The organism is Klenkia sesuvii, from assembly GCF_037083825.1.
GTDB classification, from domain to species: domain Bacteria; phylum Actinomycetota; class Actinomycetes; order Mycobacteriales; family Geodermatophilaceae; genus Klenkia; species Klenkia sesuvii.
Window position 1 is genome coordinate 1 of sequence record NZ_JBAPLU010000010.1, and the last position, 57671, is coordinate 57671.

Genomic DNA, 57671 nt, shown 5'->3' on the forward strand with positions numbered 1-57671 from the left:
GGGGACCAGAAGATCGACCCACCCTGGAAGGTGCTCACGAACCCCCCGGCCACCGGCACCTCGTCCGCCGTCGGGAAACCCAGCACCCCGGTCTCGTACCCCAGCCGTGCCCACGCCTCGTAGATGCCACCCCGGACGGCGTGTGCGCCCGTCGCTGCGGAGCGGTAGACCGAGCCCCCCTCGAAGGCGGTGAAACCGCCCCCGGGCACGACGGCCTCCCCCGACGTCGGGTACCCGAGCCAGCCGTTCTCGGCACCGAGGGCGATCCAGCGGGCGTACGTCTCACCCGTGAGCACACGCATGGGTGCGGTGACCGTGCGGGTGATCGCCCCGCGTTCGAGCAGGAGCACCTGCCCGGAACGGACCGAGGTCCGCACGTCGGTTCGCGGAGCGCCCAGGGCCGGTGCACCTCCGGCATCCACGAAGCTCTGCAGCCACGAGCCGGTCAACGCATGGGCACCACTCCCGGCCGCCCAGTACACGCGTCCGTTGTCGTACCCCTGCCAGGACACCAACCCGTCCGTGACCAGGCCCCCGCGCTGAGCACCGAGGACAGCGGCCCCGCCCGCCCGGACGGCGGCTGCCTGCATCTCGTACTCGCGGCTGGTCAACTTCGCGGCGACCGCGGCGCGGATCTCCCCCAGCCGGGCGTACCCATAACGTCCGGGGCACGAGGTGTTGCCGACGTCCCGGTGCCCGAAGATGGTGGGCAAGGTCACGCGAGCACCCGCCGCGTAGCGGGACGTACCACCCCCACCGGACGTCAACGTCACCGTCCCCGTCGGGTCCACGCCGTACAGCGAGAACTTCCAGGCGATGATCGCAGCGACGGCGTCCACCATCACCTGCGGCGCCGGGGCTGCGTCGTAGTCCCCCAGCATGGACACGCCGAAGGTCCCCGTGTTGAAGCCGCCGGCGTGCGCACCGACGACCGTGCTGGCCAGCCCGCCCGAACGTCCTTCCCACAGCCGGCCGAACCGGTCCACGACCACGTTGTAGCCGATGTCGCCCCACCCCCGGCTCACCGCGTGGTACCGGTAGATGGACCGCATCATGGCCGGGACGTCGGCGGCCGAGTAGCCGTTGCTGTCCGCGGTGTGGTGGACCGTCGCCGCACGGATGGTCGATGCGTACTCCGGCGCCCATGTCCGCAGCGACTCGTCCGCACCCCACTGCGCGCGGGAGAACACGTCGGGCATGTCCGTCGCCGCGTGCGCGGTGTCCTGGATCGCAGGGCTGCTCAGGCCGGTGTCGGCATCGGACTCGCCAGGGTCCACCAGGTCCAGCTGGACGTCCACAGGGGCGGCGCCGGACCTCGTCACCAGCTCGACCTCCACGCCGGTGCTCGGCCCGGTCCACAGTGGCGCAGTCCCCCCGCGGCGCGCGGCACCGTCCTGCTCCGCGTCCTCCACGCCGACCTCCGCCCAGGAGCCCCAGCCACCGTCCGCGCGCTGCACCCGGACACGCGCGACGGTGTCGGTCACCGCGGCCGAGGCAGCCCAGGTGACACCGACCAGGGAGAAGGAGGGCACATCCACCTGCCGGACGGTCAGCACGGGCGTGCTGCCCGGCGCGCCGGGCGGCGTGCTGGTACCGGGACGAACCTCGGCGTCACCCTGCGGCTGCGCCACCGAGCCGAGCTCGACGGTCTCGGTCGACGTGGGCACGGGCTCCGGCTCCGGCGTCGGCGCCGCGTAGACGGGCAACACGAGGAAGCAAGCGGTCATGGCCACGCAGGCGGCAAGGCACGCGATGAGACGGCGCACGGCGGATGGCTCCCTGGGGCAGCTCAGCACGGCACCGGTCGGTGCCGCACCTCAGGTATCGACCATCGACGTCGCGGGCTTGAGCCGTTCATGGCCGTCGACGCGCCGGGACGAGGGGCGTACACCAGGACGTGCAGATGGCCAACCGTCATCCGCGGGTCTGGCCATCCCTCCTGCCGCCTGTCCAGCCTGCGCTGCGACGTGCAGGCACAGAGGGGACCCGTCGTCCAGCGCGACCAGCCGCAGGACACCAGGTCGAACGACCCTCGGCGACTCAGACGACCGATCGGGCTCCGTTCGCTGCGGGGCGGGCCGGCCCCAGCGCCCATCGGGTGAGGACGAAGGCCAGCGGGGTGGTGATGGCCACGGCGATCGGGGGGACGAACCCCTCGCGCACCCCGAGCAGGTCGACGAGGACGAACGCCACGCCGGTACGGGCGACGATGGTGGTCCCGTTGGCGATCAGGTACCGGACGAGCGACCGACGGCTCGTCGGCACGTCGAAGGCGAAACGGGCGTTCGCCACGTACGCCGCCAGGACAGCCAAGACCAAGGCCACCGTGTTGGCCCAGAGGTAGGGCATGAACAGCAGGAAGAGCAAGTACAGCAACCAGTACAAGCCGGTGTTGAGCACGTTGATGACGACGAACTTCGCGAACACCACCGTCGTCGAGCGGCTCGGCCTCATCGTCGGGGCGGGGAGTAGCGACCGGTCGCTGCGCGGAGGAGGATCTTCACCAGGTCCAACTGCGCCCGTCGGCCATGGATCTTGGTCGGGACGGCTGACCCACGCGGCGGGTACTCGCGGGTGACGGGGAGCTCCAGGCAGCGGTACCCGAGCCGCGCCGCCCGGACGGGCAGGTAGGCCAACAACTCGTAGGTGTCGAACACCTTGCGCATCGGGGCCACGCGCTCGTCGGACAGCAGCGCTGCGGAGTGCCCCCGGAAGCCGTTCGTGGTGTCGGTGTACCGGCGGCGAGCACCGATCGACATGACCGGAGCATGCAGGTAGGTGATGGCGAGGTGCCGTTCCCTCGGCGTGTTGATGGCCCGGCCACCAGGGACGTACCGGGAACCCTGGATGAAGTCGGCCCCGGATCGCAGCGCCTCGGCGAACGACGGGATCGCCGACACGTCGTCCTTGCCGTTGCCGTCGACGGTGATGACGCCCTCGTACCCCTGTGTCAGCGCATACGCGAATCCCAGTCTCAACTGAGCGCTGAGCTTGCCCGGACCCCGCTTCACCAGCAGCGTGCGGACCCCGAGCTCCCGCAACCGGTCGTGCTCGGTGGACCCGTCGGTGCTGCCACCGTCGACGAGCACCACATCGAGCCCGAACCCGGCATCCTTGATCCGCCGGAGCTGGCCGAGGATGCGGTCCCCCTCGTTGATGACGGGGATGAGGACGCACAGGTCCGAGGAGCGTTCGGCGAACTCGTGGGTGTCACCGGCCGGGACGTCCCACCCGGCGGGGGGTTCCGGCCGCGGGCCGTGCTCGCTCACGCGTAGGTCTCCTTCACGTAGTCGGCAGTGCGCCACAAGGTTGCCTCGGGGTCGTCGCCCGAGGGGACGAGCATCTCGACCGACACGTGCCCGTCGTAGCCCGAACCACGCAGCGCTTCGGCGAACGAGGCATGGTCCACCGGGCCGCCGGGGCCGACCGGTCCCAGCTGGGGGGCGCTGAGGTGGACGTGCGCGAGGACGTCCACGCCGTCCTCGACACGCTCGACGGGGTCGTCCCCGCCGAGCGCCATGCACGCCGTGTCCAGGTGCAGGCGCACCCCGGAGGAGTCCACCGCCCGGACGAACGCCGTCGAGGCGACCGCGTCGGTGAGGTAGTCGCACTTGTACGCCGTCGGGTTCGCCTCGATGCAGAAGCACACCCCGAGGTCCTCGGCGCGGCGACCGAGCTCGGCGAAGAAGGGCACCGCGACCGCGTCGGCCTCCTCGACCGGGAGGGCCCCCCGACGCCTGTTGCCGGGCGACCCGAACACCAGTCGCTGTGCGCCGACCGCCGAGGCCAGCCGCGCCATCCCCACCAGGTGGTCGGCCAAGGCGGCCCGGGCGTCGTCGTCCCCGAACAGCTGCAGCTCAGGCCTCCCGAACAGCAACGACTGCAAGGCCACCACGTGCAACCCGTGGTCCTCCATCTGGGAACGGAAAGCCCGCAACTCCTGCTCGGGTACCGCCAGGGGGTCGGACCAGATCCTCGTGGGGGCGATCTCGAGGTGGTCGAACCCTCTCCGTGGCAGCTCGGCCAGGACTGCCGTGTCCCGTTCTGCCGGCCAGGCCAGGTTGGAGAACGCCAGCTTCACGATGCCCCCGTCATCTCTCCCGCGGCCCAGGCGCCGATGCCCGCGACCACCTCGTCCTCGGACTCCAGGTAGGGACCGCTGCGACCGGCGAGGACGTCTGCGTGCTGGGTGCGCAGGTCGTAGTGCGCGACCGGTCGGTCCGAGCAGTGGTAGTCCACCCCGAAAGCATCCGCGGCCACCCGCTTGGCCGTCACCGGAGCCGTCGCCAGGTTGACGACCCTCAGTCCCGCGTCGCGGGAGAGCAGCACGTGCCCCCAGAGGTCGCGGACGTCGTAGAACTGGAATGCGGAGTCCTCGTTCGCGAACCGCGCCTCCGGCTGGTGGATGAGGTCGTAGACCAGGTTCTTCTTCAGTCCCGGGCCGTACATCCCCGGCAGCCGGACGATCAGGGCGTCCTCGAAGCGGTCGGTCACGAACTGCTCCAGGAGCGCCCGGTGGCGGCCGTACGCCTGCTCCTGCTCGACGTCCGGGACTGCCGTCTCGTCGAGACCGCGGGAGTCGGCGAAGACGTCCACGGTCGAGACCAGGATGCAGGAGGACGCCCTACTCTTGTCCAGCGCCGCCATCAGCGGCCCGAGCCGTTCCCAGTCGGCCTCGGGTTCGGCATTCGCACGCCACTTCTCAGCCGGCGCTCCGGCACAGACGACCTCGTCGACCTGGTGTTCGGGCAGCGTGTGGATGTCCGTGCTGCGCAGGCGCACCGCCGGTCGGATGCGCGGGAGCAGTGCACCGCCGACGAACCCGCTCCACCCGATCAGCGCTCGCCGCGTCACCGGGTCACCGTCCCCGTGCGTCCCTGGGCGGGGTCAGCCTCGGCGTCCACGTTCAGCATGTCCCGTGCAGACAGCACCCGGCTCGTCGTCTCGAAGGCGACGCGGTAGATCGGTCGCTCGTTCGCCGTCTCGTTCGACTGGAACATGAACTCGGCCATGATGGCGATGACGACGCTCAACAGGAAGAACATGGCGCTCATCTGGAGGCTCAACGAGGTCCATCCCTCCACAGCACCGCGGACGAGTCCGACCACCACGACGTAGAGGGCGTAGAGCAGGTTCGCGACGCTGGCCAGCAACGCAAGACCGACGGCGGCCCGGAGCGGACGACCGCTGGCGTAGAAGATCGACCTCACGACCTGTCGCAGGCTGCTCGCCGGCCGCGGCTTGAACAGCTCGCCGGTCTCGTAGGGCATCACTGCCGTCGAGTAGCCGGAGATCGAAGGCAGCATCCGCAGCACGCGGTCGCGATCACGGCGCGGGAGCCACGTGTCCAGTGCCGACCGGCTGTAGGCGCGCAGGCCCAGCGTGACCGAGGCGATGTCGTCCCCCATGCTCCGGGTGGCGAGCACACGCGTGGCCCGCAGCGCGAGTTTCCGGCTCGTCGTCGAACGGGACTCGACCCCGACGACGATCGCGCTCTCCTCGCTCACCATGCCGGCGCACCGGGTGATGTCCTCGACCGACTCCACGCCGAGTCGAGCGGTCACCACGACGTCCCCCAGCGCGCCGTCCAACCCGGCCGTGAACGCGACCTCGTCGCGCACGCCCTGCACCAGTCCGATGACTTGCAGGTTCGGCTGACGCTCGGCGAGGTCGCGGGCCCAGCCCAGACGCCCCCGGGCACCCTGGAGGACGAGGACGATCTCGTGGACGGGGTGGGATGCCGACAGGTGCGACTCCAGCTCCTCGAGTCGCTGCTCGATCTTCGGGTCGGCCGGGTCGCCGAGGACCACCACGCTGAGGAACACCGTCGACTGGGCGGCAGGAGCGGGGACGCGCACGACGACGTCGGAACGTGCACCACCGTTGCCGTCGGGTTCGGGCCCGGGCTCGGCGGACTGCTCGAACAGCGTCATGAGAAATGCTCCTCTGCCACTCGCAAGGCGTCTCCGATGTTGTCGATCTTGCTTCCCAGGAACGACAGGACGCGCCCCCCGTCCGACTGACGGAGGACGATGGGTCGCGCGTCGTCCCGGTCCCTGCGCGCCGGGACGGTCTTGATCCCCCACAGGGACTCCCGGTGGACAGCTTGACCCAGCTCCGGAAGGTACCGCTGGGAGTCCCGGATCATCCAATCGGCCCGGGAGGTGAGACCCCCGCGCAAGGCCTGCAGAGCCTGCCCGAAGGTCGGGAACGAACCGTGCGGCGTGTACCTGACGTGGCTGAGGGTGTGGTACGGCGTGGAGGGGAACGGCATCAACGAGAAGTACGGGCCGTCCATCACGGTGACACCGACGGACCGGAGGCGCTCGGGGAGGTCGACCAGGGCCATCTCGCACGGCTCGCACTGCAGGCCCGAGTACCCCACTCCCTCCGGCAACTGCTCGACGGCCTCGCCGTAGGTGCAGATGACCACCCCGTCGACGAGGACCGTCTCACCGCTCTCGAGCTCCACCTCGGCGTGCCCGTCGAGCTCGCGCACCGCGCGCACGGGCGCCGCAGTACGGATCTGCACGTCTTCGTCGTGCAGCTCCTGGAGCATCTGCTCCCGCAGCAGCACGGAGTCGAACACTGCTTCCCGGGTCACCCACGACGCCTCGATCAGGGTGCGGTTGAACAACCGCGTGATCGACGGGGGGGCGTCGGCGAGAGGAGCACCGATGTAGTCGCACATACGACGGAACTTGCGAGCATTGACCAGCCCGCCGCGGGCGATCGCGTAGATGCACTGGAAGTCGTCACGGACGCAGGAGCGGTACCGGTCCATGAACGACAGGTAGGACGCTTGGCTGCGCCCGGCCGTGCGCAGTGATCGCGGATAGTGGTATCCCCCGTGCACGCGCGCCTGGTTGAAGTAGCTCGCGCCCCCGAGCAGCTGGTCCCTCGCCTCCAGCACCGTCACGGCCGCACCCTGCCGTGACAGGTGACCGGCCAGGGACGTGCCGTAGAAGCCGCCACCGACGACGGCGATGCGCCTCTTCGTCACGATGCGGTCCCCGCATCGACCGGGCGACGGGTACCCGATGCCTCCCGGAGCACGGCGCCCCCGGCGTGCTCCTGCCCACCACGGTGGGACGGCCATGCGCGGTAGCTGATCGTCGCCAGCCGCACGCTGATCATCGCGAACACGAAGGGGAGGAACGGCAGGTAGAAGACGATGGTGTCCAGGTGCGGGTGGTCGAGCATGTGCCCCACCGCCAGCAGCATCCAGGAGAAGGCACCCAGCAGACCCAGTCCGGCCGCGACGGCGAGCCGGCGCTGGAGGGGCGCATCGACCTGCCGGCCCCGCCATGCCTGGATCGCCAGAGCGACGAACACGAGGACGAACAGGTAGACGGGGAGACCGAAGGAGGAGAACCCGAAGCCCGCTTCGCGGTACGCCGGGAGGGAGACCGCGGGGTTGAGCAGGTAGTGGACCATCCTGAACGACCACAGCCCGACGACGCCGTCCCCGTCGAGGAGCCAGCCCCACACCGGGTCGCCCTGCGCCCGCGCCGACTCGAGGATCCTGGCGACGTCCGACGGATCGAACGTCCGCTCCTCGAGCCGCTGCTCGATGATGGACGCGTCGCCGAACCTGGCCAGCAGCTGGAGGACGTGGACGCCGACGGCGAGGCCGAACCCGACCACACCCGCCGCCATGGTCCCGACGAGTCCGGCGAGGAATCGGCGGTCCACGCGGCCCCTGAACTCGTGGAACGCCACCGCTGCCGCTGCTCCCAGCAGAACCGTGGAGATGAACTCGTAGCCGTTCAGGCAGCGGAGGAAGACCAGGGCGGCGATCAGCACCCCGCCCTTGACCCACTTCCCACGCCCCGAACCCAACCTCGGCCACACCAACAGCGGCACCAGGGTCGGCAGGAAGAACGTCCACAGCTGCCAGTAGGTGCTGGCACCGAAGACGTTGGTCCAGAACGAGAGGGTGAGGAGCGCAGCCAGGACGACGGCAGCTCGGCGACCCCACACCCGCCCCGCGGCGACGACCGCCGTGGCGAACACCGCTGCCGTCAGGAAGCAGGTGACGAGCCTGAGCTGCTCGTAGAACAAGTCACCCGGACTGGCCCAGTTCATGACGACGCCCTGGAGCCCGAACTGGCTGGGGTACTCGCGGCCCACCCCTCCCAGCAACGGGAAGACCCCCGGCCCCGGGTCGAGCATCAGGTCCCGCACCAGCGAGTCGGAGTCCTCCTGGAACCCCATCTTGAACGTCGGGTCCATGATGCCGAGGAAGTCGTGCCGGATCTGCAGACCGAAGAAGACGGTCAACGCCAGCCACGTCAACCGCTCGCGCACGCGCCGGGACATGGGATGGCCTCCTTGTTGCTGGGGCGCCGGCGATCGGAACCGGGCCGCGATCGAGACTACGTGCGAGACGGTTGCCGAAGCGCCCCTACGGACGGGTCGGGACGTGTCCCGGGCCACCGGACCACCTCAGACTGCTCGCAGGTCCCACCTGGCACGTACGCACAGCCGGGCAACCCTCAGGGCAGGTACGTGATCTCGTTGGGGGCTCCTATGGCGTCCGGGTCCAGCGGCGGACCCGACAGCCAGACGTTGATCAGGTCCCCGTACGTACCGGTGCGCTGGAGGTCGACGATCCTCCTCACCTCTCCGTCCGCGAACCGCACTGCTGTCGCGGACTGCAGGTCGCTCCAGTTCATCTCGGTGTAGTAGATGAAGAACCCAGCCTCACCGCGACTGATGCCCCGGTCCCAGTTCGCGTCGGTGAAGTCGATGGGTGCGCGGAAGTAGGAGCTGTAGATCTCCTGCGTCGCTGCCCCGGCGGGGAACCTCACGAGGGACGCCGTGCACGAGACGAGCCGGGTGACCTCCCCGTCACCGCCGCTGACGTCACGGACGGACAGCGTCCTGCTGCCCTCACCGGTGTCCCGGATGATGACCGGGAAGGACTGTTCGTCAGCACCCGGATCAAGGGCCAGGAAACCCTCAGCCGAGGCCACCGCCGTCAGGTTGTTCTCGATCATGCTGAACGAACGTGATCCCCGCCCGGGCCCGTCGTAGGTGAGGTCCACCTCGTACATCCCGGTGTCGGGCGTGGTGAGCTCGACGTGCCCCCCGACGACGTCGCACGGCACCGGGAGCCATTCCCGGGGAGCAGCAGGAGTCCAGTTGACGGTCAGCGGCGAGGACAACGTGGGCTCGTAGGCGCGGAACAACTCGCGGTAGAACCACCAGTTCGCACCCATCCCCCAGGACGTCCAGCTGATGGAGGGAGCCGTGGTCACGACCAGGTCGTGCGGTTGCTGCATGAAGTCTGCGAAGGCATCGCGTTCTCCGCCCAGGGCGGCGATGACCGAGTCGACGTTCAGGGCCTCGGTCGGCCCGTTCAGCGCCCCGGCCAGGCCGGAGTACTCCTCCACGACGTCGACCCCGTCGACCGCCTCGACCTGGTCGAGGAAGTCGGGCGGCAGGAGTCCACCCAGCTCCGGCACGTACACCCCACCCGCCCGGGCCAGGTCGCCGCCGGTGGCACGCGCCTCGTACACCGCCGCTGCACCGGACGCCGCGAGGGTGGCGACCGCCACGGCCGCCACCGCCCGCGACGCTGCGCGCGGGAGGGCCACCTGCCCAGCAAGCCTGCGGACACCCCAGATGACCAGCCTCGCCACGAGGAGAGCGCCGACGAGCCAGCCCCACAGCACGAAGGCCCAGTAGTAACCCCCCGTGTGGCCCCCGATGGTCGCGGCCACGCCGCCGGCCAGCACAGCCCCGCCGAGGAACAGGACCAGCACCCGTTCCACCGTGGGCCGCAGCACGGCGAGCACGAGCACGACCACCAGGACCAGCAGGGCCGGCAGCGCGCCCTCGTTCGCCAGCGAGCGGACGAGGTCACCGATGGAGTAGATGCGGTCGGCCGGCGCCCACGGCCCGAAGTACCAGAACTGATCACCCCGGACGTCGACCAGGTTGTACCGGAGCAGCGGGACGAAGCCCCCTGCGGTGGCCAGGAACCCCGCGCCGGCGAAGCCAGCCGCCGCCCCGGCCCACAGCGCGACCAACCCTCGCCACCGAGGCGTCCACCCGCGGACCAGGACCAGGATGGAGGTGAGGACGAGGATCAACCCACCCGACGCCAGGCCGTAGTCGTTGGACCACACCGCCATGACCACACCCGCGGCCCCGCCCAGCAGAGCTGCCCTGCGGATGGTCCACCCACCCCGCAGCAGCAGGAAGGCCACCAGGGCCAGCAAGTACGGGGCCGCTGCCCGGATGGGCCGCAGGCTGTTGCCCGGGATGGCCGCGATGCCGACCAGCCCGTCGAGCCAGGCGTAGACCTCCGGGCGGAACAGGGCCAGTGCCGACACGACGGCGGGGATGCCAGCACCCACCACGAAGGCCCGACCTGGCCGCCGGGGGAAGAAGAGCATCGCCAGCACACCGACCACTGTCTGGAAAACCAGCTGGGTCACTGCGTAGGACGAGAAGACCGAGGCGGTGAGGTCGGCGCCCGCAGCGAGGAAGAGGGGGAAGAGCAGGAACACCGGCCCGATGCCCAGGTAGGGGAAGAAGTCCCGCCCCGGGAGTTCACCGTCGACCAGCCGGAAGAGCCCACTGGCGGTCTGGAAGGCGCCGTCGAGCTGGTAGACGGGCACCCCGTGCATCGCCTGCCGGCCGACCGCGAACGGGACGACGAGCAGCAGCAGCACGACCCCGATGCGGCGCGTCCACGTGGACCACCGGGAGCGACGCCCGATCCGTGCTTGCGTCCCACTGCCCCCGGTGGACGTGTCCAGGTCGGGCTCGGACCTCATGTGCGCACATCCCCGTTCCTGACCGCAGCGGGTCACCCGCTCCGGAAGGCCACCGATCTGACGGCCCTGCGCCTCAGTGACCGAGCCCTCCAGCCCTGCTCATCGCACGGTCACCGTCGTCCGACCGTCGGATGCCTGGGTGATGGTGCCACCTTCGAAGTCCATGCGAACCCCGCCGGGCACCGAGTACTGGTCCGACGTCGGGTAGCCCAGACGGCCCGTCTCGTAGCCGTTCGACGCCCATGCACTGTAGATGGTTCCGCGGATGGCATGCGCCCCGCCCCCGGGACTCCAATACACCGCGCCTCCCTGGAACGGTGCGTAGGTGCCACCGGGGAGCACGACCTCGTCACCCGTGGGCATCCCGAGCGGCCCGTACTCGTAGCCGGTCCGTCCCCACGCGCTGAGCGTCTCGCCCCGCACGCCGTGGCCACCGGTTGCAGCCCCCGCGTAGATCGTGCCGCCCTGGAAGTACTGGACGACTCCTCCACCACCGGCCGTCGTGGCGAACGAGTTCGCCACGGGAAGGCCGAACGGACCCGAGGCGCCGCCCGAGCGCTGCCACGCTGCGTCCACCGCCTTGGGCACCGCGTACGCGGGGCCGCTGGCCGGGACCACGACCGAGCCCCCCTGGAAGGCCACGACCTGGCCGAGCCCCTGCGGCAGGTCGACCGCGTCAGCAGTCGGGTAGCCCAGGGTCCCGTTCTCGTACCCCAGAGACGCGTAGACCGCGAACGCACGGGCAGGCACGTTCACCGCCCCCGTGGCGGCGGACCAGTACAGGTTCCCGTTCGTCAAGTGCACAACCCGACCGCCGGTCGCCGTCGTGAACTCGTCGGTGGCCGGGAAGCCCAGGCCAGCACTGCCACCGCGGGCGTCGTAGGCGGCCGTCATCACCGACCCCATCCGGTGCGCACCCGTCGCGGCGGACCAGAGGATGCTCCCGCCGGAGAAGTCCGAGCGCTGTCCACCGGGGAGGTCCTGCACGTCACTGCTCGGGTAGCCCAGCGGCCCCCCCTCGTAGCCCTGCCGAGCCCAGGCACCGTAGATGTCGCCCCGGAGAATGCGCGAGCCCGTCGACGCCGAGGTGTAGACGGCCCCACCGGAGAACATCTGGAAGGAACCGTTGGCGAGGGCGCCCACGTCCGAGACAGGGAAGCCCAGCACACCTGAGGTTCCGCCAGCGGCTTGCCAGGCGGTCAGGGTGCCGCCCCGGACCGAATGCGCGCCACCGGCACCGGAGGCCCAGATGGAACCCCCGGTGAAGTCCTGCCTCGTCCCGCCGCCGACGGCCTGCTGGCCCGACGTGGGCCAGCCGAGCGCTCCGGTCTCGTAACCTTGCCGAGCCCATGCCGAGTACGTGCTGCCACGGAGTGCGTGGGCACCGCCGGTCGGGGACCAGTAGATCGCGCCGCCCTGGAACATGCTGAACGCCCCGGTGCCCAGAGGCGTCACGGAACTGGTCGGGAAGCCGAGAGCGCCCGACTCGTACCCCATCTGCCCCCATGCGGTGTAGATGTCGCCCCCGATGGCGTTCGCCCCGGTGGCAGGCGACCAGTAGATGCTGCCGTTCTGGAATGCGGAGAAGTAGCCACCCGGGACCGGTGTCTCGTCGCCGGTCGGCCAACCGAGCGCACCGGCTTCGTAGCCCCGAGCGGCCCACGCGGCGTAGATGCCACCCCGCACGAAGTGGGCACCGGTGGACGGCGACCAGTAGATCGCGCCACCTTGGAAGGAGGAGAAGTAGCCACCCGGGATGGCCGCCTCGTCCCCGACGGGGTAACCGAGCAGGCCGTACTCGTAGCCCAGCCCCGCCCACGCCTGCAGGATCCCGCCACGGACCACCCGTGCCCCCGACGCGGGAGACCAGTAGATCGCTCCGCCCACGTACTGCTGACGGCAACCGCCGTTGGCCGCCTCGCAGTCGACGTCCCCCGTCGCCAGACCCAGGTAGCTGGATGCGCCACCGAAGTCGAGGTACTTCTGCGCCACCGCGGACCCACCGCTGGACTGCGTGGACCCGAACCAGTCGGTGAAGTAGTTGAAGAAGTTGCGGTTTCCGTAGGCCGAGCAGCTGTCACCGCGCCCGTACCCCGCAGCCAGTGCAGCACCGTTGGGGGTGTACGGCGTGTAGTTGTAGAGACCCGCTGTGGCCTGGTTCTCGATGTAGACCGACTGCCCGCCACAGGCGGAGTTCGGGTTGTACTGGACGAAGTTGGTACGGCCGGCCACGTAGCCGTAGCGGCTCGGCGTCGCCTGGTAGTTCTTGAACTGCCGAGCAGCTGAGTAGAGCTGGTTGAACAACCCGTTGTAGGTGGTGTCGCAGGCGGCCGTGTCGGGGCAGCCGAAGCCGACGGCCTTCGCGTACTGGCCGGTGGTCGGGTTCGAGGCGGTGACGAGCCCCTGCTCCTTCTGCAAGGTCACGAGCAGGACCTGTGGGTTCACCCCGCAGGCCCGTGCCACCTTGGCGACGATGCTGGCAGCGGTCTCCTGCGTCGCGCCCGTGTAAGGCAACGGGCAGCGCGTGTCCGCGGGACGGGTGTAGGTGTCCATGCGGTAGTTGTCCATGCACAGGGGGTTGGACGCCGCACACGCCGACCCGCGCCCGGCCAGGAAAGCCTGGATGTCGGACACATCCATGGTCGACGTGTCGTAGAACACGCCGTCGGAGATGATGTTGCCCGGGTTGAACCTGCTCAGGTCAGCTGACTCGGTCCAGCGCCCGGCGGAGAAACCGCCGAAGGCGAGGCCGGCCACGAGCACCAACCCCAACACCCAGCTGGTCCAGCGCTGAGCCCGCTGCCCGGTCACGGGACGACCACGACGAAGTCGTCGGAACGGCCGTTCGACGTGCGGGACTCGTAGGTGACGAACCCGTCCCAGGCACCCGGCGCGAGGTCCGACGCCGGGATGCTCAACGCTCCGCACGCGGTCGAGCTCGCATCGGGAACAGCGGTGGAACGCGCTTGGGCGGACGCCTCTCCTCGATTCAGCACCAAGGTGCAGGTCCCTCCTGTCTCGACCACTTCCTGGATGAACGCACCGACCTCGACCCGAGCACCCGCCGCGTCGTACGAGGCGTAGGTGTAGGACACCGACCGGTCGACCGGGTCCACGTCCGGGTCCCCTGATGCATCAGCGCTCGACGGGGGTGGCGCCGAGGGGGTTGCGGTCGGTCCCGCACCCGCTCCCTGGGGCGACGCACCCTCCGGCGCGGAGGACGTCGCCGCCACTCCGCCCCCGTCGTCGCTGAAGGAGGTGGAGACGTCGGGGCCGCCGACGAGGTAGCCGACCACGGCCCCACCACCGACCAGCACCAGCGCGCCTCCGACGACGAGTGCGGCGGTCCTCCGCCGCCCCCGTCGGGTAGTCGACGTCAACATCAGCGTCCCTCCGTGGACCGTGGCGCCAGCTCGTACGCGCTGCACCCGCGACGACGACGCCGAAGGGCAACGCAGCGCGAGGGCTCGGGAACTGTACGTGTTCGGAGCCGGGCCATTACGTCACCGACACGCTGATCGGACGGTACGAGTTGCCCCACCGGCGGCCCGGCTCGGCGAGCTGCGGCGCCGTAGTATCGCGGTTCGCCTCCGCAGAGCGAGGTTGCCGGCTCACCACCCGGACGTCCCTGCCCGCTGGACGCGAGGAAGACGATCATGGACGAGAACCCGCACGACCCCGTGCCGCGGCAGCTGCCCGCGAGGTTGGACCCCCGTGCGGGGCGCGGCAAGCATGCCCGCCGGTCCGTCGGGGCGCCGCCCGCAACTCGCACGGCGCCCCACGGACACAGGACGCGGCGCCCAGTACTGCTCGCCAGGCTCGTCGCAGGCGTCCTGTCCGTGGTCCTCGTGGGCACCAGCGGGTGGGGCTGGTACCTCGGCAAGGTCGCCGAGGCGGCGGTGAACCGCACCGACGCGATACCCACCGACGGCAACGCCGACCTGGCCGGTACCGGTGAGGCGATGAACCTGCTGCTGGTGGGGAACGACAGCCGGGTCAGCCTCAGCGAGGAGCAGCTCGCCGAGCTGAACGCCGGCGAGGACTCCGGCACCAACACCGACACGATGATCCTGGTGCACATCCCGGCCGGCGGGTCGAAGGCGTCCTTCGTCTCCTTCCCCCGTGACAGCTGGGTCGACATCCCCGGTCACGGTCAGGACAAGCTCAACTCCGCCTATGCCTACGGCGAGCGGGACGCCCCCGCGGACGCCACCGACGCGCAGCGGCAGAGCGCCGGCGCGCAACTGCTGGTGCAGACCATCAGCCAGCTCACCGGACTGCAGATCGACCACTACGCCGAGGTGGACCTGCTGGGCTTCTTCCAGCTCGCCAACATCGTGGGCGGGGTCGAGGTCAACCTCTGCCAGGCCGTCGACGACTCCTACTACTCCGGCGCGGTGTTCCCGGCCGGGGTGCAGACCATCAGCGGCGCCGACGCGCTGAAGTTCGTCCGCCAGCGGCACGGTCTCCCCCGCGGCGACTTCGACCGCATCATCCGCCAGCAGGTCTACATCGCCGGGGTCCTGCGCAACATCCTCAGCGAGAACGTGCTCCTCGACCTGGGCAAGCAGCGCGAGCTGGCCGACGCAGCGGGCGGGGCGCTGACCGTGGACCAGGGGCTGAACCTGTTCGACCTGGCCGCGCAGATGCAGTCGATCACCGCCGGCGCCATCGACTTCCAGACCATCCCGTACGTCGGCGACGCCGAGGACCCGCAGGGCCGCTACATCCTGCAGCTCCAGGACGAGGACACCCTGCACGCCTTCTTCGCCGACCTGTCCGCCGAACCCGCTGCGCCCGCCCCGGTCACCGCCGAGGCGCCGGAGACGGTGGCCCCGGGCGACGTCACGGTCGACGTCTACAACGGTTCCGGGACCCCCGGCGTGGCCGCGAGCGCAGCCGAGCAGCTCGGCGCGGCGGGGTTCACCGTCGGCAGCACCGGCAACGCCGACAGCAGCTCCTACACGCTCACCGAGATCCGCTACGCCGCGGGGGACGCCGTCCTGGCGAGCACGCTCGCTGCGGCCATCCCCGGCGCCAGCACCGCACAGAGCGACGACGCCGTGCCCGGCACGGTCCAGCTCGTCCTCGGCTCGGACTTCCAGGGGGTCGGACAGGCCGTCACCGCCCCTGCGTCGTCCCCCGCCGTGACCGGCAAGGATGCCCGCACCGCTGCCGACACGAGCTGCATCAACTGATGACGACCCCTGCCGACCTGCTCACCGGGGTCCTCCGCCGCGACCCGGCTGCGCCCCTGCTCACCCACTACGACGACGCCACCGGGGAGCGGGTCGAGCTGTCCGGGGCGACGACGGCCAACTGGGTGGCCAAGACCGCCAACCTGCTGCAGGACGAGTTCGACGTCGGCCCCGGGAGCCGGGTGGTCGTGGCGCTGCCCGTGCACTGGCAGACCGCCGCCGTCCTGCTGGCCGTGTGGGCGTGCGGTGCGACCGTCGTCGACACCGCCGCCGAGGACGACGGCGGCCTGGCCGTCGTCGACCTCGTGCTCGCCGACCAGGCCCGGTTGGCCGGCATCGAGGAGCAGGACGTCGCCGAGCTGCTCGGCCTGTCGCTGCACCCACTGGGCATGGGCATGACCGGGTACAGCGGGGAAGCGCGCGACTTCGCGCTCGAGGTCCGCGCCCACGGCGACCACTTCACGCCCCACCAGCCCGTCGACGCCGGCGACCCGGGCCTGCAGCTGGCCGGGCTCGAGCTCACCCTCGGCGGGCTGGTGGAGGCCGGTCGCGAACTGGCCGGACGCCTCGGCCTGCTCGCCGGCGACCGGGTGCTGGTCGACGAGCAGGCCGCCACGGAGGCCGGCCCGGTGGTGTGGCTGCTGGCCCCGCTGGCGGCGGGCGCGTCGCTGGTGCTGTGCCGGCACCCCGCTTCCGGCCAGTTGAAGCACCGGGCCGAGGTCGAGGGCGTCACCGCTACGCTCGGCCTCGAGCTCGACGGGATCCGCGAGCTGGGCCGCCCCGCCGCGAGCTGACCCGCCCAGCCACTCGATGGACGGTGGTTGCTGCATGGACAAGGTCGTCGCCAGTGCTGCCGAGGCGGTGGCCGACATCGGCTCCGGCTCGTCGTTGGCCGTGGGCGGGTTCGGGTTGTGCGGGGTGCCGGTCAAGCTGATCGACGCGCTCCTGGCCCAGGGCGCGGACCGGCTCACCACGATCAGCAACAACTGCGGGGTCGACGACGCGGCGCTGGGGGTGCTGCTCTACGCCGGGCGCATCTCCCGCACCATCTCCTCCTTCGTCGGCGGCAACAAGGAGCTGGCCCGGCTCTACCTGTCCGGTCAGCTGGAGGTCGAGCTCACCCCGCAGGGCACCCTCGCCGAGCGGCTTCGCGCCGGCGGCGCCGGCATCCCGGCCTTCTACACCCCCACCGGGGTGGGCACGATGGTCGCCGACGGCGGCATCCCGGTCCGCTACGACGCCGACGGCAACGTCGTCGAGACCTCCAGGCCCAAGGAGATCCGGGAGTTCGACGGCCGCCAGTACGTGCTGGAGACCGCACTGACCGCCGACTTCGGCCTCGTCCGCGCGGCCGTGGGCGACCGACACGGCAACCTGGTCTTCCACGCCTCGGCCGGCAACTTCAACGCCCTGGCCGGCATGGCCGGCCGCACCACCATCGCCGAGGTCGAGCAGCTCGTCGAACCCGGCGAGATCGCCCCGGAGCAGGTCCACCTGCCCGGCGTCTTCGTCCAGCGCGTGGTCGAGGTCGGGCCTGCGGGCAAGGACATCGAGAAGCGCACCACCCGCCCCCGCCCCGCCGGCCAGCAGGAGAACTGACGATGGCGCTCACCCGTGACCAGCTCGCCGCCCGCGTCGCCCTCGACCTCGCCGACGGCGCCTACGTCAACCTGGGCATCGGCATGCCCACCCTCGTGCCCAACTTCATCCCCCACGGCGTGCACGTCGTGCTGCAGTCGGAGAACGGCATCCTCGGCGTCGGCCCCTACCCGTTCGAGGGCGACGAGGACCCCGACCTCATCAACGCCGGCAAGGAGACCGTCACCCTCCAGCCCGGGGCGTCGTTCTTCGACTCGGCGATGTCCTTCGGCATGATCCGCGGCCACCACATCGACGTCGCCGTCCTCGGCGCCATGCAGGTCAACCCCCGCGGGGACCTGGCGAACTGGCTCATCCCCGGCAAGATGGTCAACGGCATGGGCGGCGCCATGGACCTCGTGCACGGCGCCCGCCAGGTCATCCTGATGATGGAGCACGTCGCCCGCGACGGATCGCACAAGCTCGTCACCGAGTGCACCCTGCCGCTGACCGGCAAGGGCTGCGTCGACCGCGTCGTCACCGACCTCGCCGTCGTCGACGTCGTCCCCGGCACCGGCTTCGTGCTCCGCGAGACCGCCCCCGGCGTCACCGTCGAGGAGGTCGTGGCCGCTACCGGCGCACCGCTCACCGTCGCCGACGACGTCCACCAGATGCACCTGCCGGTTAGCGCGTGACCAGCACCTGACCCGACCAGTCCGCCGGTCGGGTCAGGTGATGCGCAGGAACAGCTGCTCGTCGTCCACGGCGAAACCCAGGTACTCGTAGGAGACCCCGGTCGCCGTCGACCACTCCTCCCAGGCCTTGTGCTCGTGCTCCTGCCAGCCTGGGTAGTTCAGGTACTCGTCGAACAGCACGACGGACCCGGGCCGCAGCCGATCGCCCAGCGCCTCGAGCACGGTGCGGGTCGAGGAGTACAGGTCGGCGTCCAGGTGGAGGAAGGCAACCGGCCCCGGGTGCTCCTGGAGGAAGGCCGGCAGGGTGTCCGAGAACCAGCCGACGACGAGCTCGGCGCCCTCCACCTGCGGCAGCTCGGCCATGGCGAACAAGCCGGCGTCGTGCCCGGGCCGCCAGCGCTCCGGGAGCCCCTCGAAGGAGTCGAACCCGAAGACCTCGCGTCCCTGGGCCGCGGCGGCGATGATCCTGAGCGTGCCGCCGGTGGCCACCCCGAACTCGAGGTACATGCCCTCGGTGCGTACCGAAGCGAGCGCGTCCTCCAGGGCTGGGAGTTTGCCCGGGCTCGAGTTGGTGCCGCCGAGCCGCTCCTCCACGAAGTCGAGGGAGGACCGCAGCGCTCGGCGGTCGGTCTCCCACTCCAAGCTGCGGCGGCGAAGCCTGGCCTGGTCGTCGATGTGGCCGTGGATCTCACCGCGGCCGTGCACGACCTCGTGCCGCACGTCGGCAACCGCCGCGAGGAGCTGACTGTTCTGCTCGCGGAGCGCCGTCACCACGCCACGGACGTCCTCCAGCGCGGCGCGGGCCTCCCCGAGCTCGGTCTGCAGCCGGTCGACGTCCTGACGGACACCGTCGGCGACGGTGCGCAACAGCTTGTCGCGCACCGTGCGCTTCAGACGTTCGGTGGCCTCGGAACGCGGCAACGGCATGCGTTGCATCTTCGCACCCGACCGGCCGGTGTCAGCGCAGGAGGTTGCGGGCGATGACCATCCGCTGGATCTGGTTGGTGCCCTCGTAGATCTGGGTGATCTTCGCGTCGCGCATCATGCGCTCGACCGGGAAGTCCTGGGTGTAGCCGGCCCCGCCGAAGAGCTGGACGGCGTCGGTGGTCACCTGCATGGCGACGTCGGAGGCGAAGGCCTTGGAGGAGGCCGAGACCATCGTGAGGTCGGGGCCGCCGGTCTCGCCCCGTGCGGCGGCGACGTAGACCAGGTGCCGGGCGGCCTCGATCTTCATGGCCATGTCGGCGAGCATGAACTGCACGCCCTGGAAGTCCGAGGTGCTCTTGCCGAACTGCTTGCGGTCCTTGGTGTAGGCGACCGCGGCGTCGAGCGCGCCCTGCGCCACGCCGACGGCCTGCGCGCCGATGGTGGGCCGGGTGAAGTCCAACGTGCGCAGCGCGGTCTTGAAGCCGGTGCCGGGCTCGCCGATGATCCGGTCGGCCGGGATGGTGCAGTCGGTGAAGTGCAGCTCGCAGGTGGGCGAGCCCTTGATGCCCATCTTGCGCTCCTTGGCCCCCACCTCGAAGCCGGGGTCGTCACGGTGCACGACGAACGCGGAGATGCCGTTGGCGCCCTTCTCCGGATCGGTGACCGCCATGACCGTGTACCACTCGCTGATGCCGGCGTTGGTGATCCAGGCCTTGGCGCCGTTGAGCACCCAGGAGTCGCCGTCGAGCCGGGCGCGGGTCTTCATGGCGGCGGCGTCGGAGCCGGCCTCCCGCTCCGACAAGCCGTAGCTGATCATCGCGTCGCCGGCGGCGATCGAGGGCAGCACCATCTGCTTGAGCTCTTCCGACGCCGAGAGGATCACCGGCACAGACCCGAGCTTGTTCACCGCCGGGATCAGCGAGGCCGACACGTCGACCCGCGCGACCTCCTCGATGACGATGCAGGTGGCGATGGCGTCGGCACCCTCGCCGCCGTACTGCTCCTCGATGTGGGTGGCATGGAAGCCGGCCGACGTCAACGCCTTCTGCGCCTCGATCGGGTAGCGAGAGTCCGCATCGCACTCGGCGGCGTACGGAGCGATCTCGCGCTCGGCGATCTCGCGGACCGCCTCCCGGATCGCGTCGTGCTCCTCGGTCAGCGCGTACAGCCCGCCGGCGACGTTACCCACGAGTAGAGATTAATCCCGGTTCACTCCGGGGCGGTAGCCAGACGCTGCTGCAGCTGCGCGTCGCGCGCGACGACGGAGTCGGCGAGGTCGGCCTGGAAGCGCTCGACGCGGGTCCGCAGCGCCTCGTCGGCCGAGGCCAGGATGCGGACGGCCAGCAGCCCGGCATTGCGCCCCCCGCCGATCGACACCGTGGCCACCGGCACCCCGGCGGGCATCTGCACGATCGACAGCAGGCTGTCCAGCCCGTCGAGCCGGTCGAGGGGGCGCGGTACGCCGATCACCGGCAGCGGCGTCGCCGCCGCGATCATCCCGGGCAGGTGGGCCGCTCCCCCGGCACCGGCGACCACGACCCGCAGGCCGCGCCCGGCGGCCGCCTCTGCCCAGTCGAGCATCCGGCGCGGCGTGCGGTGCGCCGACAGCACGTGCGCCTCCCACCCGACGTCGAACTCGTCGAGCGCCTGCGCGGCCGGTTCCATCATCGGCCAGTCGGAGTCGCTGCCCATCACGATGCCGACGACGGGACCGCTCATCAGTGGTGCTCCTCCTCGAACGCGAAAGCGGGGTCCACGACGCCGTCGGCGAGATAGCGGGCCGCGGCGACCGCGCGGGCGCGGACCTCGGCGAGGTCGTGCCCGAGAGCCGTGACGTGGCCGAGCTTGCGGCCGCGCCGCTGTCCCTTGCCGTACCAGTGCAGCTTCACGTCGGGCCAGTGCGCCATGAAGTGGTGGATGCGCTCGTCGAGAGACGGCCCGGCCCAGTCGACGGCCGCGGCGTCCCCGCCGAGCACGTTGGCCATCACCACGACCGGGGCCCGCATCGCGGTCGACCCCAACGGGTAGTCCAGGACGGCGCGCAGGTGCTGCTCGAACTGGCTGGTCACGGCACCCTCGATCGACCAGTGCCCGGAGTTGTGCGGACGCATCGCCAACTCGTTGACCAGGATCCCGTCGGCGGTCTCGAACAGCTCGACGGCGAGCATGCCGACGACGCCCAGCCGGTCGGCGATGCGAACGGCCAGTTCCTGGGCCGCGGTGGCCAACTCGTCGGACAGGCCGGGGGCCGGCACCAGGGCCTCGTTGCAGACACCGTCGCGCTGCACCGTCTCGACCACCGGGTAGACCGCGACCTGGCCGAACGGCGACCGCGCCACCTGCGCGGCGAGTTCACGGACCATCGTGACCCGCTCCTCGGCGAGCAGGCTGCCGTGGCGTTCGACGAGTTCGGCCGCCGCGGACTCACCGGGGACGACGAAGACCCCGCGGCCGTCGTAACCGCCGCGGGGCGTCTTGAGCACGACCGGCCAGCCGTGGACGGCGGCGAAGGCGGCGACGTCGTCGACGGTGTCGACCTGGGCCCACGCCGGCTGCGGTTCCCCGGCCTCGGCCAGCGCCCGGCGGAGGACCAGCTTGTCCTGGGCGTGCACCAGCGCATCCGGGCCGGGCGCCACGCGGTGACCCGCCCCCTGCAGCGCACGGAGATGCTCGGTCGGCACGTGCTCGTGGTCGAACGTCACGACCGTCGCCCCATCGGCGAACGCGATGAGGTCCGCCAGGTCGGTGTGGGCACCGATCCGCACGTCGCCAGCCACCAGCGCCGCGGACTCGCCCCCCTCGGTGGCCAGCACCCGGAGCGACTGGCCGAGCGCGATGGCCGCCTGGTGGGTCATGCGGGACAACTGGCCACCCCCCACCATCGCGACGACGGGGGTGCCGGTCCGGGGATCGAGGGGCGCAGCCATGGTGCGATGAGGCTATCGGCCACGCTTCCGACGACGGCCGCCCATGGTCGTGGCGGCCAGGGCCCTCACCCGGCCAATCGTGACCCGTCGCGCCCCGCGCGGATCTCGATGCGGCTCGGGATGCGGGTGCGCAGCTCCTCGACGTGGCTCACGATCCCCACCGTGCGGCCACCGCGGCGCAGCTCGTCGAGCACGCCCATCACCGAGTCGAGCGCCAGCGGATCGAGGGAGCCGAACCCCTCGTCGACGAACAGGGTGTCGATCTGCACCCCGCCCGACTCGGCGGTGACGACGTCGGCCAGCCCGAGCGCCAGCGCCAGCGAGGCCATGAAGCTCTCGCCCCCGGACAGGGTCTTGGTCGGCCGCAGCTGACCGGTGTACTCGTCGAGCACGTCGAGGCCGAGCCCGCCACGGGCGCCGTTGCGACCGGCGGCGTCGCTGTGCCGGAACGTGTACCGCCCGCCGGACATGTCCTGCAGCCGGGCACTGGCGACCTCGGCCACCTGCTCGAGACGGGCGGCGAGCACGAAGGACTGCAGGCGCATCCGCAGCGTGTTGGCCCCCCTGCCGTTGGCCAGGTCGGCGAGGTCACCGACGTGGGCAGCCACTGCGCGGCGCTCGTCGAGCTCGACGCGGGCCGCGGTGAGGTCACCGGCGAGCTGCGCCAGCTCGGTCACGCACCGGCGCGCAGCCTCGGCGCGGGCCACCGCGCCCTCGCGCTCCCGGACCGCTGCGCGCAGGGCGGTCTCGAGGGCCGGGAGATCGGGGCGAGGTCCGGGGTCGGCGAGGTCCGGGTCCGCGAGCACGGACCGGGCGACGGCGACCGCGCGCTCGTGCTCGGCCACCAGGTCGGTCAGCCGGGTGGTGGTGGACGGGTCCAGCAGCGCGCCGACGGCATCCTCGACGTCGGCGAAGCCGGCCGCCGCCGCCCTGGCGGCGGCTCGCTCCTCGGCCATGGCCAGGTCGGCCCGGGCCCGCAGGTCGGCAGCGTGCGCCTCGTGCCACGCCTCGCAGGACTCGGCCTCGGCCAGCAGCCGGCGCCGGCGGACGCGCAGGTCGCCGTCCGGACCGGTGACCTCCGCCAGCCGCCTGGCCAGCTCGGTACGGGTGGCCTCGATCACCTCGAGCTGGGCGTGCGCCGCGGCCAGCGCGGCCCGCGCCGCGGACCGCTCGTCGGCACGGCGGGCGACCCCGGCGAGGTGGGTGGCGAGCGCGGCCCGGGCGGGGTCGAGGTCGGCCGCCTCGTCGACGAGTCGGTCGAGCGTCGCCCGGGCCTCGTGGTGCCGGGTGCGGAGCTCGGGCACCACGGCCCCGCCGGCGATCGCCTGCTGCGCGGCCAGGAGGGCCTCGGTCTCGGCCTGCTCGGCCCGGGCGGCGCCGAGCTGCGCCTCTGCCTGCTCGAGCACGGCGCGAGCGGTGTCCTCGGTCTCGCCGGTGACGTGGCGGCCCACCCGCGACGTGGGCCGGGGATGGTCGAGGGATCCGCACACCGGGCAGTCCTGGCCGTCGACCAGCGCGGCGGCGAGTTCGGCGGCCATGCCGTCGAGCCGGGCGTCGCGGAGGTCCTGCACCGTCTCCCGCGTGGTGACGACGGCCTCGCGCAGCTCGAGCACCCGGGCCTCCCCCGCAGCCCTCCGCCCAGCGAGGCCGTCGACGGCCTCCGCGGCGGCGAGCTGCCCGGACAGCCGGTCCAGCTCGGCCGCGGCGCCGGCGACCCGTACCCCGGCCGCGGTGGCGCGCTCGACGCGTTCCTCGAGCTCGGCCTGCCGAGCGGGGGCCCCGGCGGCCGCGGACGCGCCGGTGTGCAGCTGCTCCTCGAGCTGGGCCGCCCGCCGGCGCAGCTGCGCCACCTGCTCCTGCAGGGCCACCGCGCGGCGCTCGTCGGCGAGCATGCCCTCGGCCACGGCGGCCGCCGCCCGCAGCTCCCGGGCCGTCGTCGCGTCGGCGGCGCGCCCGGCGGCCACCCGCTCCCACGCCCGGCTGGCCCGTTGCAGTTCGGTGGCGGACGCGGCGGCCGCTCTCGACGCCCGCCGGGCCGTCTCCAGGACATCGCGCACCGGCTCTGCCCGACGCGCCCGGTCGCAGCTGCCGTGGGCAGCGGCCACCTCGGCATCCCGGGCGGTCAGCGCAGCCAGGTCGGCACGGGCGCGGTCGAGACGGGCATGCCGCTCGGCTGCGGTCCGGCCGGCGTCACGAGCCGCCTCCGCGTGGGCCTGCACGCGCCCGGCCTCGGCCGCGGCGGCGCGGGCCTGCTCGTCCCTCCCCCGCGCGGCGGCAGCGGTGGCCCGCATCCACCGCTCGACGGCGCCGTCGCCGGGGTCGAGGGCGAGTTCTTCGGGGAGGTCGGCGGCCGCCACCTGGGCGACCCGGGCCAGCAGGCTGCCGAGCACCGAACGGGCGGCGTCCAGCCGCTGCCCGGCTGCGCGACGCTCGTCGGCCAGCCACTCCTCGACACGGGCGAACCGGTCGACGTCGAAGAGGGTGCGCAGCAGCCGGCTGCGGTCCTCGGGTTCGGCGCGCAGGAAGCGGGCGAAGTCGCCCTGCGGCAGCAGCACCACCTGGCAGAACTGCTCGGCCGACAGGCCGAGCCGCGTGCGCAGGTGCTCGGAGCCCTCGTCGATGCGGGTGCTGACCGGCTCCCAGCCGCCGTCGGTGAGCCGTTGCACGTGCAGCAGCGCCTGCTCGGTGGTGGTGCCCGTCCCCCGCTTCTTGGGCCGCACCTGCTCGGGCCGGCGGGTGACCCGCAGCCGCTCGCCGCCCAGGGTGACCTCGCACGAGACCTCGGTGCGGACGTCGGCGGGGGCGTGATCGCTGCGCAGCCGCTTCTCCTGGCCCCGGGGGCCGGGCACCGAGCCGTACAGCGCGAAGACGACGGCGTCGAGCAGGGTGGTCTTGCCGGCGCCGGTGGACCCCCAGAGAAGGAACAACCCGTCGCGGCCGACGTCGTCGAGGTCCACGGACACGGTGCCGGCGAAGGGGCCGAACGCGCTCAGCGTCAGCGAGTGCACCCTCACCGGGTCACCTCCTCGCGGTCGGCGGCCGCCAGCGCCCGGCCGAGCAGTTCGCGCTCCGCCGACGAGGGTGCCACGCCACCGCGGACGTGCCGGACGAACTCGTCGGCGACGGACAGGTCGTCGCGGCCGCGCAGCCGGTCGGTGTAGCTGCGGGCGTCGTCGTCGCGGGGCGCGCCCGACCACTCGAGGTGCACGCAGTGCGGAAACCGTGACCGCAGCCGCCGCATCGCGTCGGTGGGCCGCACCGCGTCGGTCAGCCGGGCGGAGACGAAGTCGTCGACGAGCGCCTCGTGGGCGGGGTCGGCGAGCAGCTCGGCCAGCTCACCGGTGACGACGCTGAGCCGGCGGGGGTTGGGGAGCGGCACGGGGCGGACCTCGGCCAACCCCTCGGCGTCGAGGTCGACCAGCCAGACCTGCTTGCGCTGGCCCGCCTCGCCGAAGGAGTAGGGCAGCGGGGAGCCGCTGTACCGCACCCGGGGCGTGACCGTCTGCGGGCGGTGCAGGTGACCGAGGGCGACGTAGTCCACGCCGTCGAAGACCGACGCGCTCACCACGTCGACCCCGCCGACGGCGATGTCGCGCTCGCTGTCGCTGGGCAGCCCGCCCTGCACGAAGGCGTGGGCGAGCACCACCGAGCGCACCCCGGGCCGGAAGTAGAGGTCGGCGCGCACCTTCACCATCGCCGCGGACAGCACCGCCTGGTGGGACCGGGGCAGGTCGGCGCCGAGCTCGTGCCGGGCGACCTCGGGTTCGAGGAAAGGCAGCCCGTAGAAGGCGACCTCGCCGTGCTCGTCGGACAGCAGGACCGGCTCGTCGAGGGAGGCCGTGGTGGCCCGGACGTGCACCCCCGACACCGCGAGCAACCCGGAGGCGAAGCCCAGGCGGCGGGCCGAGTCGTGGTTGCCGGGGGTGAGCACCACCGCTGCGCCGGCCCCCCGCAGCCGGGAGAGGACCCGGTCGAGCACGCCCGTTGCATCGGCCGAGGGCACCGCCCGGTCGTACACGTCACCGGCGACGAGCACGACGTCCACACCCTCGGCCCGCACGACGTCGGCCAGGCTCGACAGCACGGCCTCCTGCTCGGCGAGCAGGTCGGTCCCGTGCAGGGACCGGCCCACGTGCCAGTCGGAGGTGTGCAGCAACCGCATGGCCACGACGCTAGGCCCACCCACCGACAGAACGGGTGGGCACGGGACGGGTGGGGCTGGAGCGCAGCTCAGCGCCGCGGCGGGACGGGTCCGGTGTCACCGCGGTAGTACTGGCCGATGTAGCCCGCGCTCTCCTGCGCCCGCCGGTCGGCGTCCTCCTCGACCACGTGGTTGAGGAGCTGCTGCACCCCGTCGGAGTCAGGGATCGCCGTCCAGACCGTGGACCCGCCGTCGCCCGCCGTCTCGATCGTCAGCGTGCCGGAGTTGATGATCCGGTCCCACAGCGTCTGCGTGTACGACACGTCGGTGATCCGCGACAGCCCGATGTCGCGGCCGGTTCGGGACAGGATGCCCCGGCGGAACAGGATGCGGTGCGTCGTGATCACGTAGTGCGTCGTCCGCCAGCGCAGCAGCGGGACGGCGACCAGCGGCACCGCCAGCACCACGACGACGGCCACCACCACCAACCGGAAGACGCCCTGGTTCGACCCCTCGGGGATCAGGGCCGCACCGAACGAACCCAGGCCGACCAGGACCAGGAACGCCACCAACGGCCAGAAGACGGTCAGCCAGTGCGGGTGCAGGTGCCGGACGACGTCTTCGTCGTCGGCCAGCAGCTTGTCGGGGTAGGCCACACGACCAGGATGGCCGACGACGGCGCCGTCGTCACCGCTCGCGCGGCGCGGGCCGGACGTGTCGGACGTCCCCGGCGGCCAGGTCCACCCGTCCCTGCGGCGTGCGGACGACCAGCCGGCCGTCCCAGTCGACCGCCTCGGCGACGCCGTCGAGCACGGTGTCGTCGGGCAGCGTCACGCGGACGTCGGCGCCCACCGTGGAGCACCAGGCCAGGTAGTCGGCGGCCAGGCCCGAGGACACGGGGTCGCCCGCGTGCTCGACCCACCGCCGGTAGCGGGTCTCGAGCTCGCGCAGGTACCCCAGCAGCACCGGCGCGCGGTCGACCGGCCCACCGGTCACCTCCACCAGCGACGTGCCGGTCCCCGGCAGCTCGTCGGCCCGGGTCCTCACGTTCAAGCCCACCCCGACCACGACGCCGCCGTCGGCCACCTCGGCCAGGATGCCGGCGAGCTTGCGCCCGTCGGGGGCGAGCAGGTCGTTGGGCCACTTGAGCGACGTGCGGGTCAGCACGGCGAGGGACTCGGCCAGCGCAACACCGGTGAGCATGGACAGCCAGCCGCGGCGGGCGGCGGGTACGTCGGGCCGGAGGAGCACCGACACGGTCACACCCGCCCGGGGCGGCGACGTCCAGCTGCGGTCGAGCCGCCCGCGGCCGGCCACCTGGTGCTCGGCGACGAGCACCAGGCCCTCGTCCTGGCCCACCGCGCGGGCGGCGAGCTCGGCGTTGGTCGAGCCGACCTCGTCGACCACGTCCACCTCGCGCCACAGCCCGCCGCCTCGCCGCAGGGCTGTGACCAGGGACACTGCGTCCAGGCCGGGGCGGTCCAGGTCCCGGTAGCGCCCCGAGCCGCTGTCGTCCATGTCCCCTACGCTACGGCCGGTGCGGATGGCCTCCGCAGCGGAGCGGGGGCCGACGGTTCGCTGGGAGGGCTGAGGTCACGTGAGCGCGGCTGAACTGCAGGACGCCGGCGAGAACGTCCCCGAGGGCATCGACGTCCACACCACGGCGGGCAAGATCGCCGACTTCGAGCGCCGTCAGCAGGAGGCCCTGCACGCGGGGTCGGAGAAGGCCGTCGAGAAGCAGCACGCAGCGGGCAAGATGACGGCGCGGGAGCGCGTCGCCTTCCTGCTCGACGAGGGCTCGTTCACCGAGTTCGACGAGTTCGCCCGACACCGCTCGACCAACTTCGGGCTGGAGAAGAAGCGCCCCTTCGGCGACGGCGTCGTCACCGGCTACGGCACCGTCGACGGCCGGCCCGTGGCCGTCTTCAGCCAGGACGTCACCAGCTTCGGCGGCGCACTCGGCGAGGTCTACGGCGAGAAGATCGTCAAGGTGCTCGACTTCGCGATCACCAACGGGTGCCCGGTCGTCGGCATCAACGAGGGCGGCGGCGCCCGCATCCAGGAGGGCGTGGTCTCCCTCGGCCTGTACGGGGAGATCTTCCGCCGCAACGTGCACGCCTCGGGCGTCGTCCCGCAGATCTCGTTGATCATGGGCGCCAACGCCGGCGGGCACGTCTACTCCCCCGCCCTCACCGACTTCGTCGTGATGGTCGACGGGACCAGCCAGATGTTCATCACCGGGCCCGACGTGGTGAAGACCGTCACCGGTGAGGACGTGACGCTCGAGGAGCTCGGCGGCGCCCGCACCCACAACACGAAGTCCGGCGTCGCGCACTACCTCGGCTCCGACGAGGAGGACGCGCTCGACTACGTCAAGACGCTGCTGTCCTACCTGCCGGCCAACAACCTCGACCCGCTGCCCGTCCTCGACGTCGCCCCGGCCGACGTGTCCGCCGACGGCGTGACCGACGCCGACCGCGAGCTGGACACCTTCATCCCGGATTCGCCCAACAGCCCGTACGACATGCACACCGTGCTCGAGCACGTGCTCGACGACGGCGAGTTCCTCGAGGTCCAGGAACTGTTCGCGCCCAACATCCTGGTCGGGTTCGGCCGCGTCGAGGGTCGGCCGGTCGGCGTGGTCGCCAACCAGCCCACCCAGTTCGCCGGGACCTTGGACATCGACGCCAGCGAGAAGGCCGCCCGCTTCGTGCGCACCTGCGACGCCTTCGGGATCCCGGTGCTGACGTTCGTCGACGTGCCCGGGTTCCTGCCCGGGACGTCCCAGGAGTGGGACGGCATCATCCGTCGCGGCGCCAAGCTCATCTACGCCTACGCCGAGGCCACCGTCCCCCTCGTCACCGTCATCACGCGCAAGGCCTACGGCGGGGCCTACGACGTCATGGGGTCCAAGCACCTGGGCGCCGACGTCAACCTGGCGTGGCCGACCGCCCAGATCGCGGTCGTCGGGGCCCAGGGCGCGGTCGGCATCCTCTACCGCCGCGAGCTCGCCGAGGCGGAGAACCCCGACGAGCGCCGGGCCGAGCTCATCGCCGAGTACGAGGACACCCTCGCCAACCCCTACATCGCAGCCGACCGCGGCTACGTCGACGCGGTGATCATGCCGTCGCACACCCGGGTCCAGGTCGCCAAGGCACTGCGGGTGCTGGCCAACAAGCGCCAGACCCTGCCGGCCAAGAAGCACGGGAACATCCCGCTGTGACATCGCGACCCTCCGGGCCGCACCGCGACCAGGTGCCGTCCCCGGACAGCGGAGCCCCCTCGTCGATCGATCGCGGGAACCCTCCGGGCCCCCACTCCTCACGACCGATGCTGCGGGTCGTGTCCGGTGCGCCCACCGACGAGGAGCTGGCTGCGCTGACCACGGTCGTCGCCGCGCTCTCGCAGCGGCGGGGGAGTGCGCGCCCGACCCCCGTCGGGGCCTGGGCCTCGCGGGCCGACGGCTTCCGCAGCCCGCTGCAGCCCGGGCCGGGCGGCTGGCGGGCCTCGGGGCGGTTCGCATGACCCGCCGGCTGGTGCTGGGGTCCGCCTCGCCGGCGCGCCTGCAGCTGCTGCGCCAAGCCGGGCTCTCCCCCGAGGTCGTCGTGTCCGGCGTCGACGAGACCGCGATCCGGTCCCCCCGGGTGGCTGAGCTGGTGGCCCTGCTCGCCACCGCCAAGGCGCAGGCGGTCGCGGCGTCCGAGGACGACGCGCTGGTCATCGGCGCCGACTCCGTGCTGGAGTTCCGCGGCGAACCCCTGGGCAAGCCCGTCGACGCCGACGACGCGCGGTTGCGCTGGCGCCGCATGGGCGGGCGCAGCGGGGTGCTGCACACCGGCCAGGCCCTGCTCGACGTCCGCGACGGTGCGATCACCCGCCGCGACGTCGCGGTGTCGTCGACCACCGTGCACTTCGCCGTCCCCACCGACGAGGAGCTCGACGCCTACGTCGGCAGCGGCGAGCCGCTGCAGGTCGCCGGCGCGTTCACCCTCGACGGCCTCGGCGCCCCGTTCGTGCGCCGCATCGAGGGCGACCCCACCGCCGTCGTCGGCCTGTCGCTTCCGCTCCTGCGGGTCCAGCTGGGCCGCCTGGGGCTGACCATCACCCAGTTCTGGGACCGCTGAGCCCGCGAGGCCCCGCCGTCCGTCCGCGTCCACATCGAGGAGGCTGTGCGCAGTGCAGAAGGTCCTGATCGCCAACCGTGGTGAGATCGCCGTCCGGGTCGCCCGGGCCTGCAAGGACGCCGGGCTGACCAGCGTCGCCGTCTACGCCGACCCCGACCGGGACGCCCTGCACGTGCGGGCCGCCGACGAGGCCTTCGCGCTGGGCGGCAACACCCCGGGTGAGTCCTACCTGGTGATCGAGAAGATCATCGAGGTGGCGAAGCAGTCGGGCGCCGACACCGTGCACCCCGGCTACGGGTTCCTGTCCGAGAACGCCGACTTCGCCCAGGCCGTCCTCGACGCCGGCCTGACCTGGGTCGGCCCGTCCCCTGCGGCGATCATCGCCCTCGGCGACAAGGTGCAGGCCCGGCACATCGCGGCCAAGGTCGGCGCCCCGCTGGTGCCCGGGACCAAGGACCCGGTCGCCAACGGCGAGGAGGTCGTCGCCTTCGCCCAGGAGCACGGCCTGCCGGTGGCCATCAAGGCCGCCTTCGGCGGTGGCGGCCGCGGCCTGAAGGTCGCCCGCACCATGGAGGAGATCCCCGAGCTGTTCGACTCCGCCGTCCGCGAGGCCGTCTCGGCGTTCGGACGCGGCGAGTGCTTCGTGGAGAAGTTCCTCGACAAGCCCCGGCACGTCGAGGCCCAGGTGCTGGCCGACACCCACGGCAACGTCGTCGTCGTGGGCACCCGCGACTGCTCGCTGCAGCGCCGCAACCAGAAGCTGGTGGAGGAGGCCCCCGCGCCGTTCCTCACCGAGGAGCAGCGGGCCCGCATCCACTCCTCGGCCAAGGACATCGTCCGCGGCGCCGACTACGTGGGTGCCGGCACCGTCGAGTACCTGGTCGGTGCCGACGGCGACATCTCGTTCCTGGAGGTCAACACCCGCCTGCAGGTCGAGCACCCGGTCAGCGAGGAGACCAGCGGCCTCGACCTGGTGCGCCAACAGTTCCGCATCGCCGAGGGCCTGCCCCTGGAGATTACCGAGGACCCGGCCCCGCGCGGGCACTCCGTCGAGTTCCGCATCAACGCCGAGGACGCCGGGCGTGGCTTCATGCCCGCCCCTGGCCCGGTCACCGCGCTCTCGGTGCCGCAGGGCCCCGGTGTGCGCTGGGACTCCGGGGTGGTCGCCGGCGGCGAGGTGGCCGGCGCGTTCGACTCGATGCTGGCCAAGCTGATCGTGACCGGTGCCACGCGCGCCGAGGCCCTGCAGCGGGCTGCTCGCGCCCTCGACGAGCTGGTCGTCGAGGGCATGCCCACGGTCATCCCGTTCCACCGGGCCGTGGTGCGCGACGAGGCCTTCACGTCGGAACCGTTCACCGTGCACACCCGGTGGATCGAGACCGAGTGGGACAACCAGGTCCAGCCCTACGGCGCCGCGGCCGACACCGAGGAGCCCGAGGACCGGCAGACCGTCGTCGTCGAGGTCGGCGGCCGCCGCCTCGAGGTGTCCCTCCCCGCCGGCCTGGCAGCCGGTGGCGGCGCACCCGCGGCCGGAGCGAAGGCCAAGCCGCGCAAGCGCGGCGGCGGGTCCGGCGGCGGTGCCGCGTCCGGCGACAGCCTCACCTCGCCCATGCAGGGGACGATCGTCAAGGTGGCCGTCGAGGACGGCGCGACCGTCGCCGCCGGTGACCTGGTCGTCGTCCTGGAGGCGATGAAGATGGAGCAGCCCATCGTCGCCCACAAGGCCGGCACCGTGTCCGGCCTGTCGGCCGAGGTCGGCGCCTCCGTCACGAGCGGCGCCGTCCTCTGCACGATTGCCGACGCCGAGGGCTGAGCGCACTGCGGTGGGGCCACCGACCAGGGGCGCATCGGCGTTGCTGCAGCACAGGATGGACGTGCTGCAGCATCAGTCGAACGCACCCCGGCTGGGGTTCCACTGCAGGAGCCCGCCCTGGAAGCTCTGGTAGCACGCCGCGTCGCGACCACACCGCGCATCCTCGACCGGGTACCCGAGGCGACCGGTCTCGTAGCCACGAACGGCCCACCCCTGGTACAACCCCCCTGTCATCGCCCTGGCACCCACCCCAGGAACCCAGTACAGGCTGCCACCCACGAAGGACTGCACGCAGCCACCACCTGACAGGCCGCACGCCGCATCAGCGATGGGGTAACCCAGGACCCCGAACTCGTAGCCGCGGGTCGCCCACCCTTCGAGGAGACCCCCGGAGATCGACCTGGCCCCGTAGCCGGGCACCCAGTAGAGGGAGCCTCCGGCGAACCACTGCACGCAACCGCCCCCGCTGAGACCGCACCGCGCATCGGCGACCGGATAACCCAGTGACCCGCCCTCGTACCCGCGCTGCGCCCACCCGGACCACAGTCCACCACTGATGGAGACCGCACCGACCCCCGGCACCCAGTACAGCGCACCGCGCTCGAAGACCTGGACACACCCTCCCCCGGGCAGGGAGCAGTCGGCGCCACTGGCCGGGTAGCCGAGCCAGCTGTACTCGTACCCCAGACTCGCCCAGCGGTCGCGAAGACCACCCGTGATGACCTGGGCGGCGGTGGCCGGCGACCAGTAGATGGATCCCCGCTCGAAGTGACGCAGGCATCCGCCCCGGGGCAGACCGCAGGCCTCGTTGCTCGCAGGCCTACCCAGCACGCCACCCTCCCCTCCGGTGGCGGCGTACTTGGCGCTGATCGCCGACGGAGCCGCCGGTGCAACCTGGATGCTCGCAGCAGCCGTCGAGAGCGAGCCGACGGTGACCACGAACGCGCCCGACCCCACCACCGCTCGGGAACCGGCGAGGACGACCTGTTCGTTGTCCGCCCCCCAGCCCGACGACGGGGACGGGGTGCCGTCGAGGAGCAGGGAGGTGTTGTTGCCCGACGACGCCCGGCGCAGCACGACGCCGCTGAACGCACGGTTCTGGCTCAGACGGGGGTCGCTGAGCCAGGCGTCACGACCGCTGGCCTGCCGGTACTCGACGTAGTAGACCGCGCCGTTCGCGGCGGTCAGCTTCACCGCCCGGGTGCCCGAGGACGCCGACACCGGGGCCAACGTGACCGTCGTCGGGGCGCTGGAGGTGGTCAGCGCGACCTGCTCGGACGACGGCAGCAGCCCCAGCCGCGCAGCCTGGGCGGTGTTCAGGGTGCCGACCTGGTCCCAGGAGAAGCCCATGATGTCGTAGTAGTCGGCGTAGTCGACGGTCCGGCAGGTGCCGGACTCCACCGTGCCGTCGCACTGCACCTTCGACGAGTGGCCGAGGCCGAAGTTGTGGCCCAGCTCGTGCCCCATCACCGAGAGCTTCGCGTCGCGCACGTAGGACAACCCGCCGCTGCCGATGGAGGACCCGACGGTGCCCAGCCCGTAGGCGCAGCCCGACGCATTGCTCGGCACGTAGAGCATCAGGTGCTTGCCCGGCCCGTCGGACCAGCCGACCTGCCGGGCGACGTCGGACCAGAGCGCGAACGGGTCGCCGCAGCCCGCCGACGACGACACCCAGCCAGAGGCACCCTGCACCGCGGTGATGCGCACCGTGCCGTTGCTCTGCTCGTCCCAGAACGAGTGGACGGCGCCGTTGAGGGTGTCCACGACCGTCCCGATGGTCATCCCGTCGGGGCTGGTGCCGGCCGGCGCCACGAGCACCGCGGTGACCGTGTTGGTCGGGGCGCTACCGGCCGAGGCCGTCGTCGGGTCGGGGGTGGCGGCGTCGAGGACAGCGGCGGCCTGCACCTCGACCGCGGGCGCGAAGCCCTGCTCGGTCGTGGCCTCGTCGACCACCGGGTCGCCGACGGTCACCGAGAGCGTGGACCCGACGGCGACGTCGGGCAACGCGTCGGTGGGCACGCGCACGGCCTCGCCGTCGCCGGTGTCGATCCAGCTCAGCGGGCCCTCGGCGTCCCCGTGGTCGTGGGCGTCGTGGTCAGCGTGGTCGTGCCCGTCGGCCTCGTGCTCCTCGGCGGTCGGGTCCGGCCAGGCCTGCACGAGCTCGCCCGTGACGGTCTCGCCGGGCTCGGGCAGCGCCGGGTCGGCCTCGGGGGCAACCGTCGTCGCGGGCGCGCTGTCGGTCGGGGCGGCCGTCGTCGGTGCGCCGTCGTCGGTGGGGACGCCGTCGGTGGGGACGGGGTTGGCCGTGGGCGTCGCGACGGAGGTGGGGTCCGGCTGGTTCGTCGGCGCCGCGCCGGTCGTCGGGGCCGCGCTGGTGATGGGGCTCGCCGACGGGTCCTCCGCGAGCGCGGGGGGCGCCACGACGAGGGACGCCACGACGGCGAGGGACGCGGCGAGCACCGAGCTGCGCAGCGCGCGGCGACGAACCTGGGACACGGGGGACTCCTGGTCAGAAGGACGACTGCCAGGTATTCGTCGTGTGCGGGTCGGTGCTTGAGCAGGTCACCCGCCCGGGTGACCTGCTCGCCGTCAGCCGGGCTGCGAGCTCATCAGCCGGCGTCCGGCCTCGGTGATGGAGCCCGACAGCGAGGGGTAGATCGAGAACGTCTGCGCCAGGTCGTCGACGGTCAGCCCCTTGCTGACCGCCAGCGTGATCGGCAGCACGAGCTCGGACGCGCCGGGGGCCACGACGACACCGCCGACGACGACGCCGGTCGAGCGGCGGGCGAAGATCTTGACGAACCCGTCGCGCAGGTCGCTCATCTTGGCCCGGGCGTTGGTGGCCAGCGGCAGCTGCACGCTCTCGATGTCGGTGCCCTCGGGCAGCGTCTTCTCCTGCACCCCGACGGTGGCGATCTCGGGGTGGGTGAACACGTTGCCGGCCACCGTGCCCAGCCGGATCGGCGAGACCGCCTCCCCCAGCGCGTGCCACATCGCGATGCGGCCCTGCATGGCCGCGACCGACGCGAGCTGGAAGACCCCGGTGACGTCGCCCGCGGCGTAGATGCCGGGCACCGACGTGCGCGAGACCCGGTCGACGACGACGTGCCCGGACGGCGAGGTGGCCACCCCGCACTTCTCCAGGTTCAGGCCGTCGGTGTTGGGCACCGTGCCGACGGTCATGAGCGCGTGGGAGCCGGTGACGACGCGGCCGTCGGTCAGCCGCACCTCCACACCGGTGGGGGTGCGGACGACGGACTCCGCGCGCCCCCGGTCGGCGATCTCCCCGCCGCGGGACTGGAAGACCCGCTCCACGACGGCGGCCGCGTCGGCGTCCTCACCGGGCAGCACCTGGTCCCGGGAGGAGACCAGCGTGACCGGCACCCCGGCCTCGAGGTACCCGGAGGCGAACTCGGCCCCGGTCACCCCGGAGCCGACGACCACCAGGTGCTCGGGCAGCTCCTCGAGCTCGTACACGTCGCGCCAGCTGAGGATGCGGTCGCCGTCGGGCTCGGCGCCGGGCAGCACGCGCGGGTCGGCCCCGGTGGCGATGAGCACGACGTCGCACTCGACCTCCTCGCGGACCCCGCCCTCGCGGTCGCAGATCTCCACCCGGTGCGTGATCAGCCCGCGGATCTCGTCGGAGAGCCGGGCGGTGCCGCTCACGCAGCGCACGCCGACGCTCTCGAGCCGGGCGTGGATGTCGGCGGACTGCGCCACGGCCAGGCCCTTGATGCGGTGGTTGACCGCCGACAGGTCCAGGGTGACCGTGGCGAGGTCGGAACCCTGCAGGCCGAGGACGGCGGAGTCGCGGACGGCGGTCATGGCGCCGGCCGCGGCGATGAGCGTCTTGGAGGGCACGCAGTCGGTCAGCACGCTGGCCCCGCCGAGCCCGTCGCGCTCGACGACGGTCACGTCGGCGCCGAGCTGGGCGGCGACCAGGGCGGCCTCGTAGCCGGCCGGTCCGCCGCCGATGATGACGATGCGGGTCATGGGTGAACTCCAGGGCAGTGCGGGCGGTGTGCACCCCCAGTGTCCCCGGTGCCGCCCCCGGGACGGCGCAAGGTCCTACGACAGCGAGTGGAGCAACGTCGTGACCTGGCGCGCCACCCTGGCTCGGGCGACCGCGGACACCGCACCGTGCTCCGGGCGGTCCAGAACTGGCAGGGCCGCCTCAACGCGGGTGAGCATGGACCGGACCACCCTCTCGGCTCGTCTGCGCGGCAGCCCCCAGGACTCACCCTCGGCCACCAGGTCCGCCCCCGTCAGCCGGTCGACGTCCCAGCTGTCGTTGACGTCCATCGCGAACGACCGCGACCCCGGCTGGTGGTGCAGGTGCATCGCGACGTCGTAGGCGGGGGCCAGCCGCGCCGTCCCGTCGGGCAACCGCAGGACGGAGATGTTCTTCGCGTGGGCGTCGGTGTTGCCCACGGCGAGGTTGAAGGTCGTGAGTGCGAGCAGGGCGTCGGGCTCGGAACCGCCGTTCCGCAGGACGTCGGCGATCGCCGCCAGGCTCGGCAATTGCTTCCCCCGCTGGAACTTGCGGTTGGGGTCGGCGGTGTTGATGCCCAGGGCCTGCGCCGAGTCCTCCTGGTGGATCCGCGTCACGCCGCCGTCGTCGATGCGGCGGTCGTAGCGGGACACGACGATGGCCCGCACCCCGTCGAACTCCTGCACCGTCGCGGTCACCTCCCCGAGACCGACCTCCCGAGCCATCGCCAGAGTGGCCGCCTCGGTGTCCACGACATCGGCCGCGGCCGACTCCGCCGGGTGCGCGATCTTGATGATGTGGGTGGACGGCGCACCGCCCAGGGGGCGGGCCCAACCGTCCTCCGTCCGGACGAGGACGATCTTGGGTTGCATCCCCGCCAGCGACGTCGACTGCACCCCCGGCTCGCTGCCCAGCGCGGGTGCGTGCACGAGCGCACGCCGCAGCATCGCGCCGATCTCGGCGTCGTCCACCGGGTGCAGCTGCTCGTCCGGTGACGGCTGCGGGTGACCGGCCGGTACGAAGACCAGGGCACCTGCGGTGTCCCGACCGTAGGCAGCGACCATCCCGTACACGTCGTCGGCGACGAGGCCTGCATCGTGAGCCAGGTGTTCGCGGGCATTGCCCTCAGGCAGGAGACCTTCCAGGAACACTTCCACCCGGCGGTCGTGCGGGCGGTGCTCGGGGCGGTCGGTGGGCAGGAGCTCGGAGACCACACGGCTGCCTCGTCCCCACCGGACGGTTGCGGCCTGCTGCCAGGTCCACCGGATCCGACCGTCGAGCCGCTCGATGCCCGCGACGTGCGTCCCGTACAGCCAGACGTCGAGCGGCCCGCGATCAGAGCCCATCGTCGCGCTCCTCGAGCCGCACCCGGACGCCCAGGTGTCGGAAGGTCTGGAACAACCGGTCCGCGAAGATGTTGGGCCGGCCAGCCTCGAGCTCGTAGACGTAGCGCCGGTTGATCCCGAGGTCGTCGGCGAGCTCCTGCTGGGACAGGCCCTGGCGCTCGCGAGCGCGTCGGAGGAACGCCCCGACGTCGGACGGCGTGGCAGCGTACGCCCACTCAGTGCTCACGAGGTCTCCCACTGGGTCGATATCAGCCCATCAGCTGCAATGGGAGGATATCAGCCCATCGGCCATGATGTGCGGATATCAGCCCGTCGGGTCGGCCAGGAAGGTGGTGAGCAGCTCCCGGGCGGCCAGCGCGGGGGTGACCTCCCCGGCCAGCACGCGACCCTCCAGCTCCGGCGCCCCGGCCCGGACGGCGGGGTGGTCGCGCAGCCGGGCCTCGAGGCCGTCGCGGACCAGCTGCCAGGTCCAGCGCACCTGCTGGGCGTTGCGTCGCCGGTCGAACTCCCCCGACGCCCGCAGCTGCTCGGTGTGCGCGACGACCTTGCCCCACACCTCGCCCAGCCCCTCGCCGGTGAGCCCGGCGCAGGTCAGCACCGGGACGTCCCACTCCGAGTCCCCGCGCAGCATGCGGATCGCCCCGGCCAGCTCGCGGGCCGCCGTGCGGGCGTCGCCGGCCGACGGGCCGTCGGCCTTGTTGACCGCGATGACGTCGGCGATCTCCAGGATGCCGCGCTTGATGCCCTGCAGGGAGTCCCCGGTGCGGGCCAGCGTGAGGAACAGGAAGGTGTCGACCATCTCGGCGACGGTCACCTCGCTCTGGCCCACCCCGACGGTCTCCACCAGCACGACGTCGTAGCCGGCGGCCTCCACCACCACCATGGACTCCCGGGTGGCCTGGGCGACCCCGCCCAGCGTGCCGGCCGTGGGCGAGGGCCGGATGAAGGCGTGCGGGTCGACCGACAGCCGGGCCATGCGGGTCTTGTCGCCCAGGATCGACCCGCCCGACCGGGCCGACGACGGGTCGACCGCCAGCACCGCCACCTGGTGACCGGCCGCGGTGAGGTCGACGCCGAGCTGGTCGATGAAGGTCGACTTGCCGACCCCGGGCACCCCGCTGATACCCACCCGCTGCGCCCCGCCGGCGTGCGGCAGCAGCTCGACCAGCAGCTCCTGCGCGCGCTCGCGGTGGTCGGCCCGCCGGGACTCCACCAGCGTGATGGCCCGGGCGATGGACCGGCGGTCGCCGGCGAGGACTCCGTCCGCCAGGTCCATCAGTGGCCGAGGCGGGCCGACAGCTCCCGCAGCAGCTGCTGGGCCGCCGTCGCGATCACCGTGCCGGGCGGGAACACCGCCGCCGCGCCCATGTCCTTCAGCGTCTGCACGTCGTCGGGCGGGATGACCCCGCCGACCACGATGAGCACGTCGTCGGCCCCCAGCTCGGCCAGCGCGTCGCGCAGCGCCGGCACCAGCGTGAGGTGGCCCGCGGCGAGCGAGGAGACGCCGACGACGTGGACGTCGGCCTCCACCGCCTGCCGGGCGACCTCCTCCGGCGTCTGGAACAGCGGGCCCACGTCGACGTCGAAGCCCAGGTCGGCGAAGGCGGTCGCGATCACCTTCTGGCCGCGGTCGTGGCCGTCCTGGCCCATCTTCGCGACCAGGATGCGCGGACGGCGTCCCTCGGCCTCGGCGAAGGCCTCGGTCATCCGGCGGGTCTCCTCCATCGACCCCCCCTCCCCTGCCTCCTCGCGGTACACGCCGGAGATGGTGCGCACCTGCCCGGCGTGCCGGCCGTAGACCTTCTCCAGCGCGTCGGAGATCTCCCCGACGGTGGCCTTGGCGCGGGCGGCGTCCACGGCCAACGCGAGGAGGTTGTTCTCCAGCTCCTGCCCGCGCTTGCCGTCGGCGGCGGCCTGCGCAGCCTCGGTCAGCCTCTGCAGCGCGGCCTCGGTCGCCGAGGAGTCCCGCTCGGCGCGCAGCTGACGAAGACGCTCCACCTGCTGGGCCAGCACGTCGGCGTTGTCGACCTTGAGCACCTCGATGGCCTCGTCGGCCTCGACCGGGTACTTGTTCACCCCGATCACCGGCTGGCGGCCGGAGTCGATGCGGGCCTGGGTGCGGGCCGCGGCCTCCTCGATGCGCAGCTTGGGGATGCCGTCGCTGATGGCCTGCGCCATGCCGCCGTGCGCCTGCACCTCCTCGATGTGCGCCCACGCCTTGCGGGCCAGGTCGTAGGTGAGCCGCTCGACGTAGGCCGACCCGCCCCACGGGTCGATCACCCGGGTGGTGCCCGACTCCTGCTGCAGCAGCAGCTGGGTGTTGCGGGCGATGCGGGCGGAGAAGTCGGTGGGCAGGGCCAGGGCCTCGTCGAGGGCGTTGGTGTGCAGCGACTGCGTGTGGCCCTGCGTGGCCGCCATCGCCTCGATGCAGGTGCGGACCACGTTGTTGTAGACGTCCTGGGCGGTCAGCGACCAGCCCGAGGTCTGCGAGTGGGTGCGCAGCGACAGCGACTTCGGGTTCGTCGCGCCCTCGCGCTCGACCAGCTTGGCCCACAGCAGCCGACCGGCCCGCAGCTTCGCGACCTCCATGAAGAAGTTCATGCCGATGCCCCAGAAGAAGCTCAGCCGGGGCGCGAACGCGTCGACGTCCATGCCCGCGTCGCGGCCGGCCTTCAGGTACTCGACGCCGTCGGCGAGGGTGTACGCCAGCTCCAGGTCGGCCGTCGCCCCGGCCTCCTGGATGTGGTACCCGGAGATCGAGATCGAGTTGAACCGGGGCATCCGCTGCGACGTGTAGGCGAAGATGTCGCTGATCACCTGCATCGAGGGCCCCGGGGGGTAGATGTAGGTGTTGCGGACCATGAACTCCTTGAGGATGTCGTTCTGGATGGTCCCCGAGAGCTGCTCCGGGGCCACCCCCTGCTCCTCGGCCGCGACGATGTACAGCGCCAGCACCGGCAGCACGGCGCCGTTCATGGTCATCGACACGCTCATGCGGTCCAGCGGGATGCCGTCGAACAGCTGGCGCATGTCGTAGATGGAGTCGATGGCCACCCCGGCCATGCCGACGTCACCGGGCACCCGGGGGTGGTCGGAGTCGTAGCCGCGGTGGGTGGGCAGGTCGAAGGCGACCGACAGGCCCTTCTGCCCGGCCGCGAGGTTGCGCCGGTAGAAGGCGTTCGAGGCCGCCGCGGTGGAGAACCCCGCGTACTGGCGCACCGTCCAGGGCTGCGTGGTGTACATCGTCGGGTAGGGGCCACGGCCGTACGGCGGCAGGCCGGGGTACCCGTCGAGGAAGTCCAGCCCCTCGAGGTCGGCGCCGGTCAGCAGCGGGGGCACCGGGATGCCCTCCGGAGTCTCCCAGGTCGCGTCGCCGACCGACCGGCCGGTGCGCTCGGCGAACTCGGCGGCCCACTCGGCGGCGGTCGACGCCTCGGTGGTGCCCAGCTCAAGGGACCCGAAGTCGGGGATGGTGCTCATGCCCGTGCTCCCAGCAGCTCGTCGAGGGTCGTGGTGAGGACGTCGACCGCGTCGCAGCCGGCGAACACGTAGCCGTCGACGCCGTCGACGGCGAGGTCGGGCTTGCCGGCCAGCCAGATGCGGGTCGCCCCGGCGTCGCGCAGCCGGGCGGCGAGCTCGGCGGCACCGGCGCCCTCGACCAGGTAGTCCTTGTCCGATCCGCAGATGCAGGCCGTCGTCGTGCCGGCGTCGGCGAACCCGTCGGCGCCGTCGCCGGCCGAGGTCGTCAGCCCCCCGGCCTGGAAGAGGTTGGCGGCGAACGTGGCGCGGGCGGTGTTCGCGGCCGGCTTCCCGAGCGTCGCGAGGTACACCGCCGGCCGGTCGGTCGGCTGTTCGGCACGGTCGCGGAGGTCCTCGAACTGCTGCGCGGCGCGCACCCGGGGCAAGGCCCCCGGCCCCGGTGCCGGTGGGGACGGCGCCGGACGGCGGTCAGGCAGCACCTCGGCGACGTTCGGGAACTCGCTGACGCCGGTGATCGCGTCCTTGCGGGTGGCCAGCCGCCGGGAGCGGTCGGCCCACGCCGCGGCGACCCGTTCGTGCACCAGGCCCGACGACAGCGCCGCGGCGTACCCGCCGGCCCGCTCGAGCTCGGTGAACCAGTCCCAGGCCGCGTGGGCCAGGGCGTCGGTCAGCGACTCTACGTACCAGGAGCCACCGGCCGGGTCGAGCACGCGGCCCAGGTGGCTCTCCTCCAGCAGCAGCGCCTGCGTGTTGCGCGCGATGCGCCGGGCGAAGGGGTCGGGCAGCCCGAGGGCCGCGTCGAAGGGCTGCACCGTGACGGCGTCGGCCCCCCCGACCCCGGCGGCGAAGCAGGCCACCGTGGTGCGCAGCATGTTCACCCACGGGTCGCGCGCCGTGGTCATCACCGACGAGGTGACCGCGTGCTGGCGCATGCCCCGGGCTGCCGCCGGCACACCGGCGGCCTCGCCGACCCGGTCCCACAACCGCCGCGCGGCACGGAGGGTGGCGATGGTGGTGAACTGGTCGGCGGTGGCCGCGAAGCGGAACTCCAGCTGCGCCGCGGCCTGCTCGACCGTGAGCCCCTCCCCGGTCAGCGCCCGCAGGTAGGCCACCCCGGCCGAGACCGCGCAGCCGAGCTCCTCGACCGCGGTCGCACCGGCCTCGTGCACCACCGTCGCGTCGACCACGACGGTGCGCAGGTCGCCGTGCTCGGCCGCCCGGCGGGCCCAACCGGCCAGGCCGGACAGGTCCTGCTCGACCCCGGTGCGGGCCTGGTCGCCCAGCGGGTCCAGGCCGAGGTTGCCGCCGGGGGCCAGCGGCTGGTCGCCGACCAGGGCCAGGAAGGCCTCGGCCCCGGCCTCGCCGCCCTGCAGCGTCACCGGGGCGAGGTCGAGCAGCACGCCGTCGAGGGCCTGCGGCAACGCCTCGACCGGCAGCCCGGCCTCGCCGAGCACCAGCCACAGGGAGGTCACGCCGTGCTCCAGGTCCGCGCCGATCGCGTCCTTCGTCGTCCCGACGTCGGGGTCGGCGTGCCGCGCCCGCACGTCCCAGCCAGCGGGGGTGGCGCCGGCGACCTGCGACTCGGCGGCCGAGGGCGCCGGCCGGACCACCCGCGACCCCCGGACGAACGGCGGCCGACCGGGGACGCCGGGGGCGGGCAGCCCGGCGGCGTCGGCCGCGGTGTAGAGCGGGGCCACCGTCACGCCCGTGGCCACCGGCCGGCGCAGGGCCTCCTCGACCGGGTCGGGGAGCTCCTCGCGGCCTGCCTTGCGCAGCACACCGGCGACCAGGTCGCGCCAGCGGTCGCGGTCGACCGGGGGGAAGTCCGCGGCGAGCGCGAGCTCGTCGGGGGCGGACGGGTCGGCGGGCGCCGGCTCGACCGCGTCGGGGGCGGGGTGGCTCATCGTCGGGTCACCGTTCTCCGTGCTGCGCTGCGGGGAGGTACGTCGACGTCTGTCTACCCGATGGCACCGACAGCGGCGCCCGGGTGCGCTGTCGGGACGGTCACACCTGACCGCTCGTGGCGGCGGAGGGCAGATCAGCGCCGAGGGAGTGCAGGGCCACCCGCGCCATCAACCGGACCCCGACGCCGACGGCGCGCTCGTCGACGTCGAAGGTGCCCCGGTGCAGGTCCAGCGGCTCGCCGCCGCCGTGGGTGCCCAACCGGGCCAGGGCGATCGGGAGGCGTTCGGCGAACCAGCCGAAGTCCTCCCCGCCCATGCTCTGCGGGGAGAGCACGACGCCGTCGGCGCCGACCGTGCCGATCGCGGCCGCCCGCAGCAGGGCGACCCCGCGGGGGTCGTTGACCACCGGGGGCACCCCCCGCACGTACTCCACGGCCACGGTGGCGCCGGAGTCCTCGCCCACCCGGTGCACGAGGCGCCGGACCAGCTCCTCCGCGCGGTCCCAGACGGTGCGGTCCAGCACGCGCACGGTGCCGCGCAGCGAACCGGTCTGCGGGATGGCGTTGGCGGCCACCCCGGCGTCCACCGCGCCCCAGACCAGGGAGAGCGCGGCCCGGGGGTCGACCTGCCGGCCGAGCAGACCCGGCACCTCGGTGACCACCCGGGCCAGGGCGTGCACCAGGTCGACGGTCAGCTGGGGCCGGGCGGTGTGCCCGCCCGGCCCGGTCAGCGTCACCTCGAGCCGGTCGCAGGCCGCGGTGATCGACCCCGTGCGCAGCCCCACCTGCCCGACCCGGACCGAGGGGTCGCAGTGCAGCGCGAAGGCCCGCGACGCGCCGTCGAGCACCCCCGACTCCAGCACCTGCAGCGCACCGCCGGGCACCTGCTCCTCGGCCGGCTGGAAGACGCAGCGCACGGTGCCGGGCAGGTCGTCGAGCGCGGCCAGCGCCCGGGCCACCCCCAGCAGCACGGTCGTGTGGACGTCGTGCCCGCACGCGTGGCACATGCCCTCGCGGGTCGAGGCGTAGGGCACCTGCTTGAGGTCGGCCAGCGGCAGCGCGTCGATGTCGGCCCGCAGCACCGTGACCGGACCGCCGGTGCCGATGTCGCACACCAGCCCCGTGCCCCCGGGCAGCCGACGGGTCGCCAGCCCGGCGCGGCGCAGCTGCCGCTCCAGGTAGGCGGTGGTCTCGTGCTCGGCGAAACCGAGCTCGGGGTGGGCGTGCAGGTGCCGGCGAGTGGCCACCAGCTCGTCGTGGTGGGCGCGCACCCAGTCGTCCAGCACGGCGCCGAGGGCGGCGTCGGGCGGGGTGTCGACGGCGTCGCTCACGCAGGCAGCCCGTCCCGCAGCTCGGCGAGCAGGCTGTCCACCACCGGCTCCAGCCGGCCCTCGTGGGCCGCGGCGACGGCCCGCTGCCGCTCGTAGGAGCCACCGACCTCGAGGATGCGCAGCACGTCGCCCAGCTCGGCGGCGCAGTCCAGCCGCTTGGCGATCGGCATGAGCTCCTCGACCAGGTCGGCCAGCGCCTCGCGGACCGGGCGCACGGTGCCCCGCTCGTCGACGATGACCTCGGCGTCCAAGCCGTAGCGGGCGGCCCGCCACTTGTTCTCCCGCAGCACCCAGCTCGGCGGGACGGGGAGGGTGTACCCGCGGTCGATCTCCCGGTCGAACCGCTCGACCAGGCACTGGCTCATGGCGGCCACCGCGCCGATCTCATCGAGGGTCGGCAGCCCGTCGCAGATGCGCAGCTCGACGGTGCCGAAGTCCGGGTGCGGGCGGATGTCCCACCAGACCTCGCGCACGCTCTCGATGGCGTGCGTGGAGATCAGCGTCTCCATGTAGTCCTCGAAGCCGTCCCAGCCCGACAGCTGGTACGGCAACCCGGCGGTGGGCATGCCCTCGAACACCTTGGAGCGGGCACTGGCCAGGCCGGTGTCGGCACCCACCCAGTACGGCGAGGACGCCGACAGCGCGAGGAAGTGCGGCACGTACTGGGTCAGCGCGTTGACGATCGGGATGATCTTGTCCGGCGACCGGACGCCGACGTGCACGTGGACGCCGAAGATCTGCAGCCGGCGGGCCAGCCACTGCATCTTCTCGACCAGCTGCGCGTAGCGCTCCTTGGGCGAGATGTCCTGGGTCTGCCAGTCGGTGATCGGGTGCGTGCCGGCGCACAGCACGCCCAGCCCGCGCCGGTCGGCGGCCTCGACCACCTCGGCGAGGGTGCCCGCGAGGTCGGCCTTGGCCTCGGCGACCGTGGTGCAGACGCCGGTGATGATCTCGACGGTGGACTGCAGCAGCTCGTGCTTGGCCTTGGGGTGCTCCTCGAGCCCCTCGGGCGTGAGCTCGGCGAGGATCTCGTTGGCCCCGGAGGTGAGCTGGCGGGTCTCGCGGTCGACCAGCTGCAGCTCCCACTCCACCCCCAGGCTGGCGCGCTCGGACGAGGAGAAGGGGATCTGCACCCGGCGAGTGTAGGAGCGCACGTCGCACCCGGCCCGATGTCGGACCGTTCCGTTAGCGTGCAGCCCGTGAGCACGCCGAGCACCGAGACCTCCCCCTCCGACCCCGCCGCCGTGGCCGCGCGCGCCGCCGACGACCTGGTCGCCGCGCTCGGCGAGGGCCACGACACCGCCGTCGTCATGGGCTCGGGGTGGGCCCCCGCCGCCGACGCCTTCGGCGAGACCCTCGCCAGCGTCGGCATCGGGGACCTCCCCGGCTTCGCCGCCCCGACCGTGCAGGGGCACGGCGGCGAGATCCGCTCGGTGGCCGTCGGTGACCACAAGGTGCTGCTGTTCCTGGGCCGCACCCACCTGTACGAGGGCCGCGGTGTCGAGCCGGTGGTGCACGGCGTCCGGACGGCGGCTGCCGCCGGGGTGCGCACCGTGCTCCTCACCAACGCCGCCGGCGGGCTGTCCCCGCAGCACACGGTGGGCCAGGCCGTGCTGATCAGCGACCACCTCAACCTCACCGCCCGATCGCCGCTGGTGGGTGCCCGCTTCGTCGACCTCACCGACCTGTACTCCCCCCGGCTGCGCGAGCTGGCCCGGCAGATCGACCCGTCGCTGGTCGAGGGCGTCTACGCCGCACTGCCCGGCCCGCACTTCGAGACCCCGGCCGAGATCCGCATGCTCACCACCCTCGGCGCCGACCTGGTCGGCATGAGCACGGCCCTGGAGGCGATCGCCGCCCGCGCCGAGGGCCTGGAGGTGTTCGGGCTGTCGATGGTCACCAACGCCGCCGCCGGGATGACCGGCGAACCGCTGGACCACCACGAGGTGCTGGCCGCCGGCAAGGCCGCCGCCACCCGGCTGGGGGCCTTCCTCGTCGACCTGATCGGCCGCTCGTGACCGGCCCGGTCCTGGTCACCGGCGCGGCCGGGTACATCGGCGGCCTGCTGCGCGCCGGGCTGCCCGAGCGCGGGCACGCCGTGCGCAGCCTGGACGTCGTGGAGATCGGGGAGCCGCGCGCCGGCGAGGAGCACCTGGTCGCCGACGCCACCGACCTCGACGCGGTCACCGCTGCGGCGCAGGGTGCCGGCGCGCTCGTGCACATGGCCGGCATCGCCACCGAGCCCTCGTGGGCCGCCATCAGCCACGCCAACATCGAGGGCACCTACGTGGCGCTCGAGGCCGCCCGGCTGGCCGGGGTCCCCCGGGTGGTGCTGGCCAGCAGCAACCACGCCACCGGCATGTCCCCCCGGGTGGAGAACGCGCAGACCGACGCCCAGCCGCGGCCGGACACCTACTACGGCGTCTCGAAGGTGACGATGGAGGCGCTCGGCTCGCTGTACGCGGACCGCTACGGCCTGGACGTCGTCTGCCTGCGCATCGGCTCGGCGCAGCCCGAACCGCTCACCCCGCGACACCTGTCCACCTGGTTGTCCCCCGGCGACACCGTGCGGTTGGTCGACGCCGCGCTCACCGCGCCGGCGCCCGGCTTCGCCGTGGTGTGGGGCATCTCGGCCAACACCCGCGGCTGGTGGGACCTCACGTCGGCCCGCGCCCTGGGCTACGAGCCCGCCGACGACGCCGAGGCGTTCGCCGCGGCCGTCGTCGCCGCGCACGGCGAGCCCACCCCCGGCACGGTCGAGTTCGACCGGGTCGGCGGGGAGTACGCCGGCCCCGACTTCGCGGTCGACGCCGTGGCGGCCCGCGCGCAGCAGCCGTGAGCCGGCTCGACCGGGCGGCGGTCGAGGAGTGGGTCGCCGGGGACCCGCACCCGGGCGACCGCGCCGAGCTGCAGGCCCTCCTCGACGCCGGGGACGACGCGTCCGCCGCCGAGCTGGCCGACCGCTTCGCCGGGCCCCTCACCTTCGGCACCGCCGGCCTGCGCGGCCCGCTGCGGGCCGGCCCGGGTGGGATGAACGCCGCGGTGGTCGCCCGCGCCGCCGCCGGGCTCGGCCGGTACCTCATCGACCACGGCCACGCCGGGGCAGGCGTGGTGGTCGGCTACGACGGGCGGCACCGCTCCGACGAGTTCGCCCGGGTCACCGCCGAGGTGCTCACCGGCGCCGGGTTCGTCGTCGAGGTGCTCCCCCGGCCGCTGCCCACGCCCGTGCTGTCGTTCGCCGTCCGGCACCGGGGCTCCGTGGCCGGGGTGATGGTCACCGCCAGCCACAACCCGCCGCAGGACAACGGTTACAAGGTCTACCTCGGCGACGGCGCCCAGCTCGTGCCCCCGGCCGACCGGGAGATCGAGGCCGCCATCGCCGCGGCCGGCCCGGCGCGCGACCTGCGCCGCGGCGAGGACTGGACGACGCTGGGCGACGACGTCGAGGCCGACTACGTCGCGGCCGTCGTGGCCGCGCTGCACCCCGAGCGGGTGCCCGGGCGCGAGCGGCTCACCGTCGCCACCACCGCCATGCACGGCGTCGGCACCGCCACCACCCGCGCGGTGTTCGCCGCCGCGGGCTTCGCCGACCTGCACGCGGTGCCCGAGCAGGAGCACCCCGACCCGGACTTCCCGACCGTCGCCTTCCCGAACCCGGAGGAGCCGGGGGCGGTCGACCTGCTGCTGGCCCTGGCCGAGCGGGTGGGTGCCGACGTCGCGCTGGCCGAGGACCCCGACGCCGACCGCTGCTCGGTCGTCTGCGGCGGCCGGCAGCTGACCGGGGACGAGGTCGGTGTGCTGCTGGGCGACTGGCTGCTGCGCCGCGGGGTCACCGGTACCTACGCCCGTTCGCTGGTCAGCGGCTCGCTGCTGGGCGAGGTGGCGGCCGCGCACGGCCAGCCGACCGAGGAGACCCCGACCGGGTTCAAGTGGATCATCCGCGCCGGGTCGCCGACGGCACCGCTGGTGTTCGGCTACGAGGAGGCGCTGGGGTACGCGGTCACCCCCGGGGTGGCCCACGACAAGGACGGCATCTCCGCCTGCCTGGCGGTCGCGCTGCTGGCCGCCGAGCTGGCCGCCGAGGGACGCACCCTGCTCGACCGGCTCGACGAGCTCGCCCGCGAGCACGGGGTGCACGCCACCGGTCAGCTGTCGGTGCGGGTCACCGACCTCACGGTCATCAGCGACGCGATGGCCCGGCTGCGCGACGCCCCGCCGGACCAGCTGCTGGGCCGGCCCGTGGTCACCGAGGACCTCCTGCCCGACGTCGACGGCGTGCGGCTCACCGGTGCCGGCGTGCGCGTCGTCGTCCGGCCCAGCGGCACCGAGCCCAAGCTGAAGGCCTACCTGCAGTCGGTCGTGCCGGTGGACCGGAGCGCCGGCGAGAACGCGGTGGCGGCCGCGCGCCGGCAGGGCGCGGCCGACCTGGCGCGGCTGCGCGCGGAGACGTCGGCGGCACTGGGCCTGTGATCGAGTGGCTGCAGGGGCTGCCGCCCCTGGTGGTCTACCTGACCGTCCTGCTGGTGGTCGGCGTCGAGAGCATCGGGGTGCCGCTGCCCGGGGAGACCGTGCTCATCGGGGCCGCCCTGCTGGCCGGGCAGGGCGTGGTCTCCCCCGTCACGGTCGCGGTGTGCGCGGCGCTCTCGGCCGCCGTCGGCGACACGATCGGCTACCTGCTCGGCCGGCGCTACGGTGACCGGCTGTTCGCCTGGGCCGCCCGCCGCTCCCCGAAGCACCTGGGCCCCGACAAGCTGGCCGCCGCCCGGGCCCTCATGGAGCGGCACGGCACGTGGGCGGTGTTCTTCGGCCGCTTCGTCGCGCTGCTGCGCATCCTCGCCGGCCCGCTGGCCGGCTCGCTGGGCATGCCCTACCGGCGGTTCGCCCTGGCCAACTGGACCGGGGCCGCGCTCTGGGCGGGCGTGACCACCGCGGTGGTGGTGGCGCTGGGTGCCGCGGCCGAGAAGCTGCTGGGCCGCATCTCCACGGGTGGGCTGGTGGCGATCGCGGTGGTGGCCGTGGCCGCCGTGGTGGTGCTGCGGGTGCGCGCGCGTCGCCGCCGGCGTCAGCGCCAGTCCGGCGGCGGGTAGTCCGGCGCCCGGTCCGCCGGGCCGGGGGTCCACGGCCGCTGGTCGACCGGGGCCGCCGGGCCACCGGTCGCGGTCGGCCCACCGCCGGTCTGGTCGGCGCCGGACACCGGGCCGTAGCGGTTGGCCGCCGGCTGGCCCGGGACGAAGCCGCAGATGCCCAGCAGGGCCAGCTGGCCGAAGAAGGGCACCAGGTTGAGCAACAGCCACCAGGCCGAGCGGCCCTGGTCGTGCAGCCGGCAGGCGTGAGCGCTGAGCGAGGGCACCAGCGTCGCCCACCCGATGGCCGTGCTGAACGCACCGAACTCCAGCACGGTCGCCCGGCCGGCGAGCACGTCGGCGGCGTTGGTGTCGCCGAAGGACACGTCGACGCCGAAGGCGAGCAGCCCGAGGAGGGCGATGGGCAGCATGTAGTGCAGCCAGAACACCCGCCGGTCGATCCGGCCCCGCCGTACGTACCAGCCCAGGAACTCCACGACTCCCCCTTCGCCCACCGGCCCGCTGGCCGGTTCCCCCGACCGTACCGGCCCGGCAGGTGCGGGCCGGTGCCGACGGCGGGCCGTGGAGGTCCGGTCAGACGGTGCGGCGTGCCCCGGCGGCGACCGCGTCCTGCGCAGCCGCCAGCACCCGCACCTGCCGGGCGCCGTAGGCGGCGTCGCACGGGTGGGCACCCCCGGTGAGGGCGGCGGCCTGCAGCTCGGTGACGGCGACGGCGTGCGCCTCGTGCGCGGTGGCGCCGGCCTCGGGCAGCAGCACGAGCCGCCCGGCGTCGCCGTGCACCCAGAACTCCTCACCGGCCGACAGGGTGGAGGCGCTGGCCGACAGCGTGAGCGTGCTGGTCGCGCCGCCCTCGTGCTCGAGCACCACGTTCACCGTGCCGTCGGCCGCCCGCGCCCCCACGGCCGACACGGCCGGGCCGAGCGCGGGCTCGAGCAGCGACAGGGCGTGCGGACCCAGGTCCCACAGCGGCGCCCCGGGCTCGGCCCGCCAGACCGAGCCGCGGAACGGGCTGTCGGCGGCGAAGGTGCTGGCCAGCCAGGTCACGCTGCCGCCGACCAGGTGCGAGCGACCGGCCTGCTCCAGCCACGCCGTGGTCGACGTCCGGAAGCGGTAGGTCAGGAAGACGACCGAGGCGACCCCGGCCGCCGTCGTGGCCGCGACCACCCGGTCGGCGTCGGCCACCGACAGCGCGACCGGCTTCTCCAGCAGCAGGTGGCAGCCGGCCTGCGCCGCCCGCACCGCGAGGTCGGGCTGCACCGACGGGGGCAGCGAGATGCTCACCGCGTCGACGTCGGCGAGCAGCGCGTCGAGGTCGGTGGTGCCGCGGACGTCGTACCGCGCGCCGGCCGCGGCTGCCTTCTCGGCGTCCCGACCCCAGATGCCGACCAGCTCGGCGTCGGGGTGGCCGGCCAGCGACGCCGCGTGCACCTCGGTCGCCCAGAAGCCGCTGCCCAGGACGGCGAAGCGCATCAGACGGCGCCGAACTGCCGGTCGCCGGCGTCGCCCAGCCCCGGGACGATGTAGGCGTTCTCGTCGAGCCCCGAGTCGATCGAGCCGGTGAACACCTTCAGCGGCAGCCCCGACTCCTCCAGCCGCGTGATCCCCTCGGGGGCGGCCAGCGCGCACAGGACGGTGATCGAGGTGCAGCCGCGCTGGGTCAGCAGGGTGCAGCAGTGCACCAGGGAGCCGCCGGTGGCCAGCATCGGGTCGAGGACGAAGACCTCGCGGTCGACCAGCGACTCCGGCAGCGACGCCATGTAGGCCTCCGGCTCGAAGGTGGTCTCGTTGCGGGCCAGGCCGACGAAGCCCATCTGGGACTCCGGCAGCAGGGAGTGCGCGGTGTCGGCCATGCCCAACCCGGCGCGCAGCACCGGGACGATCAGCGGCGGGGCGGCCAGGCGGTAGCCGGTGGTGTCGGTGACCGGCGTGGTGATGGGGTACTCCTCGACCGCCAACCCGCGGGTGGCCTCGAAGACCAGCAGCTCGGTGAGGTCCCGCAGCGCCGCGCGGAAGGCGGCGTTGTCGGTGCGCTCGTCACGCATGCGGGTCAGTCGGGCGCGGGCGATCGGGTGGTCCACGACGGTCAGCTGCACCGCTGCACGGTAACCGGAGGTGCCGGCCGTGGTCGGTCCGCGGTTCGGCTTGATACGGCCGATCAAGTTCCGAAGGAGAGAGGGTGAGTCACTCGGAGACCCCCGCATGACCGTCGACCCGCAGCGGCACCCGTCGCCTCCGTGCCGACACCGCCGTCGCCGACGCCTGCGCGGGGCGGCCATCGCGGTGGCCGGCGCGGCCCTGGTGGGCACGGGCGCCTACTCCGGCTGGGACGGCACCACCAAGGTCGACTCGGGGACCCTGGCCGCCGGCGTCGTCACCCCCGCCCTCCTCGACGTCAACGGCGGCACCTTCACCACCGGGATCAGCAACCTGCTGCCCGGGGACTTCTTCTACCGCTACGTCGACGTGCGCAACGCCGGCTCGGCCCCGAGCACGTTCACCGGCAGCGTCACCGTGACCGGCGGCCTGACCGGCTACGTGCAGGTCGAGGCTGCCACCTGCACGGTCGCCTGGGTCGGCACCAGCTGCGCCGGGACGCCGAGCACGCTCGGCACCGGGACCCCGACCGCCTTGCTCCCGTTCACCTTCTCGCACGGCACCATCGGGAGCGGCGCCCTGGCCGCTCAGCACGTGCGCTACAAGTTCACCTTCGTGGACACGGCTCCGCTCACGCTGCAGGGGGCCACCGGCACCATCTCCGCAGCGGTCAGCAACACCGTGGTGGGCGGTCTCGACCGCACCGGCGGCTGAGGCGGTGCTCCCCCGGCGCCGGGTGCGGCGCGCCATCACCGGTCCGGCCGCCGTGGCAGGCGCGGTGCTCGCGGTGCAGGTCGGCGCGCTGCTCGTGGCCCCCGCCGCCCAGGCCGCCCCGTGGCAGGACTCGGCCAGCCGGTCCGCCGTCCTCGGCGTGGCCCGGCTGGCCAGCGAGCTGCGGCTGACCGCCGGCAGCGGCAGCGTCACCCCTGACGCAGCCCGCTACTCGCTGTCGACCACGCTGTCCGCGGCGACCGGGTACGTCGACCTGGTCAACACCTCCGGCGCGGCCGCCGTTCCGTCGGTGACGGTGACCCTGGGCAGCCTGGTCGCCGCCACCCCGGTCACCGTGTGCACCCAACCCTGGAACACCGTCGCCGACACCTGCCCGGGCACCCCCTCGACCGTCGGGCTGTCCCGGCTGGTGGGCTCGCAGTCCGGCACCTACACCGCCCCGGCGCCGCTGGCCCCGGGCGAGGCGGCGTACCTGCGGCTGCGCACCAGCGGCGTCGCCGGCCAGGTCACCGTCGTGACCAACCCCGTCCTCCCCCGCCCCGGTACCGACCGGACCTCGGCGTGAGGCACCGCGTCGTCCTGGCCGTGCAGCTCACCACCCTGGCCGCACTCGTGGTGGGTCACCTGCTGGGGGTCCGCGTGGTTCCCGTGCTCACCGCTTCGATGGACCCGTGGGCGGCCGCTGGCTCACTGGTGGTCACCGTGCCGGTCGACGGCGCCGACGTCGTGCACGGGGACGTCGTGGCGTTCCGGCCACCGGCCCCGTGGGAGGTCCCCGGGGGTCGCCCCATCCTGCACCGGGTGGACGGTCTCGCCGTCGTCGACGGCGTCCCCACCATGACCACCCGGGGTGACGCGAACCCGACCGCGGACCCGTGGCGGGTCAGCCTGGCCGGGGCCCGGCTCGGCCGCGCCGTCACCGTCGTCCCGTTCCTCGGGCGGGCGTTCGAGGGCGGCCCCGGGCCGGTCGTGGCCGTGCTGGCCGGCGGTGTGGTCGTGGCGGCCGGGCTGCGCCGGATGGGCGCCGGGCGAGCCGGTGCCGACGGGGCACCGGCCTGCCCGGACTGCGCCCCGGTGCCCGCCTGAGGACCGACCCGTCCCGGGCGGGGTGGAGAATGCCCCCCATGACGCACGCGCTCGACCCCACCGCGCCCGGGCGACCGGCGCCGGCCGGCCTGCCCGACGCGTTCGCCGACGTCACCCGCTCCGACGCCGCGCTCCGTGCGTTCCTGCACGGCCTGCCCGGGGTCGACCAGGTCGGCGCCGAGGCCCGCGCCGCCCAGCTGGGCACCCGGTCGATCAAGACCACGGCGAAGGCCTGGGCGGTCGACACCGCCATCTCGATGGTCGACCTCACCACCCTCGAGGGCGCCGACACCCCCGGCCGGGTCCGGTCGCTGGCCGCCAAGGCCCGCCGTCCCGACCCCGCCGACGACAGCTGCCCCCAGGTCGCCGCGGTCTGCGTCTACGGCGACCTGGCCGGAGTGGCCCGCGACGCCCTGACCGGCACCGGCATCCACACCGCCGCGGTGGCCACCGCCTTTCCGTCGGGCCGGGCCAGCCGTGAGGTCAAGCTCGCCGACGTCCGGGACGCCGTGGCGAACGGTGCCGACGAGATCGACATGGTCATCGACCGCGGTGCGTTCCTCGCCGGCCGCTACCTCGACGTGTTCGAGGAGGTCGTGGCGGTCAAGGAGGCCTGCGGGTCCGCGCACCTCAAGGTGATCCTCGAGACCGGCGAGCTGCGCACCTACGACGCCGTCCGCCGGGCGTCGTGGCTGGCGATGCTGGCGGGCGGGGACTTCATCAAGACCTCCACCGGCAAGGTCTCCCCCGCCGCCACCCTGCCGGTCTGCCTGGTCATGCTCGAGGCGGTGCGCGACTTCCGCGCCGCCACCGGCACGCAGGTCGGGGTCAAGCCCGCCGGCGGCATCCGGACGACGAAGGACGCCGTCAAGCACCTCGTGATGATCAACGAGGTCGTCGGCCCCGACTGGCTCACCCCCGACTGGTTCCGCTTCGGCGCCTCCAGCCTGCTCGACGACCTGCTCCTGCAGCGGCAGAAGCTCCGCACCGGCCACTACTCCGGCCCCGACCACGTGAGCGTCGTGTAGATGACCGTCTTCGAGTACGCCCCCGCCCCCGAGTCCCGCTCGGTCGTCACCCTGCGGTCGCGCTACGGCCTGTTCGTCGACGGCGAGTTCACCGACGGCGGCGGCGAGCCGCTGCAGACGGTGAACCCGGCCACCGAGGAGGTCCTCGGCGAGGTCGCGGTCGGCATCGACGCCGACGTCGACCGCGCCGTGCGCTCCGCCCGCCGCGCCTTCACCCGCGTGTGGGGCCCGATGCGTCCGGCCGACCGCGGCAAGTACCTGTTCCGCATCGCCCGGCTGCTGCAGGAGCGGGCCAGGGAGTTCGCCGTCCTGGAGACCCTCGACAACGGCAAGCCCATCACCGAGTCGCGCGACGTCGACGTCCCGCTGGCCGCGGCGCACTTCTTCCACCACGCGGGCTGGGCCGACAAGCTCGAGCACGTCGGCCTGGGTGCCGCCCCCCGTCCGCACGGCGTGGCCGGCCAGGTCATCCCCTGGAACTTCCCGCTGCTCATGCTCGCCTGGAAGGTCGCCCCGGCGCTGGCGGCGGGCAACACCGTGGTGCTCAAGCCCGCCGAGACCACCCCGCTGACCGCGCTGCTGTTCGCCGAGGTCTGCCAGCAGGCCGACCTGCCCCCGGGCGTGGTCAACATCGTGACCGGCGCCGGCGACACCGGCCGCGCCGTGGTCGAGCACGCCGACGTCGACAAGGTCGCCTTCACCGGGTCCACCGAGGTGGGCAAGCAGATCGCCCGCGCCGTCGCCGGCACCCGCAAGGTGCTGACCCTGGAGCTGGGCGGGAAGGCGGCCAACATCGTCTTCGACGACGCCCCGGTCGACGAAGCCGTCGAGGGCATCGTCCGCGGCATCTTCTTCAACCAGGGCCACGTGTGCTGCGCCGGCTCCCGGCTCCTGGTCCAGGAGTCGGTGCACGACGAGGTGGTCGCCGCCCTGCAGCGGCGCATGGGCACGCTGCGGGTCGGCGACCCGCTGGACAAGAACACCGACGTCGGGGCCATCAACTCCGCCGAGCAGCTGGCCCGCATCCGCGAGCTGGTGAGCATCGGCGAGGCCGAGGGCGCGCAGGTGTGGCAGCCCGCGGGCGACCTGCCCGAGCGCGGCCACTGGTTCAAGCCCACCGTGTTCACCGACGTCACCCCCGCCCACCGCATCGCCCGCGACGAGGTGTTCGGCCCGGTGCTGTCGGTGCTCACCTTCCGCACCCCCGACGAGGCCGTCGCCAAGGCGAACAACACCACGTACGGGCTGTCGGCCGGCATCTGGTCGGAGAAGGGCTCGCGCATCCTGTCGGTCGCGAACCAGCTGCGCGCCGGGGTCGTGTGGGCCAACACGTTCAACCAGTTCGACCCGACGTCGCCGTTCGGTGGCTACAAGCAGTCCGGCTACGGGCGCGAGGGCGGCCGGTTGGGCATGCGCGCCTACCTGAAGGAGTCCTGATGAGCGACCGTCTGCAGGTGCGCAAGACCTACAAGCTGTACGTGGGCGGGAAGTTCCCCCGGTCGGAGTCCGGCCGCACCTTCGAGGTGACCGATGCCCGGGGCCGCTTCGTCGCCAACGCCGCGCACGCCTCCCGCAAGGACGCCCGCGACGCCGTCGTGGCCGCCCGGGGGGCCTTCGCCGGCTGGTCGGGGACCACCGCGTACAACCGGGGTCAGGTGCTGTACCGGGTGGCCGAGGTGATGGAGGGCCGCGCTGCCCAGTTCGCCGAGGAGGTCGCCGCCGGCGAGGGGCTGAGCGACGGCAAGGCGCGGGCCGCGGTCGACGCCGCGATCGACCGGTGGGTCTGGTACGCCGGGTGGACCGACAAGTTGGCCGCCGTCCTGGGCGGCACCAACCCGGTCGCCGGCCCCTACTTCGACTTCTCCGTCCCCGAGCCTACCGGCGTGGTCGCCGTGCTGGCTCCCCAGCGCTCGTCGCTGCTGGGCCTGGTCAGCGTGCTGGCCCCGGTGCTGGCCACCGGCTGCACGGCCGTGGTGGTCAGCTCCGCCCAGCGCCCGCTGCCGGCGATCACGCTGTCGGAGGTGCTGGCGACCTCCGACATCCCCGGCGGGGTGGCCAACCTGCTCACCGGCGACGCCGCCGAGATCGGCCCGTGGCTGGCCGAGCACGCCGACGTCGACGGCATCGACCTCTGCGGTGCCGGGGCGACGGCCATGGAGCTCGAGCGCTCGGCCGCCGGCACGCTGAAGCGGGTGCTCCGCGCGCCCGCCGAGGAGCCCGACTGGACCGCCGACCCCGGCCTGTCCCGGATGACCCCGTTCCTGGAGACCAAAACAGTCTGGCACCCGATCGGCGCGTGAGGCCCCCTCGCAGGGGCCCGGGCCGAGGAACGAGGTCCGGGGGGCGAGGGGGTCCTTCTGCTGGCACCCGATCGGCGCGTGAGGCCCCCACCGCTGTCGGGCGAGGTCAACGCCGCGCGAGGGACTCCAGGAGGGCGACCAGGGGCCCGTCGTCGCCGGTACCGGGCAGCCCAGTGAGACTCTCCAGGTACAGGCCGTCGCCGGCCAGGCGAACCAGGCGGGCGACCACCGGGTCGGCGATCAGGTCCTCCAGGGCGCTGGTCCAGCCCCGCTCGACGTCGGCGATCGCCGCGCGGGCGGCCGGCTGACCGGTGCCGGCCAGCCCCAGCACGGCCTGGTAGGTGCGGCCGATGCCGGCCTCCTCCTCGCTGGTCGCCGTGCGCACCCAGTAGGCCACCGGACCCTCGGGTGCTGCCCGCAGCCGCTCGACGTCCTCGGCGGCGCGCTGGCGCAACCGGCCGGCCAGGCCGTCGAGCAGCGCCTCCTTGCTCGGGAAGTGGTAGAGCAGGCCGCCCTTGGAGACGCCGGCGGCCTCGGCCACGGCGTCGAGGGTGACGGTCGCCCCCGCCCCGTCCACCAGCAGGCCCTCGTAGGCGTCCAGCACGCGGTCGCGGTTCGACGGTCTCGCCATGGTGAGTTACTGTACCAGCCAGACGGTACATTAACCCTGGAACGAGGAACCATGAGCACGACCACGCCCACCCCGACGCAGGCCCCCCGGGCCGGCCGACGCGAGTGGGCCGGCCTGGCCGCCCTGATGCTCCCGGTGCTGCTGGTCGCCGTCGACGGCACGGTGCTCACCTTCGCGGTGCCCTCCATCGCGGCCGCGCTGACCCCCAGCAGCACCGGGCTGCTCTGGGCGGTCGACGTCTACCCGCTCGTGCTGGCCGGCCTGCTGGTCACCGCGGGCTCGCTCGGTGACCGGTTCGGCCGTCGCCGCATGCTGCTCGTCGGGGCCACCGGGTTCGGTGCGGCCTCGGCCCTGGCCGCGTTCTCCCCCTCCATCGGCTGGTTGGTCGCCGCACGCGCCCTGCAGGGCGTCTTCGGCGCGGCCCTGATGCCCTCCACGCTCTCGCTGCTGCGCAACCTGTTCCTGGACGGGC

General features: G+C 73.1%; 51 protein-coding genes (1 of these 51 running past the window's edge). 19 read left to right on the plus strand and 32 right to left on the minus strand.

All coding sequences use genetic code 11. The features are described from left to right. The 11 genes from TEK04_RS11255 to TEK04_RS11305 all read right to left on the minus strand — a co-directional run. On the minus strand, nucleotides 1-1667 hold a 1667-nt coding region (locus TEK04_RS11255; protein ID WP_336404436.1), incomplete at its 3' end, for an N-acetylmuramoyl-L-alanine amidase. A gap of 373 nt (nucleotides 1668-2040) precedes the next feature. Then, nucleotides 2041-2454: a GtrA family protein gene (locus TEK04_RS11260; RefSeq protein WP_336404437.1), complete on the minus strand. Its 414-nt coding sequence runs from the start codon at nucleotides 2452-2454 to the stop codon at nucleotides 2041-2043. Further along, nucleotides 2451-3269 carry a glycosyltransferase family 2 protein gene (locus TEK04_RS11265; RefSeq protein WP_336404438.1) on the minus strand — a complete coding sequence of 273 codons (819 nt, stop codon included), beginning with the start codon at nucleotides 3267-3269 and terminating at the stop codon, nucleotides 2451-2453. The genes TEK04_RS11260 and TEK04_RS11265 overlap by 4 nt, the downstream gene beginning before the upstream one ends. Then, the gene (locus TEK04_RS11270; protein WP_336404439.1) at nucleotides 3266-4081 is read right to left on the minus strand and encodes a sugar phosphate isomerase/epimerase family protein; all 816 of its coding nucleotides are present in this window, start codon (nucleotides 4079-4081) and stop codon (nucleotides 3266-3268) included. The genes TEK04_RS11265 and TEK04_RS11270 overlap by 4 nt, the downstream gene beginning before the upstream one ends. Next, a complete protein-coding gene (locus TEK04_RS11275) occupies nucleotides 4078-4854 on the minus strand; it encodes an NAD-dependent epimerase/dehydratase family protein (RefSeq protein ID WP_336404440.1) in 777 nt (258 codons plus the stop codon). The genes TEK04_RS11270 and TEK04_RS11275 overlap by 4 nt, the downstream gene beginning before the upstream one ends. After that, nucleotides 4851-5933, minus strand: a complete 1083-nt coding sequence (locus TEK04_RS11280; RefSeq protein ID WP_336404441.1) for a glycosyltransferase family protein — start codon at nucleotides 5931-5933, stop codon at nucleotides 4851-4853. Before TEK04_RS11280 ends, TEK04_RS11275 begins: the two co-directional genes overlap by 4 nt. Further along, nucleotides 5930-7003: an FAD-dependent oxidoreductase gene (locus tag TEK04_RS11285; RefSeq protein ID WP_336404442.1), complete on the minus strand. Its 1074-nt coding sequence runs from the start codon at nucleotides 7001-7003 to the stop codon at nucleotides 5930-5932. The genes TEK04_RS11280 and TEK04_RS11285 overlap by 4 nt, the downstream gene beginning before the upstream one ends. Next, nucleotides 7000-8322 (minus strand): hypothetical protein, encoded by a 1323-nt coding sequence (locus TEK04_RS11290; protein ID WP_336404443.1) that lies wholly within the window; start codon nucleotides 8320-8322, stop codon nucleotides 7000-7002. Before TEK04_RS11290 ends, TEK04_RS11285 begins: the two co-directional genes overlap by 4 nt. A 176-nt stretch (nucleotides 8323-8498) precedes the next feature. After that, a complete protein-coding gene (locus TEK04_RS11295; RefSeq protein WP_336404444.1) occupies nucleotides 8499-10685 on the minus strand; it encodes a hypothetical protein in 2187 nt (728 codons plus the stop codon). Between the two features lie 204 nt (nucleotides 10686-10889). Further along, nucleotides 10890-13601: a hypothetical protein gene (locus TEK04_RS11300; protein ID WP_336404445.1), complete on the minus strand. Its 2712-nt coding sequence runs from the start codon at nucleotides 13599-13601 to the stop codon at nucleotides 10890-10892. Further along, on the minus strand, nucleotides 13598-13885 hold the full coding sequence (locus tag TEK04_RS11305) for a hypothetical protein (protein ID WP_336404446.1): 288 nt from the start codon (nucleotides 13883-13885) through the stop codon (nucleotides 13598-13600). The genes TEK04_RS11300 and TEK04_RS11305 overlap by 4 nt, the downstream gene beginning before the upstream one ends. 744 nt (nucleotides 13886-14629) lie before the next feature. Between TEK04_RS11305 and TEK04_RS11310 the strand changes: the two genes are divergently transcribed. Genes TEK04_RS11310 through TEK04_RS11325 form a run of 4 tightly spaced genes read left to right on the plus strand, consistent with a single transcriptional unit; the run spans nucleotide 14630 to nucleotide 18261 of the window. Further along, nucleotides 14630-15988 (plus strand): LCP family protein, encoded by a 1359-nt coding sequence (locus TEK04_RS11310; RefSeq protein WP_336404447.1) that lies wholly within the window; start codon nucleotides 14630-14632, stop codon nucleotides 15986-15988. Next, nucleotides 15988-16782: a TIGR03089 family protein gene (locus tag TEK04_RS11315; RefSeq protein ID WP_336404448.1), complete on the plus strand. Its 795-nt coding sequence runs from the start codon at nucleotides 15988-15990 to the stop codon at nucleotides 16780-16782. Before TEK04_RS11310 ends, TEK04_RS11315 begins: the two co-directional genes overlap by 1 nt. A 34-nt stretch (nucleotides 16783-16816) precedes the next feature. Beyond that, on the plus strand, nucleotides 16817-17587 hold the full coding sequence (locus tag TEK04_RS11320) for a CoA transferase subunit A (protein ID WP_336404449.1): 771 nt from the start codon (nucleotides 16817-16819) through the stop codon (nucleotides 17585-17587). A 2-nt stretch (nucleotides 17588-17589) separates the two neighbouring features. Further along, complete coding sequence (locus TEK04_RS11325; RefSeq protein WP_336404450.1) at nucleotides 17590-18261, plus strand: CoA transferase subunit B; 672 nt, start codon at nucleotides 17590-17592, stop codon at nucleotides 18259-18261. 33 nt (nucleotides 18262-18294) lie between these two features. Here TEK04_RS11325 and TEK04_RS11330 read toward each other — a convergent pair whose 3' ends face one another. The 8 genes from TEK04_RS11330 to TEK04_RS11365 all read right to left on the minus strand — a co-directional run bounded on the left by TEK04_RS11330 (nucleotide 18295) and on the right by TEK04_RS11365 (nucleotide 27774). Next, entirely contained in the window at nucleotides 18295-19188 is an 894-nt protein-coding gene (locus TEK04_RS11330) for a TylF/MycF/NovP-related O-methyltransferase (protein WP_336404451.1), read from the minus strand. Nucleotides 19189-19219: 31 nt separating this feature from the next. Beyond that, nucleotides 19220-20377 carry an acyl-CoA dehydrogenase family protein gene (locus tag TEK04_RS11335; protein WP_336404452.1) on the minus strand — a complete coding sequence of 386 codons (1158 nt, stop codon included), beginning with the start codon at nucleotides 20375-20377 and terminating at the stop codon, nucleotides 19220-19222. Between the two features lie 20 nt (nucleotides 20378-20397). Continuing rightward, nucleotides 20398-20907, minus strand: a complete 510-nt coding sequence (gene purE, locus TEK04_RS11340) for a 5-(carboxyamino)imidazole ribonucleotide mutase (RefSeq protein ID WP_336404453.1) — start codon at nucleotides 20905-20907, stop codon at nucleotides 20398-20400. Further along, nucleotides 20907-22115, minus strand: a complete 1209-nt coding sequence (locus TEK04_RS11345) for a 5-(carboxyamino)imidazole ribonucleotide synthase (RefSeq protein ID WP_336404454.1) — start codon at nucleotides 22113-22115, stop codon at nucleotides 20907-20909. The genes purE and TEK04_RS11345 overlap by 1 nt, the downstream gene beginning before the upstream one ends. A gap of 65 nt (nucleotides 22116-22180) precedes the next feature. After that, nucleotides 22181-25129: an AAA family ATPase gene (locus TEK04_RS11350; RefSeq protein ID WP_336404455.1), complete on the minus strand. Its 2949-nt coding sequence runs from the start codon at nucleotides 25127-25129 to the stop codon at nucleotides 22181-22183. Further along, nucleotides 25126-26277: an exonuclease SbcCD subunit D gene (locus tag TEK04_RS11355; RefSeq protein ID WP_336404456.1), complete on the minus strand. Its 1152-nt coding sequence runs from the start codon at nucleotides 26275-26277 to the stop codon at nucleotides 25126-25128. Before TEK04_RS11355 ends, TEK04_RS11350 begins: the two co-directional genes overlap by 4 nt. Before the next feature lie 68 nt (nucleotides 26278-26345). Continuing rightward, nucleotides 26346-26912 (minus strand): PH domain-containing protein, encoded by a 567-nt coding sequence (locus TEK04_RS11360; protein WP_336404457.1) that lies wholly within the window; start codon nucleotides 26910-26912, stop codon nucleotides 26346-26348. A gap of 31 nt (nucleotides 26913-26943) precedes the next feature. Continuing rightward, nucleotides 26944-27774 carry a biotin--[acetyl-CoA-carboxylase] ligase gene (locus TEK04_RS11365; protein WP_336404458.1) on the minus strand — a complete coding sequence of 277 codons (831 nt, stop codon included), beginning with the start codon at nucleotides 27772-27774 and terminating at the stop codon, nucleotides 26944-26946. A gap of 79 nt (nucleotides 27775-27853) precedes the next feature. On the opposite strand from TEK04_RS11365, the gene TEK04_RS11370 reads away from it, so the two are divergent. The 4 genes from TEK04_RS11370 (at nucleotide 27854) to TEK04_RS11385 (ending at nucleotide 32193) form a co-directional block, all read left to right on the plus strand. After that, complete coding sequence (locus tag TEK04_RS11370; protein WP_336404459.1) at nucleotides 27854-29479, plus strand: acyl-CoA carboxylase subunit beta; 1626 nt, start codon at nucleotides 27854-27856, stop codon at nucleotides 29477-29479. Between the two features lie 107 nt (nucleotides 29480-29586). Continuing rightward, entirely contained in the window at nucleotides 29587-29781 is a 195-nt protein-coding gene (locus tag TEK04_RS11375; RefSeq protein WP_336404460.1) for an acyl-CoA carboxylase subunit epsilon, read from the plus strand. Then, the gene (locus tag TEK04_RS11380; RefSeq protein ID WP_336404461.1) at nucleotides 29778-30380 is read left to right on the plus strand and encodes a Maf family protein; all 603 of its coding nucleotides are present in this window, start codon (nucleotides 29778-29780) and stop codon (nucleotides 30378-30380) included. Before TEK04_RS11375 ends, TEK04_RS11380 begins: the two co-directional genes overlap by 4 nt. Before the next feature lie 52 nt (nucleotides 30381-30432). Beyond that, nucleotides 30433-32193, plus strand: coding sequence for an acetyl/propionyl/methylcrotonyl-CoA carboxylase subunit alpha (locus TEK04_RS11385; RefSeq protein ID WP_336404462.1), 1761 nt, complete (start codon nucleotides 30433-30435; stop codon nucleotides 32191-32193). Between the two features lie 72 nt (nucleotides 32194-32265). Here the strand turns inward: TEK04_RS11385 and TEK04_RS11390 are convergent, their stop codons facing one another. The 9 genes from TEK04_RS11390 to TEK04_RS11430 all read right to left on the minus strand — a co-directional run bounded on the left by TEK04_RS11390 (nucleotide 32266) and on the right by TEK04_RS11430 (nucleotide 45377). Further along, nucleotides 32266-34689 carry a reprolysin-like metallopeptidase gene (locus TEK04_RS11390; protein ID WP_336404463.1) on the minus strand — a complete coding sequence of 808 codons (2424 nt, stop codon included), beginning with the start codon at nucleotides 34687-34689 and terminating at the stop codon, nucleotides 32266-32268. Between the two features lie 93 nt (nucleotides 34690-34782). Beyond that, nucleotides 34783-36186, minus strand: a complete 1404-nt coding sequence (locus tag TEK04_RS11395; RefSeq protein ID WP_336404464.1) for an NAD(P)H-quinone dehydrogenase — start codon at nucleotides 36184-36186, stop codon at nucleotides 34783-34785. A 75-nt stretch (nucleotides 36187-36261) separates the two neighbouring features. Next, nucleotides 36262-37530, minus strand: coding sequence for a HipA domain-containing protein (locus TEK04_RS11400; RefSeq protein ID WP_336404465.1), 1269 nt, complete (start codon nucleotides 37528-37530; stop codon nucleotides 36262-36264). Further along, nucleotides 37520-37756: a helix-turn-helix transcriptional regulator gene (locus tag TEK04_RS11405; RefSeq protein WP_336404466.1), complete on the minus strand. Its 237-nt coding sequence runs from the start codon at nucleotides 37754-37756 to the stop codon at nucleotides 37520-37522. The genes TEK04_RS11400 and TEK04_RS11405 overlap by 11 nt, the downstream gene beginning before the upstream one ends. Nucleotides 37757-37834: 78 nt before the next feature. Next, the gene (gene meaB / locus TEK04_RS11410) at nucleotides 37835-38806 is read right to left on the minus strand and encodes a methylmalonyl Co-A mutase-associated GTPase MeaB (protein WP_336404467.1); all 972 of its coding nucleotides are present in this window, start codon (nucleotides 38804-38806) and stop codon (nucleotides 37835-37837) included. After that, nucleotides 38806-41010, minus strand: a complete 2205-nt coding sequence (scpA, locus tag TEK04_RS11415; protein WP_336404468.1) for a methylmalonyl-CoA mutase — start codon at nucleotides 41008-41010, stop codon at nucleotides 38806-38808. The genes meaB and scpA overlap by 1 nt, the downstream gene beginning before the upstream one ends. Further along, entirely contained in the window at nucleotides 41007-42914 is a 1908-nt protein-coding gene (locus tag TEK04_RS11420; RefSeq protein ID WP_336404469.1) for a methylmalonyl-CoA mutase subunit beta, read from the minus strand. The genes scpA and TEK04_RS11420 overlap by 4 nt, the downstream gene beginning before the upstream one ends. Before the next feature lie 100 nt (nucleotides 42915-43014). Beyond that, nucleotides 43015-44244 (minus strand): amidohydrolase, encoded by a 1230-nt coding sequence (locus TEK04_RS11425; RefSeq protein ID WP_336404470.1) that lies wholly within the window; start codon nucleotides 44242-44244, stop codon nucleotides 43015-43017. Next, complete coding sequence (locus TEK04_RS11430; RefSeq protein ID WP_336404471.1) at nucleotides 44241-45377, minus strand: glutamate--cysteine ligase; 1137 nt, start codon at nucleotides 45375-45377, stop codon at nucleotides 44241-44243. The genes TEK04_RS11425 and TEK04_RS11430 overlap by 4 nt, the downstream gene beginning before the upstream one ends. A gap of 66 nt (nucleotides 45378-45443) precedes the next feature. Here TEK04_RS11430 and TEK04_RS11435 point away from each other — a divergent pair, with 66 nt between their 5' ends. The 4 genes from TEK04_RS11435 to TEK04_RS11450 are packed head-to-tail and all read left to right on the plus strand — an operon-like array spanning nucleotide 45444 to nucleotide 49331. Then, nucleotides 45444-46262 carry a purine-nucleoside phosphorylase gene (locus TEK04_RS11435; RefSeq protein WP_336404472.1) on the plus strand — a complete coding sequence of 273 codons (819 nt, stop codon included), beginning with the start codon at nucleotides 45444-45446 and terminating at the stop codon, nucleotides 46260-46262. Beyond that, entirely contained in the window at nucleotides 46259-47083 is an 825-nt protein-coding gene (locus tag TEK04_RS11440; RefSeq protein ID WP_336404473.1) for an NAD-dependent epimerase/dehydratase family protein, read from the plus strand. The genes TEK04_RS11435 and TEK04_RS11440 overlap by 4 nt, the downstream gene beginning before the upstream one ends. Continuing rightward, nucleotides 47080-48714 (plus strand): phospho-sugar mutase, encoded by a 1635-nt coding sequence (locus TEK04_RS11445; RefSeq protein ID WP_336404474.1) that lies wholly within the window; start codon nucleotides 47080-47082, stop codon nucleotides 48712-48714. Before TEK04_RS11440 ends, TEK04_RS11445 begins: the two co-directional genes overlap by 4 nt. Next, nucleotides 48711-49331, plus strand: coding sequence for a DedA family protein (locus TEK04_RS11450; protein WP_336404475.1), 621 nt, complete (start codon nucleotides 48711-48713; stop codon nucleotides 49329-49331). The genes TEK04_RS11445 and TEK04_RS11450 overlap by 4 nt, the downstream gene beginning before the upstream one ends. Here the strand turns inward: TEK04_RS11450 and TEK04_RS11455 are convergent. The 3 genes from TEK04_RS11455 to upp all read right to left on the minus strand — a co-directional run bounded on the left by TEK04_RS11455 (nucleotide 49307) and on the right by upp (nucleotide 51421). Further along, complete coding sequence (locus TEK04_RS11455; protein WP_336404476.1) at nucleotides 49307-49804, minus strand: DUF805 domain-containing protein; 498 nt, start codon at nucleotides 49802-49804, stop codon at nucleotides 49307-49309. The two genes, TEK04_RS11450 and TEK04_RS11455, sit on opposite strands and share 25 nt — an antisense overlap. A gap of 97 nt (nucleotides 49805-49901) precedes the next feature. Further along, entirely contained in the window at nucleotides 49902-50798 is an 897-nt protein-coding gene (locus TEK04_RS11460) for a Gfo/Idh/MocA family protein (RefSeq protein WP_336404477.1), read from the minus strand. After that, the gene (gene upp, locus TEK04_RS11465) at nucleotides 50798-51421 is read right to left on the minus strand and encodes a uracil phosphoribosyltransferase (RefSeq protein WP_336404478.1); all 624 of its coding nucleotides are present in this window, start codon (nucleotides 51419-51421) and stop codon (nucleotides 50798-50800) included. The genes TEK04_RS11460 and upp overlap by 1 nt, the downstream gene beginning before the upstream one ends. A 106-nt stretch (nucleotides 51422-51527) precedes the next feature. Between upp and TEK04_RS11470 the strand changes: the two genes are divergently transcribed. From TEK04_RS11470 to TEK04_RS11495, 6 genes are read left to right on the plus strand one after another with little or no spacing between them, the layout of a single operon-like run. Continuing rightward, a complete protein-coding gene (locus TEK04_RS11470) occupies nucleotides 51528-52136 on the plus strand; it encodes a hypothetical protein (RefSeq protein ID WP_336404479.1) in 609 nt (202 codons plus the stop codon). 4 nt (nucleotides 52137-52140) lie between these two features. Next, nucleotides 52141-52719, plus strand: coding sequence for a hypothetical protein (locus tag TEK04_RS11475; RefSeq protein WP_336404480.1), 579 nt, complete (start codon nucleotides 52141-52143; stop codon nucleotides 52717-52719). Further along, the gene (locus tag TEK04_RS11480) at nucleotides 52716-53240 is read left to right on the plus strand and encodes a signal peptidase I (RefSeq protein ID WP_336404481.1); all 525 of its coding nucleotides are present in this window, start codon (nucleotides 52716-52718) and stop codon (nucleotides 53238-53240) included. Before TEK04_RS11475 ends, TEK04_RS11480 begins: the two co-directional genes overlap by 4 nt. 38 nt (nucleotides 53241-53278) lie before the next feature. Next, nucleotides 53279-54268, plus strand: coding sequence for a deoxyribose-phosphate aldolase (gene deoC / locus TEK04_RS11485; protein WP_336404482.1), 990 nt, complete (start codon nucleotides 53279-53281; stop codon nucleotides 54266-54268). Next, on the plus strand, nucleotides 54269-55705 hold the full coding sequence (locus TEK04_RS11490) for an aldehyde dehydrogenase family protein (protein WP_336404483.1): 1437 nt from the start codon (nucleotides 54269-54271) through the stop codon (nucleotides 55703-55705). It abuts the gene before it with no gap. Further along, on the plus strand, nucleotides 55705-56568 hold the full coding sequence (locus TEK04_RS11495) for an aldehyde dehydrogenase family protein (protein ID WP_336404484.1): 864 nt from the start codon (nucleotides 55705-55707) through the stop codon (nucleotides 56566-56568). Before TEK04_RS11490 ends, TEK04_RS11495 begins: the two co-directional genes overlap by 1 nt. Nucleotides 56569-56674: 106 nt before the next feature. Here the strand turns inward: TEK04_RS11495 and TEK04_RS11500 are convergent, their stop codons facing one another. After that, the gene (locus tag TEK04_RS11500) at nucleotides 56675-57199 is read right to left on the minus strand and encodes a TetR/AcrR family transcriptional regulator (RefSeq protein ID WP_336404485.1); all 525 of its coding nucleotides are present in this window, start codon (nucleotides 57197-57199) and stop codon (nucleotides 56675-56677) included. Between the two features lie 51 nt (nucleotides 57200-57250). Here TEK04_RS11500 and TEK04_RS11505 point away from each other — a divergent pair, with 51 nt between their 5' ends. Next, nucleotides 57251-57671 carry the 5' end (the start) of an MFS transporter gene (locus TEK04_RS11505; RefSeq protein ID WP_336404486.1) on the plus strand. 1124 nt of this gene lie beyond the right edge of the window, so 421 of the gene's 1545 nt are visible here — the first part of the coding sequence; its start codon is at nucleotides 57251-57253; its stop codon lies beyond the right edge, outside the window.

Bases quoted from the DNA above. Each gene is read 5' to 3' on its own strand.
- TEK04_RS11395 (WP_336404464.1), bottom strand. From the start codon at position 36,186: ATGACCCGCATCGTCATCATCGGCGGCGGACCGGCCGGCTACGAGGCC.
- TEK04_RS11470 (WP_336404479.1), top strand. From the start codon at position 51,528: ATGACCGTCGACCCGCAGCGGCACCCGTCGCCTCCGTGCCGACACCGC.
- TEK04_RS11365 (WP_336404458.1), bottom strand. From the start codon at position 27,774: ATGGACGACAGCGGCTCGGGGCGCTACCGGGACCTGGACCGCCCCGGC.
- deoC (WP_336404482.1), top strand. From the start codon at position 53,279: ATGACGCACGCGCTCGACCCCACCGCGCCCGGGCGACCGGCGCCGGCC.
- TEK04_RS11280 (WP_336404441.1), bottom strand. From the start codon at position 5,933: ATGACGCTGTTCGAGCAGTCCGCCGAGCCCGGGCCCGAACCCGACGGC.
- TEK04_RS11380 (WP_336404461.1), top strand. From the start codon at position 29,778: ATGACCCGCCGGCTGGTGCTGGGGTCCGCCTCGCCGGCGCGCCTGCAG.
- TEK04_RS11330 (WP_336404451.1), bottom strand. From the start codon at position 19,188: ATGCCGTTGCCGCGTTCCGAGGCCACCGAACGTCTGAAGCGCACGGTG.
- purE (WP_336404453.1), bottom strand. From the start codon at position 20,907: ATGAGCGGTCCCGTCGTCGGCATCGTGATGGGCAGCGACTCCGACTGG.
- TEK04_RS11290 (WP_336404443.1), bottom strand. From the start codon at position 8,322: ATGTCCCGGCGCGTGCGCGAGCGGTTGACGTGGCTGGCGTTGACCGTC.
- TEK04_RS11375 (WP_336404460.1), top strand. From the start codon at position 29,587: ATGCTGCGGGTCGTGTCCGGTGCGCCCACCGACGAGGAGCTGGCTGCG.
- TEK04_RS11345 (WP_336404454.1), bottom strand. From the start codon at position 22,115: ATGGCTGCGCCCCTCGATCCCCGGACCGGCACCCCCGTCGTCGCGATG.
- TEK04_RS11460 (WP_336404477.1), bottom strand. From the start codon at position 50,798: ATGCGCTTCGCCGTCCTGGGCAGCGGCTTCTGGGCGACCGAGGTGCAC.
- TEK04_RS11400 (WP_336404465.1), bottom strand. From the start codon at position 37,530: ATGGGCTCTGATCGCGGGCCGCTCGACGTCTGGCTGTACGGGACGCAC.
- TEK04_RS11495 (WP_336404484.1), top strand. From the start codon at position 55,705: ATGAGCGACCGTCTGCAGGTGCGCAAGACCTACAAGCTGTACGTGGGC.
- TEK04_RS11420 (WP_336404469.1), bottom strand. From the start codon at position 42,914: ATGAGCCACCCCGCCCCCGACGCGGTCGAGCCGGCGCCCGCCGACCCG.
- TEK04_RS11355 (WP_336404456.1), bottom strand. From the start codon at position 26,277: ATGCGGTTGCTGCACACCTCCGACTGGCACGTGGGCCGGTCCCTGCAC.
- TEK04_RS11490 (WP_336404483.1), top strand. From the start codon at position 54,269: ATGACCGTCTTCGAGTACGCCCCCGCCCCCGAGTCCCGCTCGGTCGTC.
- TEK04_RS11500 (WP_336404485.1), bottom strand. From the start codon at position 57,199: ATGGCGAGACCGTCGAACCGCGACCGCGTGCTGGACGCCTACGAGGGC.
- TEK04_RS11320 (WP_336404449.1), top strand. From the start codon at position 16,817: ATGGACAAGGTCGTCGCCAGTGCTGCCGAGGCGGTGGCCGACATCGGC.
- TEK04_RS11325 (WP_336404450.1), top strand. From the start codon at position 17,590: ATGGCGCTCACCCGTGACCAGCTCGCCGCCCGCGTCGCCCTCGACCTC.
- scpA (WP_336404468.1), bottom strand. From the start codon at position 41,010: ATGAGCACCATCCCCGACTTCGGGTCCCTTGAGCTGGGCACCACCGAG.
- TEK04_RS11260 (WP_336404437.1), bottom strand. From the start codon at position 2,454: ATGAGGCCGAGCCGCTCGACGACGGTGGTGTTCGCGAAGTTCGTCGTC.
- TEK04_RS11315 (WP_336404448.1), top strand. From the start codon at position 15,988: ATGACGACCCCTGCCGACCTGCTCACCGGGGTCCTCCGCCGCGACCCG.
- meaB (WP_336404467.1), bottom strand. From the start codon at position 38,806: ATGGACCTGGCGGACGGAGTCCTCGCCGGCGACCGCCGGTCCATCGCC.